This window comes from Pseudomonas atacamensis (assembly GCF_017167965.1).
Classification (GTDB): Bacteria; Pseudomonadota; Gammaproteobacteria; order Pseudomonadales; family Pseudomonadaceae; genus Aquipseudomonas; species Aquipseudomonas atacamensis.
In genome coordinates this window covers 284456-341386 of sequence record NZ_CP070503.1, presented here as the reverse complement: position 1 = coordinate 341386, position 56931 = coordinate 284456, and the positions used below count along the sequence as shown (strand labels likewise).

The 56931-nt window shown below is 59.0% G+C and carries 54 protein-coding genes and 1 pseudogene (1 of these 55 running past the window's edge); 26 read left to right on the top strand and 29 right to left on the bottom strand.

Annotation, left to right across the window (positions count from 1 at the left end):
- From JWU58_RS01550 to dadA, 4 genes are all read right to left on the bottom strand, one after another.
- On the bottom strand, positions 1–122 hold the beginning of the coding sequence (locus tag JWU58_RS01550) for a cupin domain-containing protein (RefSeq protein ID WP_016772566.1). 427 nt of this gene lie to the left of the window's left edge; only the first 122 of its 549 coding nucleotides appear in the window; its start codon is at positions 120–122; its stop codon lies off the left edge, out of view.
- Between the two features lie 88 nt (positions 123–210).
- On the bottom strand, positions 211–1284 hold the full coding sequence (gene alr / locus JWU58_RS01545; protein WP_206421387.1) for an alanine racemase: 1074 nt from the start codon (positions 1282–1284) through the stop codon (positions 211–213).
- 93 nt (positions 1285–1377) lie between these two features.
- Positions 1378–1731 (bottom strand): RidA family protein, encoded by a 354-nt coding sequence (locus JWU58_RS01540; protein ID WP_016772564.1) that lies wholly within the window; start codon positions 1729–1731, stop codon positions 1378–1380.
- Complete coding sequence (gene dadA / locus JWU58_RS01535; RefSeq protein ID WP_206421386.1) at positions 1703–3007, bottom strand: D-amino acid dehydrogenase; 1305 nt, start codon at positions 3005–3007, stop codon at positions 1703–1705. Before dadA ends, JWU58_RS01540 begins: the two co-directional genes overlap by 29 nt.
- Before the next feature lie 153 nt (positions 3008–3160).
- On the opposite strand from dadA, the gene JWU58_RS01530 reads away from it, so the two are divergent.
- On the top strand, positions 3161–3649 hold the full coding sequence (locus JWU58_RS01530; RefSeq protein ID WP_010465173.1) for an Lrp/AsnC ligand binding domain-containing protein: 489 nt from the start codon (positions 3161–3163) through the stop codon (positions 3647–3649).
- Positions 3650–3769: 120 nt separating this feature from the next.
- Here the strand turns inward: JWU58_RS01530 and JWU58_RS01525 are convergent, their stop codons facing one another.
- Positions 3770–4123 (bottom strand): YkgJ family cysteine cluster protein, encoded by a 354-nt coding sequence (locus JWU58_RS01525; protein ID WP_038861187.1) that lies wholly within the window; start codon positions 4121–4123, stop codon positions 3770–3772.
- 146 nt (positions 4124–4269) lie between these two features.
- Between JWU58_RS01525 and JWU58_RS01520 the strand changes: the two genes are divergently transcribed.
- Positions 4270–5580 (top strand): NAD(P)/FAD-dependent oxidoreductase, encoded by a 1311-nt coding sequence (locus JWU58_RS01520; RefSeq protein ID WP_206421385.1) that lies wholly within the window; start codon positions 4270–4272, stop codon positions 5578–5580.
- 120 nt (positions 5581–5700) lie between these two features.
- Here the strand turns inward: JWU58_RS01520 and JWU58_RS01515 are convergent, their stop codons facing one another.
- Entirely contained in the window at positions 5701–5943 is a 243-nt protein-coding gene (locus tag JWU58_RS01515; RefSeq protein ID WP_122692327.1) for a DUF1127 domain-containing protein, read from the bottom strand.
- Between the two features lie 175 nt (positions 5944–6118).
- On the opposite strand from JWU58_RS01515, the gene JWU58_RS01510 reads away from it, so the two are divergent.
- Together JWU58_RS01510 and JWU58_RS01505 are read left to right on the top strand one after the other, a co-directional pair.
- Positions 6119–7540 carry an aminotransferase-like domain-containing protein gene (locus JWU58_RS01510; protein WP_041476641.1) on the top strand — a complete coding sequence of 474 codons (1422 nt, stop codon included), beginning with the start codon at positions 6119–6121 and terminating at the stop codon, positions 7538–7540.
- 61 nt (positions 7541–7601) lie between these two features.
- On the top strand, positions 7602–9170 hold the full coding sequence (locus JWU58_RS01505) for a phospholipase D family protein (protein WP_024014795.1): 1569 nt from the start codon (positions 7602–7604) through the stop codon (positions 9168–9170).
- A gap of 33 nt (positions 9171–9203) precedes the next feature.
- Here the strand turns inward: JWU58_RS01505 and JWU58_RS01500 are convergent, their stop codons facing one another.
- Both JWU58_RS01500 and JWU58_RS01495 read right to left on the bottom strand, forming a co-directional pair.
- Positions 9204–10349, bottom strand: coding sequence for an MFS transporter (locus JWU58_RS01500; RefSeq protein WP_016772557.1), 1146 nt, complete (start codon positions 10347–10349; stop codon positions 9204–9206).
- A gap of 262 nt (positions 10350–10611) precedes the next feature.
- Positions 10612–12105 (bottom strand): aldehyde dehydrogenase, encoded by a 1494-nt coding sequence (locus JWU58_RS01495; protein ID WP_016772556.1) that lies wholly within the window; start codon positions 12103–12105, stop codon positions 10612–10614.
- Between the two features lie 236 nt (positions 12106–12341).
- Here JWU58_RS01495 and JWU58_RS01490 point away from each other — a divergent pair, with 236 nt between their 5' ends.
- On the top strand, positions 12342–12704 hold the full coding sequence (locus tag JWU58_RS01490; protein ID WP_071172114.1) for a cupin domain-containing protein: 363 nt from the start codon (positions 12342–12344) through the stop codon (positions 12702–12704).
- Positions 12705–12865: 161 nt separating this feature from the next.
- On the opposite strand, the gene rpmG is transcribed toward JWU58_RS01490, so the two are convergent.
- Positions 12866–13021 (bottom strand): 50S ribosomal protein L33, encoded by a 156-nt coding sequence (rpmG, locus tag JWU58_RS01485; RefSeq protein ID WP_016772554.1) that lies wholly within the window; start codon positions 13019–13021, stop codon positions 12866–12868.
- An 11-nt stretch (positions 13022–13032) separates the two neighbouring features.
- Complete coding sequence (rpmB, locus tag JWU58_RS01480) at positions 13033–13266, bottom strand: 50S ribosomal protein L28 (RefSeq protein ID WP_007920377.1); 234 nt, start codon at positions 13264–13266, stop codon at positions 13033–13035.
- A 446-nt stretch (positions 13267–13712) separates the two neighbouring features.
- Here rpmB and JWU58_RS01475 point away from each other — a divergent pair, with 446 nt between their 5' ends.
- Complete coding sequence (locus JWU58_RS01475) at positions 13713–15302, top strand: ABC transporter substrate-binding protein (protein WP_123441837.1); 1590 nt, start codon at positions 13713–13715, stop codon at positions 15300–15302.
- A gap of 77 nt (positions 15303–15379) precedes the next feature.
- On the opposite strand, the gene radC is transcribed toward JWU58_RS01475, so the two are convergent.
- Positions 15380–16054 (bottom strand): RadC family protein, encoded by a 675-nt coding sequence (radC, locus tag JWU58_RS01470; protein WP_016772552.1) that lies wholly within the window; start codon positions 16052–16054, stop codon positions 15380–15382.
- A 133-nt stretch (positions 16055–16187) separates the two neighbouring features.
- Here radC and coaBC point away from each other — a divergent pair, with 133 nt between their 5' ends.
- The 6 genes and pseudogenes from coaBC (at position 16188) to JWU58_RS01440 (ending at position 21802) form a co-directional block, all read left to right on the top strand.
- Positions 16188–17396 carry a bifunctional phosphopantothenoylcysteine decarboxylase/phosphopantothenate--cysteine ligase CoaBC gene (coaBC, locus tag JWU58_RS01465; RefSeq protein ID WP_016772551.1) on the top strand — a complete coding sequence of 403 codons (1209 nt, stop codon included), beginning with the start codon at positions 16188–16190 and terminating at the stop codon, positions 17394–17396.
- 5 nt (positions 17397–17401) lie between these two features.
- Complete coding sequence (gene dut / locus JWU58_RS01460; RefSeq protein ID WP_016772550.1) at positions 17402–17857, top strand: dUTP diphosphatase; 456 nt, start codon at positions 17402–17404, stop codon at positions 17855–17857.
- Between the two features lie 239 nt (positions 17858–18096).
- Positions 18097–19500, top strand: a pseudogene (locus JWU58_RS01455) (phosphomannomutase/phosphoglucomutase); the annotation flags it as partial.
- Positions 19501–19517: 17 nt separating this feature from the next.
- The gene (argB, locus tag JWU58_RS01450; RefSeq protein ID WP_016772548.1) at positions 19518–20423 is read left to right on the top strand and encodes an acetylglutamate kinase; all 906 of its coding nucleotides are present in this window, start codon (positions 19518–19520) and stop codon (positions 20421–20423) included.
- Between the two features lie 436 nt (positions 20424–20859).
- Positions 20860–21432, top strand: a complete 573-nt coding sequence (locus tag JWU58_RS01445) for a hypothetical protein (protein WP_123441840.1) — start codon at positions 20860–20862, stop codon at positions 21430–21432.
- Positions 21419–21802: a hypothetical protein gene (locus JWU58_RS01440; RefSeq protein WP_016772545.1), complete on the top strand. Its 384-nt coding sequence runs from the start codon at positions 21419–21421 to the stop codon at positions 21800–21802. The genes JWU58_RS01445 and JWU58_RS01440 overlap by 14 nt, the downstream gene beginning before the upstream one ends.
- A gap of 141 nt (positions 21803–21943) precedes the next feature.
- On the opposite strand, the gene pyrE is transcribed toward JWU58_RS01440, so the two are convergent.
- Positions 21944–22588 (bottom strand): orotate phosphoribosyltransferase, encoded by a 645-nt coding sequence (pyrE, locus tag JWU58_RS01435; RefSeq protein WP_027616815.1) that lies wholly within the window; start codon positions 22586–22588, stop codon positions 21944–21946.
- An 82-nt stretch (positions 22589–22670) separates the two neighbouring features.
- Between pyrE and JWU58_RS01430 the strand changes: the two genes are divergently transcribed.
- Entirely contained in the window at positions 22671–23450 is a 780-nt protein-coding gene (locus JWU58_RS01430) for an exodeoxyribonuclease III (RefSeq protein WP_016772543.1), read from the top strand.
- Between the two features lie 68 nt (positions 23451–23518).
- Here JWU58_RS01430 and gltS read toward each other — a convergent pair whose 3' ends face one another.
- From gltS to rph, 3 genes are all read right to left on the bottom strand, one after another.
- Positions 23519–24727 (bottom strand): sodium/glutamate symporter, encoded by a 1209-nt coding sequence (gltS, locus tag JWU58_RS01425; RefSeq protein ID WP_206421384.1) that lies wholly within the window; start codon positions 24725–24727, stop codon positions 23519–23521.
- Positions 24728–25097: 370 nt separating this feature from the next.
- The gene (locus JWU58_RS01420; RefSeq protein WP_016772541.1) at positions 25098–25466 is read right to left on the bottom strand and encodes a DUF4870 domain-containing protein; all 369 of its coding nucleotides are present in this window, start codon (positions 25464–25466) and stop codon (positions 25098–25100) included.
- Between the two features lie 24 nt (positions 25467–25490).
- A complete protein-coding gene (rph, locus tag JWU58_RS01415; protein ID WP_206421383.1) occupies positions 25491–26213 on the bottom strand; it encodes a ribonuclease PH in 723 nt (240 codons plus the stop codon).
- 268 nt (positions 26214–26481) lie between these two features.
- On the opposite strand from rph, the gene JWU58_RS01410 reads away from it, so the two are divergent.
- The 6 genes from JWU58_RS01410 (at position 26482) to JWU58_RS01385 (ending at position 31784) form a co-directional block, all read left to right on the top strand.
- Complete coding sequence (locus JWU58_RS01410) at positions 26482–27345, top strand: YicC/YloC family endoribonuclease (protein ID WP_016770639.1); 864 nt, start codon at positions 26482–26484, stop codon at positions 27343–27345.
- 12 nt (positions 27346–27357) lie between these two features.
- Positions 27358–27978 (top strand): guanylate kinase, encoded by a 621-nt coding sequence (gmk, locus tag JWU58_RS01405; protein WP_039757364.1) that lies wholly within the window; start codon positions 27358–27360, stop codon positions 27976–27978.
- A 168-nt stretch (positions 27979–28146) separates the two neighbouring features.
- The gene (gene rpoZ, locus JWU58_RS01400) at positions 28147–28410 is read left to right on the top strand and encodes a DNA-directed RNA polymerase subunit omega (RefSeq protein WP_008030604.1); all 264 of its coding nucleotides are present in this window, start codon (positions 28147–28149) and stop codon (positions 28408–28410) included.
- Between the two features lie 57 nt (positions 28411–28467).
- Positions 28468–30573 (top strand): bifunctional GTP diphosphokinase/guanosine-3',5'-bis pyrophosphate 3'-pyrophosphohydrolase, encoded by a 2106-nt coding sequence (spoT, locus tag JWU58_RS01395; RefSeq protein WP_007920338.1) that lies wholly within the window; start codon positions 28468–28470, stop codon positions 30571–30573.
- 24 nt (positions 30574–30597) lie between these two features.
- Positions 30598–30978, top strand: a complete 381-nt coding sequence (locus JWU58_RS01390) for a RidA family protein (protein ID WP_014340863.1) — start codon at positions 30598–30600, stop codon at positions 30976–30978.
- A 65-nt stretch (positions 30979–31043) separates the two neighbouring features.
- A complete protein-coding gene (locus JWU58_RS01385; RefSeq protein ID WP_125927416.1) occupies positions 31044–31784 on the top strand; it encodes a hypothetical protein in 741 nt (246 codons plus the stop codon).
- Positions 31785–31924: 140 nt separating this feature from the next.
- On the opposite strand, the gene JWU58_RS01380 is transcribed toward JWU58_RS01385, so the two are convergent.
- Positions 31925–32782: an SDR family oxidoreductase gene (locus JWU58_RS01380; RefSeq protein ID WP_073470912.1), complete on the bottom strand. Its 858-nt coding sequence runs from the start codon at positions 32780–32782 to the stop codon at positions 31925–31927.
- 188 nt (positions 32783–32970) lie between these two features.
- Here JWU58_RS01380 and exbB point away from each other — a divergent pair, with 188 nt between their 5' ends.
- From exbB to JWU58_RS01350, 6 genes are all read left to right on the top strand, one after another.
- Positions 32971–33924 carry a tonB-system energizer ExbB gene (gene exbB, locus JWU58_RS01375; RefSeq protein WP_024014803.1) on the top strand — a complete coding sequence of 318 codons (954 nt, stop codon included), beginning with the start codon at positions 32971–32973 and terminating at the stop codon, positions 33922–33924.
- A 6-nt stretch (positions 33925–33930) separates the two neighbouring features.
- Complete coding sequence (gene exbD / locus JWU58_RS01370; RefSeq protein WP_016772535.1) at positions 33931–34359, top strand: TonB system transport protein ExbD; 429 nt, start codon at positions 33931–33933, stop codon at positions 34357–34359.
- Complete coding sequence (locus tag JWU58_RS01365) at positions 34356–35102, top strand: TonB family protein (RefSeq protein WP_024014804.1); 747 nt, start codon at positions 34356–34358, stop codon at positions 35100–35102. The genes exbD and JWU58_RS01365 overlap by 4 nt, the downstream gene beginning before the upstream one ends.
- A 263-nt stretch (positions 35103–35365) precedes the next feature.
- Complete coding sequence (locus JWU58_RS01360) at positions 35366–36295, top strand: hydrogen peroxide-inducible genes activator (protein WP_024014805.1); 930 nt, start codon at positions 35366–35368, stop codon at positions 36293–36295.
- 9 nt (positions 36296–36304) lie between these two features.
- A complete protein-coding gene (gene recG, locus JWU58_RS01355) occupies positions 36305–38380 on the top strand; it encodes an ATP-dependent DNA helicase RecG (RefSeq protein WP_206421382.1) in 2076 nt (691 codons plus the stop codon).
- Between the two features lie 79 nt (positions 38381–38459).
- The gene (locus JWU58_RS01350; protein ID WP_071172104.1) at positions 38460–39860 is read left to right on the top strand and encodes an aminoacyl-tRNA deacylase and HDOD domain-containing protein; all 1401 of its coding nucleotides are present in this window, start codon (positions 38460–38462) and stop codon (positions 39858–39860) included.
- Positions 39861–39948: 88 nt separating this feature from the next.
- Here the strand turns inward: JWU58_RS01350 and JWU58_RS01345 are convergent, their stop codons facing one another.
- Together JWU58_RS01345 and JWU58_RS01340 are read right to left on the bottom strand one after the other, a co-directional pair.
- Positions 39949–42522: a hypothetical protein gene (locus JWU58_RS01345; protein WP_206421381.1), complete on the bottom strand. Its 2574-nt coding sequence runs from the start codon at positions 42520–42522 to the stop codon at positions 39949–39951.
- Between the two features lie 187 nt (positions 42523–42709).
- Positions 42710–43093 (bottom strand): hypothetical protein, encoded by a 384-nt coding sequence (locus JWU58_RS01340; RefSeq protein ID WP_007920327.1) that lies wholly within the window; start codon positions 43091–43093, stop codon positions 42710–42712.
- A gap of 433 nt (positions 43094–43526) precedes the next feature.
- Between JWU58_RS01340 and JWU58_RS01335 the strand changes: the two genes are divergently transcribed.
- Positions 43527–43889 (top strand): DUF6124 family protein, encoded by a 363-nt coding sequence (locus JWU58_RS01335; RefSeq protein ID WP_206421380.1) that lies wholly within the window; start codon positions 43527–43529, stop codon positions 43887–43889.
- A 58-nt stretch (positions 43890–43947) separates the two neighbouring features.
- On the opposite strand, the gene JWU58_RS01330 is transcribed toward JWU58_RS01335, so the two are convergent.
- The 11 genes from JWU58_RS01330 to JWU58_RS01280 all read right to left on the bottom strand — a co-directional run bounded on the left by JWU58_RS01330 (position 43948) and on the right by JWU58_RS01280 (position 56054).
- Positions 43948–44385 (bottom strand): hypothetical protein, encoded by a 438-nt coding sequence (locus JWU58_RS01330; RefSeq protein ID WP_206421379.1) that lies wholly within the window; start codon positions 44383–44385, stop codon positions 43948–43950.
- A 64-nt stretch (positions 44386–44449) separates the two neighbouring features.
- Positions 44450–45538 carry a tetratricopeptide repeat protein gene (locus tag JWU58_RS01325; RefSeq protein ID WP_206421378.1) on the bottom strand — a complete coding sequence of 363 codons (1089 nt, stop codon included), beginning with the start codon at positions 45536–45538 and terminating at the stop codon, positions 44450–44452.
- Between the two features lie 58 nt (positions 45539–45596).
- Complete coding sequence (locus tag JWU58_RS01320) at positions 45597–46355, bottom strand: lysozyme inhibitor LprI family protein (protein ID WP_206421377.1); 759 nt, start codon at positions 46353–46355, stop codon at positions 45597–45599.
- A 2-nt stretch (positions 46356–46357) separates the two neighbouring features.
- Positions 46358–47221: a tetratricopeptide repeat protein gene (locus tag JWU58_RS01315; RefSeq protein WP_206421376.1), complete on the bottom strand. Its 864-nt coding sequence runs from the start codon at positions 47219–47221 to the stop codon at positions 46358–46360.
- 4 nt (positions 47222–47225) lie between these two features.
- A complete protein-coding gene (locus JWU58_RS01310) occupies positions 47226–47681 on the bottom strand; it encodes a hypothetical protein (protein ID WP_206422155.1) in 456 nt (151 codons plus the stop codon).
- Positions 47682–47769: 88 nt separating this feature from the next.
- A complete protein-coding gene (locus tag JWU58_RS01305; RefSeq protein ID WP_241196145.1) occupies positions 47770–48474 on the bottom strand; it encodes a hypothetical protein in 705 nt (234 codons plus the stop codon).
- A gap of 20 nt (positions 48475–48494) precedes the next feature.
- Entirely contained in the window at positions 48495–50945 is a 2451-nt protein-coding gene (locus JWU58_RS01300; RefSeq protein WP_206421374.1) for an alpha/beta fold hydrolase, read from the bottom strand.
- Between the two features lie 9 nt (positions 50946–50954).
- On the bottom strand, positions 50955–52349 hold the full coding sequence (locus tag JWU58_RS01295) for a TIGR01777 family oxidoreductase (RefSeq protein WP_206421373.1): 1395 nt from the start codon (positions 52347–52349) through the stop codon (positions 50955–50957).
- A 204-nt stretch (positions 52350–52553) separates the two neighbouring features.
- A complete protein-coding gene (locus tag JWU58_RS01290; protein ID WP_206422154.1) occupies positions 52554–53921 on the bottom strand; it encodes a lysozyme inhibitor LprI family protein in 1368 nt (455 codons plus the stop codon).
- A gap of 46 nt (positions 53922–53967) precedes the next feature.
- Positions 53968–55095 carry a lysozyme inhibitor LprI family protein gene (locus JWU58_RS01285; RefSeq protein WP_206421372.1) on the bottom strand — a complete coding sequence of 376 codons (1128 nt, stop codon included), beginning with the start codon at positions 55093–55095 and terminating at the stop codon, positions 53968–53970.
- Between the two features lie 347 nt (positions 55096–55442).
- Entirely contained in the window at positions 55443–56054 is a 612-nt protein-coding gene (locus tag JWU58_RS01280) for a hypothetical protein (RefSeq protein WP_160768003.1), read from the bottom strand.
- Positions 56055–56931: the final 877 nt, after the last annotated feature.

The following is a 56931-nucleotide window of genomic DNA, read 5'->3' as shown; positions in this document are numbered from 1 at the left end:
CTGACGCTGTTCTTTTCGATCATCGAAATGGTGCTGTTGGTGACGCCCGCACGTTTGGCGAGTTCACGCTGGGAAAGCCCTTTGAGCTTGCGGATCGATTGCAGTCGTTCACCGACGTCCAAGGCGGGAGCCTCCTGATGTTGTAAGAATATTGAGCGTTATCATGGCGACAGCGTTCAGTATTTACAACAGCTGGCCCCCGCAGCGGCGTCAACCCTCGGAATAGAGCCTTGGCACCCGTTTCAGGTTGCAGAAGATCTGATACGGGATGGTATCGGCCCACTTTGCCACGTCGCTGGCGAGGATGTTTTTACCCCACAGCTCGACAGTTGAACCAAGCCCCGCTTCCGCTACGTCGGTCAGATCGATGCAGAGCATGTCCATCGACACGCGCCCTAGCAGGCGGCTGGGTTTGCCCGCCACCAGCACGGGTGTGCCGGTCGGTGCCTGGCGCGGGTAGCCGTCGGCGTAACCCATAGCGACCACGCCGATGCGCATCGGCTTGTCGGTGATGAACCTGGCGCCATAACCGATCGGCTCGCCGGCCGGCAATTCACGCACACTGATGACTTTCGATTCGAGGGTCATCACCGGTTGCAGGCGTTCAGCGACGGCGTTGGCTTCTTCGAACGGGGTCGCGCCGTAGAGCATGATGCCCGGGCGTACCCAATCGCTTTGGATTTCTGGCCATCCAAGCACGGCGGGCGAGTTGCGCAAGCTGACTTCCGCCGCCAGACCCTGACGCGCCGCTTCGAACACCGCGACCTGCTCGGCACTGCTTTGCGCATGCAGTTCATCGGCGCGGGCGAAGTGGCTCATCAACACGATTTTTGCCACTTTGCCGCTGGCCAGCAGACGCTGATAGGCCGCTGGATAATCTTTCGGATGCAGGCCGACGCGGTGCATGCCGGAATCGAGCTTGAGCCATACCGTGATCGGTTTGCTCAGGACTGCCTGCTCGATCACTTCGAGCTGCCAAAGCGAATGCACCACGCACCAGAAATCATGCTCGACGATCAACGCCAGCTCATCGGCTTCGAAGAAGCCTTCCAGCAGCAATACCGGCGCGCGAATCCCGGCGGAACGCAGCTCCAGTGCTTCTTCAATGCAGGCCACTGCAAACCCGTCAGCCTCGGCTTCCAGCGCCTGGGCGCAACGCACCGCGCCATGGCCGTAGGCGTCCGCCTTGATCACCGCGAGCGCCTTGGCGCCGGTGACTTCACGGGCAATTCGGTAGTTGTGACGCAGGGCTTGAAGGTCAATCAGGGCACGGGCAGGACGCATGGCGGCAGACTTCTGGGCGGTCATGGGAAGAAAAACCGGCGCTGACTGACGACGTGAACCGCCAACAGCACCGGGAGAGGGATCTGTAAAACGTTATGGCAGCGCGGCGACGATGGAGATCTCCACCAGAATGCTCGGCTTGGCCATCTTCGCTTCGACGGTGGCGCGGGCCGGCGCGGCGCCTTTGGGCAGCCACTGGTCCCACACCGCGTTCATTCCGGCGAAGTGCGCTTCGATGTCATTCAAATAGATCGTTGCCGACAACAGATGCTGTTTGTCCGTCCCGGCCAGATCGAGCAGACGTTCGATATTGGCGAGCACGTCGCGGGTCTGCTGTTCAATTCCGGCGTCGAAGTCATCGCCGACCTGCCCGGCCAGATACACGGTGCCGTTGTGGCTGACGATCTGACTCATGCGCTCATTGGTGAGCTGGCGCTGGATTGACATGTTTTGCGGACTCCTGGGTCTGGTTGCCGTAACGGGAAATATCGAGGCCTTCGGCGCTGATCTGCGGCTTTTTCTTCGCCATCAGGTCGGCGAGCAAACGGCCGGAACCACAGGCCATGGTCCAGCCGAGCGTACCGTGACCGGTGTTGAGGAACAGATTCTTGAACGGCGTGGCGCCAACGATCGGCGTACCGTCCGGCGTGGTCGGGCGCAGGCCGGTCCAGAAACTCGCTTCGGCCAGATTGCCGCCCTGAGGATAAAGGTCGTTGACGATCATCTCCAGGGTTTCGCGCCGACGCGGGTTCAGCGACAGGTCAAAACCGGCGATCTCGGCCATGCCGCCGACGCGGATGCGGTTGTCGAAACGGGTGATCGCGACCTTGTAGGTCTCGTCGAGAATGGTCGACGTCGGCGCCATGTCCGGATTGGTGATCGGCACGGTCAGCGAGTAGCCCTTGAGCGGATACACCGGGGCCTTGATGCCCAACGGCTTGAGCAGTTGCGGCGAGTAGCTGCCGAGCGCCAGCACGTAGCGATCAGCGGTTTCCAGCTTGCCGTCAATCAACACGCCGTTGATGCGGTCACCGGCGTAATCGAGCTTCTGGATGTCCTGGCCGAAACGGAATTCCACACCGAGCTTGCGCGCCATTTCGGCGAGACGGGTGGTGAAGATCTGGCAGTCGCCGGTCTGGTCGTTGGGCAGACGCAGCGCGCCAGCGAGAATGTCGGTCACGCCTGCCAGCGCCGGCTCGACGCGGGCAATACCGGCGCGGTCGAGAACTTCAAACGGCACGCCGGATTCCTTCAGCACGGCGATGTCCTTGGCGGCGTTATCCAGTTGCGCCTGAGTGCGGAACAACTGCGTGGTGCCGAGGCTGCGGCCTTCGTAGGCGATACCGGTTTCGGCGCGTAATTCATCGAGGCAGTCACGGCTGTACTCGGACAGACGCACCATGCGCTCCTTGTTCACCGCGTAACGGCTGGCGGTGCAGTTGCGCAGCATTTGCGCCATCCACAGGTATTGGTCGATATCGGCGGTGGCCTTGATCGCCAGCGGCGCGTGGCGCTGAAGCAACCACTTGATGGCCTTGAGCGGCACGCCCGGCGCGGCCCACGGCGAGGCGTAACCCGGCGAGACCTGGCCGGCGTTGGCGAAACTGGTCTCCATGGCCGCAGCAGGCTGCCGGTCGACCACCACCACTTCAAACCCGGCACGGGCCAGATAGTAAGCACTGGCGGTACCGATGACGCCGCTACCCAAGACCATGACGCGCATTTTCAATCCCTCATCGCGGCTTTTCGCCGAACTGTTTGTTAGAGCAATGATGGGCGCAGTGTAAAAAAGAAATGCCAGTGCTTTTCACTATATAAGCGCCTATATTTGGCGACAATTCTCGGCAAAAACCCTTTTCACGGAGGCGCATCCCCTATGCGTACCAACACTCAGACCAAACGTGAGCTGGACAAGATCGACCGCAACATCTTGCGCATCCTGCAAGCGGACGGGCGGATTTCCTTCACCGAACTGGGGGAAAAGGTCGGCCTCTCGACCACGCCGTGCACCGAGCGTGTGCGGCGTCTGGAGCGCGAGGGGATCATCATGGGCTACAACGCCCGGCTCAATCCGCAGCATTTGAAGGGTAGCCTGCTGGTGTTCGTCGAGATCAGCCTCGACTACAAATCCGGCGACACATTCGAAGAATTCAGACGCGCGGTGCTGAAGCTGCCGCATGTGCTGGAGTGCCATTTGGTGTCAGGGGATTTCGACTATCTGGTGAAGGCGCGGATTTCCGAGATGGCGTCGTATCGCAAACTGCTCGGCGACATTCTGTTGAAGCTGCCGCATGTGCGTGAATCGAAGAGCTATATCGTCATGGAAGAGGTGAAAGAGAGCCTGTGCCTGCCGATTCCGGACTGATCACCGCAATGATCGTTCCCACGCTCTGCGTGGGAATGCAGCCCGGGACGCTCTGCGTCCCAAAGGCCGAACGCGGAGCGTCCGAAGAGGCATTCCCACGCAGAGCGTGGGAACGATCGCTTACACCAACACCTGCCGATTCGCCGCCATATACTCGAATATCTGCTTTTCCACCCGCGGATGAATCAGCTCCACCGGCCGCCGCTCGTTCGGGCATGGCAGCGTCTTGGTCGTACCAAACAAGCGGCAGATCAGCGGTCGCTCTTCATACACCGTGCAGCCATTCGGCCCCAGGTGCACACAGTTGAGTTTTTCCAGCGCGGCATCCTGCTCGGCGCGGGTCTTGCGCGGCAGCCGGGCCATTTCCTCGGGCGAAGTGGTCACCGGCCCGCAGCAGTCGTGGCAGCCCGGCACGCAGTCGAACGTGGGGATCTGCTGACGCAGGTTGCGGATTTTCTGGCTGTTGCAGCTCATCGAAACGTTGACCAAAGTGGCGGGCTGATGATTGTGCCGCAAAAGCCCGGATCCAGACACCGCAGGCCGACCGATGTTGCCCACGTTCGGGCGTGCGGCTTATGCTCCGTCAAATTTTCTCGACACTCAGCCGTTGGATGATGCCCATGACCGCCCGCGCCCAGACCACCGCGAGCCAACCCCACGTTGCCTCTTATTACGCCGCCAGCAGCCTGCCGCAGCCTGACCATCCCGTGCTGCAAGGCGAGGTGGTGGCGGATGTCTGCGTGGTCGGCGGCGGCTTTTCCGGGCTGAATACGGCGCTGGAACTCGCCGAACGCGGTTTCAGCGTAGTTTTGCTGGAAGCGCACCGGATCGGCTGGGGCGCCAGCGGTCGCAACGGCGGGCAGTTGATTCGCGGTGTCGGTCACGGCCTTGATCAGTTCGCCAATGTCATCGGTGCCGAAGGCGTGCGCGAGATGAAACTCATGGGCCTGGAAGCGGTGGAGATTGTCCGCCGGCGCGTCGAGCGTTTCGGCATTGCCTGCGACCTGACCTGGGGCTACTGCGACCTCGCCAACAAGCCTTCCGATCTCGACGGTTTTGCCGAAGATGCCGAAGAGTTGCGCGGCCTCGGTTACCGCTACGAAACCCGTCTGTTGCAGGCCAGTGAAATGCACACCGTGGTCGGTTCCAAGCGCTATGTCGGCGGCTTGATCGACATGGGCTCCGGACATCTGCATCCGCTGAATCTGGCGCTGGGCGAAGCGGCAGCGGCGCAGCAACTGGGCGTGCAGCTGTTCGAGCGTTCGGCCGTGACGCGCATCGATTACGGCCCCGAAGTGAAGGTGCACACCGCGCAAGGCTCGGTGCGGGCGAAGACCCTGGTGCTGGGCTGCAATGCCTATCTCAATGACCTCAACCCGCAACTGAGCGGCAAGGTCCTGCCCGCCGGCAGCTACATCATCGCCACCGAACCGCTGAGCGAAGAGCAGGCGCACAACCTGCTGCCGCAGAACATGGCGGTCTGCGACCAGCGGGTGGCGCTGGATTACTACCGGCTCTCGGCGGATCGACGTTTGCTGTTCGGCGGCGCCTGTCATTACTCGGGACGCGATCCGAAAGACATCGGCGCCTATATGCAGCCGAAGATGCTTGAAGTGTTCCCGCAACTGGCCGGGGTGAAAATCGATTATCAGTGGGGCGGAATGATCGGCATCGGTGCCAACCGCTTGCCGCAGATTGGCCGGCTCGCCGAGCAGCCGAACGTGTATTACGCCCAGGCGTATTCCGGACATGGGGTGAATGCCACCCACCTGGCCGGCAAGCTGCTGGCCGAAGCAATCAGCGGGCGGCACAGCGGCGGCTTTGATCTGTTCGCCAAGGTGCCGCACATCACCTTCCCCGGCGGCAAGCATTTGCGCTCGCCGTTGTTGGCGTTGGGGATGTTGTGGCATCGGCTGAAAGAGTTGGTCTGACGAATCAGGATCGTTCCCACGCTCCGCGTGGGAATGCATCCAGTGACGCTCTGCGTCACAGCGGACGCAGAGCGTCCGGGGCGGCGTTCCCACGCAGAGCGTGGGAACGCTCTGTGGTATTCATATCCGCCAAAACGGCTTCAATCCCTCCTCCCTTGCCTGCTCCCGCGTCAACCCGACATCCCTGAGTTGCTCCGGTGTCAGGCCTAGCAACGCCTTGCGCGTGTGCAGACGATGCCAGAACAGACCCCAGCGACTGAGGCCGGACGGTGCGTTACGCAGCAGATTGCGCGCGCTGTCCTTCTGCCCTGCCGCCAGTTCCTGACTGTGTAACGTCAGCCGCACATCGCTCAAGCCGTTCATTTTCGTTGCTCCTGTTTACTTGGGTAGCCAGAGATTCCATGATGCGCGGGCGAGCAAAACCATTACAGACTCAAAGAACCTGTATTAACTCCATACAGATTTGCCGATTCACCGACTGAATGACTGATTTTTGCCGCATCTGTACTGGTTTCCACCAAGACGCACCGAGGCCACCATGACTCTGTATGTAAATCTCGCCGAATTGCTCGGCACCCGCATCGAACAAGGCTTCTATCGTCCTGGCGATCGCTTGCCGTCGGTTCGAGCCTTGAGCGTCGAGCACGGAGTCAGTCTGAGCACGGTGCAGCAGGCCTATCGCGTGCTTGAAGACAGCGGCCTCGCCACGCCGAAACCCAAGTCTGGCTACTTTGTCCCAGTCGGCCGCGAGTTGCCGGAGCTGCCCGCAGTAGGCCGCCCGGCGCAACGGCCGGTAGAGATTTCGCAATGGGATCAGGTGCTGGAACTCATTCGCGCGGTACCGCGCAAGGACGTCGTGCAATTGGGCCGTGGCATGCCCGATGTCGGCTCGCCAACCATGAAGCCGCTGCTGCGCGGACTGGCGCGAATCAGCCGGCGGCAGGACATGCCCGGTCTGTATTACGACAACATCCACGGCAACCTCGAACTGCGCGAACAGATCGCGCGCCTGATGCTCGATTCCGGCTGTCAGTTGAGCGCCAGCGATCTCGTGATTACCACTGGCTGCCACGAAGCGCTGTCCACCAGCATCCACGCGATCTGCGAGCCGGGTGACATCGTCGCGGTGGACTCGCCGAGCTTCCACGGCGCCATGCAGACCCTCAAAGGCCTGGGCATGAAAGCCCTGGAGATTCCCACCGATCCGCTCACCGGGATCAGCCTCGACGCCCTTGAACTGGCGCTGGAACAGTGGCCGATCAAGGCCATTCAGCTCACCCCCAACTGCAACAACCCGCTCGGCTACGTGATGCCCGAGTCGCGCAAACGCGCGCTGTTGACGCTCGCCCAGCGTTTCGACGTGGCGATCATTGAAGACGATGTGTATGGCGAACTGGCCTATACCTACCCGCGCCCGCGCACGATCAAATCCTTCGATGAAGACGGCCGCGTGTTGCTCTGCAGCTCGTTCTCCAAAACCTTGGCGCCGGGGCTGCGCATCGGCTGGGTGGCGCCGGGCCGATATCTGGAGCGAGTGCTGCACATGAAATACATCAGCACCGGCTCCACCGCACCACAACCGCAGATCGCCATCGCCGAATTCATCAAGGCCGGCCATTTCGAGCCGCACTTGCGGCGTATGCGCATGCAGTACCAACGCAATCGTGACGCGATGATCGACTGGGTGACGCGCTACTTTCCCGCTGGCACCCGCGCCAGTCGCCCGCAGGGCAGCTTCATGCTCTGGGTGGAGCTGCCGGAAGGTTTCGACACGCTGAAACTGAATCGCGCGCTGCACGATCAGGGCGTACAGATTGCCGTTGGCAGCATCTTTTCCGCCTCGGGCAAGTACCGCAATTGTCTGCGGATGAACTACGCTGCCAAACCAACAGCGCAGATCGAAGAAGCGGTGCGCAAAGTCGGCGCTGCGGCAATCAAACTACTCGCTGAGACCGACTGACCTTTTTTGCGCGCCCGGCGTCCAAATTGCCGACCTCAGCCGCCAACCGGAACGACCCTACGTGAGCTTCAGACAGCCCTTACTCGCTTCACTGATACTCGCCTCGTTCCTCAGCGGCTGCGCCAGCCTCGATGTGCCGCGCGAACCAAGCCAGGCCCTGCCGGCGTCGGACTCCAGCTTCGGCCGCTCGATCCAGGCTCAGGCCGCACCCTACAAAGGGCAATCGGGGTTTCGTCTGCTCTCGGACAGCGGTGAGGCCTTTACCGCCCGGGCCGAGCTGATTCGCCATGCCCAGGTCAGCCTCGATTTGCAGTACTACATCGTCCACGACGGCATCAGCACGCGAATGCTGGTGGAGGAAGTGCTCAAGGCGGCCGACCGTGGTGTGCGCGTGCGCATCTTGCTCGACGACACCACCAGCGACGGCCTCGACCAGATCATCGCGACGCTGGCGGCACATCCGCAGATCCAGATTCGTTTGTTCAATCCGTTGCACCTGGGGCGCAGCACCGGCGTAACGCGCGCGGCCGGGCGACTGTTCAATCTGTCCGTGCAGCACCGGCGCATGCACAACAAGTTGTGGCTGGCGGACAACAGCGCGGCCATCGTCGGCGGGCGCAATCTGGGCGATGAATATTTCGACGCCGAACCCAACCTGAATTTCACCGACATCGACATGCTCAGCATCGGCCCGGTGGCCGAACAGCTCGGACACAGTTTCGACCAGTACTGGAACAGCGCGCTGAGCAAGCCGATCGACGAATTCCTCTCCAGCCAGCCGACCGCCGCCGACCTGGAAAACACGCGCACGCGCCTGGAAGAATCACTGGAAGAAACCCGCAAGCAGAACCACGCGCTCTATCAACAGTTGATGAAATTCACTACCGACCCGCGCATGGACATCTGGCGTAAAGAGCTGATCTGGGCCTGGAACCAGGCGCTGTGGGATGCGCCGAGCAAGGTGCTGTCCAAGGGCGAACCGGATCCGCATCTGCTGCTGACCACGCAACTGGCGCCGGAGCTGACCGGCGTCAGCAAAGAGCTGATCATGATTTCCGCGTACTTCGTGCCGGGCCAGCCAGGGCTGGTTTACCTGACCGGGCGCGCCGATGCCGGGGTCTCCGTGAGCCTGCTGACCAATTCACTGGAGGCCACTGACGTGCCGGCGGTGCATGGCGGTTACGCGCCTTATCGCAAGGCGTTGCTTGAACACGGGGTGAAACTCTATGAACTGCGCCGCCAGCCTGGGGATAACTATGGCAGCGGGCCGCGGGTGTTCTACAGCAAGTCGTTTCGCGGTTCGGATTCGAGTTTGCACAGCAAGGCGATGATCTTCGACCGGCGCAAATCGTTTATCGGTTCGTTCAACTTCGACCCGCGCTCGGTGCTGTGGAACACCGAAGTCGGCGTGCTCGTCGACAGCCCGGAACTGGCCGAGCATGTGCGCGCACTGGCATTGCAAGGCATGGCGCCGACCTTGAGTTATCAGGCGAAACTCGAGGACGGCAAGGTCGTCTGGGTCACCGAGGACAACGGCCAGATGCACACTCTGACCAAGGAGCCGGGGAGCTGGTGGCGGCGCTTCAACTCGTGGTTCAGCACCAGCGTCGGCCTGGAGCGGATGCTGTAAGTCCGTCTGTTGATGATCCCTTGTGGGATGCGCTCAGGCTGCTTCCGCCGTTGTGCCAAAGGCCCCTTGGCGCAACAACAAAAGCACCAGGCCAAACGCCCCCGCCGCCATCAACAGTGGCAACGCATGCCCATTGATCCACTGACTCCCCGCCCCTGCCGCCAGCGGCCCGACCAGACAACCGACACCCCACAACTGCGCGATATGCGCATTGGCGCGAACCAGCGCATCGTCTCGATAACGCTCGCCAATCAGAATCAGCGACAGGGTGAACAAGCCGCCGGCACTGGCGCCGAACAGCACCCACAACGGCCAGATCAGCAGCGTGTCGAGCAACATCGGAATGGCCAGACTCGACAGCATCAACACCACCGCGCATCCGGCGAACAGCGTGCGCCGCGACAGGTAATCGGCCAACGCGCCGATCGGTAATTGCAGCAGCGCATCGCCGACCACCACGGTGCTGACCATGGCCAGCGCGATTTCGGCGGTGAACCCTTGTTGCAGGCAGTACACCGGCAGCAGCGTCAGAATCATCGCCTCGAACGCGGCGAACAACGACACCGCCCAGGCAATCGCCGGCAACTCACGGGCGAAGCCCCATAGATCGCCAAACGTGACGCTGTTGGCTTCACTGCTCGGCGCCCCGCTGCGCCCCAGCAGCAGAAAGGGCGAGAGCGTCAGCAGACCGACCCCGACCCAGAAACCGTAATCATGCTCGGTACCGAGCGCACCCAGCAGCAACGGACCGGACAGTTGGCTCAGCGCATAGCTGCTGCCATACAGCGCTACCAGACGCCCGCGCCACTGCTCGACCACCAATTGATTGATCCAGCTCTCGCCGAGGATGAACACGATGGTCAGGATCACCCCGATCAGCAGGCGCAGCAGCAACCAGATCGGATAACTCGGCAACAGCGCCAGCAGGCCGATCGACAATGCCCCGGCCCACAGGCACAGACGCATCAGGTTCGCCGTGCCGAAATACGCGGCGAGATGGCTGGAAATCTTCGCCCCCAGCAGCACGCCGATTGCCGGCATGGCTGCCATCACACCGATGGCGAACGAGCCGTAGCCCCAGCCCTCCAGACGCAACGACACCAGCGGCATGCTGACCCCCAGGGCCAGGCCGACACTCAAGACAGACGCCAACACGGCGAAATACGTCGCCCACCGCATGTTCCACGCTCCTGTGGATATTTTTATATGCACCACAAAATCACTGTGGGAGCGAGCCCCCGTGGCGAGGGGATTTATCCCCGTTGGGTCGCGCAGCGGCCCCAAAACCTGCAACCACGATGTACCAGGTACACCGCGCGCAATGGTTTAGCGACTGCTTCGCAGCCGAACGGGGATAAATCCCCTCTCCACAGAGGCTCGCTCCCACAGGGGATCTCTGTTTGGTCTGGAAGCCCGGAGTGAGCGGGCTCCCGTCAGCGGCTTACAGCTTGATCCACGTCGCCTTCAACTCGGTGTACTTGTCGAAGGCGTGCAGTGATTTGTCGCGACCGTTGCCCGACTGCTTGAAGCCACCGAACGGCGCGGTCATGTCGCCGCCATCGTACTGGTTGACCCACACGCTACCGGCGCGCAAGGCTTTGGCGGTCAGGTGCGCCTTGGAGATGTCCTGGGTCCACACCGCTGCGGCCAGACCATATGGCGTGTCGTTGGCAATCTGGATGGCTTCTTCGGCGCTGTCGAAAGCGATCACCGACAACACCGGGCCGAAAATCTCTTCCTGGGCAATCTTCATCGCGTTGCTCACACCATCGAAAATGGTTGGCTCGACGTAAGTGCCACCGGTCTCCTGGAGGATGCGCTTGCCGCCGGCGACCAGTTTGGCGCCATCGCTATGGCCGGATTCGATGTACGACAGCACGGTGTTCATCTGCTGGGTATCGACCAGCGCACCGACGTTGGTCGCCGGGTCCAGCGGATTGCCCGGCTTCCAGGCTTTCAGCGCCTCGATCACCATTGGCAGGAATTTGTCCTTGATAGAACGCTCGACCAGCAGGCGCGAACCGGCGGTGCACACTTCGCCCTGGTTGAAGGCGATGGCGCTGGCGGCGGATTCAGCGGCGGCCTGCAGATCCGGCGCATCGGCGAAGACGATGTTCGGGCTCTTGCCACCGGCTTCCAGCCAGACGCGCTTCATGTTCGATTCGCCGGCATAGACCATGAGTTGCTTGGCAATCTTGGTCGAACCAGTGAACACCAGCGTGTCGACGTCATTGTGCAGACCCAGCGCCTTGCCGACGGTGTGGCCATAGCCCGGCAGCACGTTGAGCACGCCTTTCGGAATTCCGGCTTCAATGGCCAGCGCAGCGATGCGGATGGCAGTCAGCGGCGACTTTTCCGACGGCTTGAGGATCACCGAGTTACCGGTCGACAGCGCCGGGCCGAGTTTCCAGCAGGCCATCATCAGCGGGAAGTTCCACGGCACGATAGCGCCGACCACGCCCACCGGCTCACGGGTTACCAGCCCCAGTTGATCATGTGGAGTCGCGGCGACTTCGTCGTAGATCTTGTCGATCGCTTCACCGCTCCAGCTCAACGCCTGCGCCGCGCCCGGTACGTCGATGTACAGCGAATCGCTGATCGGCTTGCCCATGTCGAGGGTTTCCAGCAGCGCCAGTTCTTCAGCGTGCTGTTTCAGCAGGCTGGCGAAGCGGATCATGGTGGCTTTGCGTTTGGTCGGCGCCAGGCGCGACCAGACGCCGGAATTGAAAGTAGCGCGGGCGTTTTCTACAGCACGGTCGGCGTCGGCGGCGTCACAGCTGGCGATCTTGCCGAGCAGGCGGCCATCGACCGGGCTGATGCATTCGAAGGTTTCGCCGGAGACGGCGTCAGTGTATTCGCCATTCAGGAAGGCGCGGCCTTCGATTTTCAGATCGCGGGCGCGTTGTTCCCAGTCGGCACGAGTCAGGGTGGTCATTCGGGTGTCCTCCTCTTATTGAATACGAGCACCGCAAGCGCTGCGGCGCTGTTCAAGAATTCTGCCCGGCCAGCCTGCACTTTCGGCCCGAGGCACCCGCCACCCTAAACCAGCGACCGGGTTTGTTTCAATATATTTGACATAAGCTGGCCATACGGCCTTGCGGTGTTCATTTTAATAAACATAGACTTTGGCCCATCCCAGCCAATGCGCCGTCACTAGCGGAGAAAACAACAATGAACATCCAGAACGTCGTCGATATCAGCCTCGCCAGCAGCGAAGCCGAGCGCTATCGGCCGGACCCGGCGAAAGTGCTAAAGGGCGATCCTGAGCAGGCGGTGTTTCATCAATACGAAAGCCCTTGTGGGCAAATGGGCGTGGGTGTGTGGGAAGGCGCGGTAGGTCAGTGGACGGTGAATTACACTGAGCATGAGTACTGCGAGATTCTGCAGGGGGTTTCGGTATTGCGTGACAGCGATGGCAATGCCAAGACCTTGCGCGTTGGTGATCGCTTCGTGATCCCGGCAGGGTTTCGCGGAACCTGGGAAGTGCTGGAGGCTTGCCGCAAGGTTTATGTGATCTTTGAACAGAAGGCTTGAGTCTTTGCGCTGATTCCACCGGCCTCTTCGCGAGCAGGCTCGCTCCCACATTCGAACGTATTCCATTGTGGGAGCGCAGGACAGGCAACACCAAATGCAAGGCAAACAAAAAAGGCCCGTATCTCACGATACGGGCCTTTTTCGCAGTCAGGAAAAATCAATTACTTGATTTTGCCTTCCTTGTACATCACGTGCTTGCGAACAACCGGATCATATTTCTTGATCTCGATTTTGTCCGGGGTAGTACGCTTGTTCTTGTCGGTAGTGTAGAAGTGACCAGTACCGGCGCTCGAGATCAAACGAATCAATTCACGCATGATTAGCTCCCTTAAATCTTGCCATCGCGGCGAAGTTCGGCGAGCACGACAGTGATGCCACGCTTGTCGATGATACGCATGCCTTTGGCAGATACGCGCAGACGCACAAAACGTTTCTCTTCTTCAACCCAGAAGCGGTGATGCTGCAGGTTCGGCAGGAAACGACGACGGGTTTTGTTGTTTGCGTGGGAAATGTTATTCCCAGTCACCGGACCCTTACCGGTAACTTGACATACTCTCGACATGCCTCAGCCCTCTAAAACCACATGCCCAACCCGGCATGGGTTGGCCGCTTAATCTCTCAGTCATTTGGCGCCAGGCGCCGCGTTTCTTTAGAGGTCTTACCGGCTACACCTACAGTGAAGGAACCGGGCCCCTAGAAAAGAGCGCTGCTTTATACCAGAAAGACCGGGGTGCCACAACAATCGGTGTGCAATCAATCGGCAAAAGGGCGATTTTTTCCGCCGCAGACGCCTTGGACAAAGGCTGCGGCCAGTTTTGACCACTCGTCGCAGAAATCCCGCCCTACAGCCGATTCAGACTTTTCATCTGGCTGCCCACGTTCGAAACCGCGCAAGAGTGCGCCTGAAAATGCAAAAAGGGGATAGTCATTTGCAATTCAGAGCTCTAGGGTAGGACTTTTCCAGACTGCACTTGCAGATGGGCCTTCGATCTGTAAAGGAAACCGACCATGCGCCTCGCTGCCCTACCCCTGTTACTCGCTCCGCTGTTGCTGAGCCCCCTCGCCCAGGCCGCCGCGTTGAGCGTGTGTACCGAGGCCAGTCCCGAAGGGTTCGACGTGGTGCAGTACAACTCGCTGACCACCACCAATGCTTCGGCTGACGTACTGATGAACCGCTTGGTGGATTTCGACACCGCCAGTGGCAAGGTCATCCCGAGCCTTGCCGACAGCTGGGAAGTCAGCACCGACGGCCTGACCTACGTGTTCAAACTGCACCCGCAGGTGAAATTTCACACAACCGACTACTTCAAGCCGAGCCGCGAGCTGAGTGCCGAGGACGTCAAATTCAGCTTCGACCGCATGCTTGACCCGGCCAACCCGTGGCACAAGGTCGCCCAGAGCGGCTTCCCCCATGCGCAGTCGATGCAACTGCCGACCCTGATCAAGAAGATCGACGCCCTCGACCCGCTGACCGTGCGTTTTACCCTCGACCATCCGGATTCGACCTTCCTCGCCACGCTGAGCATGGGTTTCGCTTCAATCTATTCCGCCGAATATGCCGACAAACTGATGAAGGCCGGCGCCACTGACAAACTCAACAGCCAGCCGATCGGCACCGGCCCGTTCGTGTTCAATCGCTTCCAGAAAGACGCGGCGATTCGCTACAAGGCCAATCCGGACTATTTCCGTGGCAAGCCTGCGGTCGACCCGTTGATCTTCGCCATCACGCCGGACGCCAACGTGCGCCTGCAAAAGCTGCGACGCAATGAATGCCAGATCGCCCTGTCGCCAAAACCACTGGACGTACAGGCTGCGCTGAAGGAGCCGACGCTGAAAGTCGAAAAGACTGACGCGTTCATGACCGCTTTCGTGGGCATCAACAGCCAGCATCCGCCACTGGACAAACCGGAAGTGCGCCAGGCGATCAACCTCGCTTTCGACAAGGCCAACTACATCAAAGCCGTGTTCGAAGACACCGCCGAAGCGGCCAACGGCCCGTACCCGCCGAACACCTGGAGCTATGCCAAGAACCTGCCGGGCTATCCACACGACGTGGCCAAAGCCAAGGCGCTGCTGGCCAAGGCCGGCTTGAAGGATGGCTTCCAGACCACAATCTGGACGCGTCCATCAGGCAGCCTGCTCAACCCGAACCCAAGTCTCGGCGCGCAGATGCTGCAGTCGGATCTGGCCGAGATCGGCATCCAGGCGGAGATCCGTGTGATCGAGTGGGGCGAACTGATTCGCCGCGCCAAGGCCGGCGAACACGACCTGCTGTTCATGGGCTGGGCCGGCGACAACGGCGACCCGGACAACTTCCTCACCCCGCAGTTTTCCTGCGCGGCGGTGAAATCCGGGACCAACTTTGCGCGGTACTGCAACGCCGATCTGGACAAGCTGATCAGCGCCGGCAAGACCACCAGCGAGCAAGGCGTGCGCACCAAGCTGTATGAACAGGCACAGGCGCAGATCCAGCAGCAGGCGTTGTGGCTGCCACTGGCGCACCCGACGGCCTACGCTTTGACGCGCAAGGATGTTCAGGGTTATTCCGTCAGCCCGTTCGGCCGGCAGGATTATTCCAAGACCAGCCTCAAGCCCTAAGCGGCAAGCGGCAAGCTAGAGCACTCCGCGCGCAGCTCCAGCATGCCGCTCGCAGCTAGAGGCTTGCCGCTGCTCTTTTACATCCAGCCACACTCCGCCATCGACAGCGGTTCGCCGTCTCCGACGATGAAGTGATCGAGCACTCGCACGTCAATCAGCTCCAGCGCTTTCTGCAGGCGTTTGGTCAGCAGCCGATCGGCCTGACTCGGATCGGTGTTGCCGGACGGATGGTTGTGACACAGGATCACCGCTGCGGCGTTATTGGCCAGCGCGCGCTTCACCACCTCCCGAGGATGCACGCTGGTGTTGTCGATCGAGCCGCGAAACAGCGCCTCGAAATTCAGCACCTGATGCTTTGAATCGAGAAACAGGCAGCCGAACACCTCGTGCGGCTCATGCCGCAGCATCGCCTTGAGGTAATCGCGGACGACCTGGGGGTTCTCCAGTGCCGGCTTCTGTCGTGAGCGCTCGGCCAGATGGCGCTTGCTCATTTCCTGCGCGGCTTGCAGCTGGGCGAACTTGGCGGGGCCGAGGCCCATTTGTTTGCTGAATGCGTCCTGATCGGCCTCAAGCAGTAAACGCAGGCCACCGAATTGCGTCAGCAGATGTCTGGCAAGGTCGACTGCGCTTTTTCCGGGCAATCCGGTGCGCAGAAAAATCGCCAACAGCTCAGCGTCCGAAAGACTCCCTGCGCCGTGTTCCAACAGCCTTTCCCGCGGCCGTTCCGCCGCCGGCCAATCGCGAATACTCATAGCACCTCCTTGTCTGTGGGCGCCGCTGTTCCGTAGCGGTCGCTGTGATATCGTAGCCCATCTTTTTGGCGGTCGATTCAACCCTGGGGAGGGGCATCGCACCGCAGTCATCAACGAAATGAAAGGCAGACCTATGCAGCGGCTGTATCGGAAACGCATCGTTCTGGGCGTCGGCGGCGGCATTGCGGCCTACAAGAGCGCCGATCTGGTTCGCCGCCTGATCGACCAGGGTGCCGAAGTGCGCGTGGTCATGACCCATGGCGGCGCCGAATTCATTACCCCGCTGACCATGCAGGCCCTGTCGGGCCACCCGGTTCACCTCGACTTGCTCGACCCTGCCGCCGAAGCCGCCATGGGCCATATCGAGCTGGCGAAATGGGCCGATCTGGTACTGATCGCCCCGGCCACCGCCGACCTGATCGCCCGCCTGGCCCAAGGCATTGCCAACGATCTGCTGACCACGCTGGTGCTGGCCACCGACGCTGTGGTTGCTGTCGCGCCAGCGATGAACCAGGCGATGTGGCGCGACCCGGCGACCCAGGCCAACCTGCAACTGTTGGAGAGCCGTGGCCTGAAGACTTTCGGCCCGGCCTCGGGCAGCCAGGCCTGCGGCGACGTCGGCATGGGCCGCATGATGGAAGCCACCGATCTGGCGCTGCTCGCCGCCGATTGCTTCCAGCGCCAGGCCCTGACCGGCAAGCATGTGGTGATCACCGCCGGCCCGACTCAGGAAAACATCGACCCGGTGCGCTACATCACCAACCACAGCTCCGGCAAAATGGGTTTTGCCCTCGCCGAAGCAGCCGTGGAAGCCGGCGCCCGTGTCACTTTGATCAGCGGCCCGGTGCACTTGCCGACGCCTGATCGCGTGACGCGGATCGATGTGGTCAGCGCCCGCGACATGCTCGCCGCCTGCGAATCGGCCATGCCTTGCGACGTGTTCATCTCGTCGGCAGCGGTGGCGGACTACCGCCCGGAAGTAGTAGCTCCGCATAAACTCAAGAAAGATCCTACGAGCGGTGACGGCTTCGTCCTGCAAATGGTGCGCAACCCGGACATCCTTGCCACCATCGCGACCCGTCCCGACCGTCCGTTCAGTGTCGGCTTCGCCGCCGAAACCGAACACCTGCTCGACTACGCTGCACGCAAGCTAAAGGACAAGAATCTCGATCTGATTGTCGCCAACGACGTCGCCAACCCGAGCATCGGTTTCAACAGCGAAGAAAACGCCTGCAGCGTCATCGACCGTGAGCTGCACGCCACGGTTTTCGCCCAGACCAGCAAGAGCAAGATCGCTCGCCAACTGGTCACTTTTATCGCCGAACGTCTGAACCAGGTTTAACTTACATGCACGCTTTGCAAGCCAAGATCCTCGATCCACGCATCGGCACCGAATTCCCGCTGCCGCAATACGCCACGCCGGGCTCCGCCGGCCTCGACCTGCGCGCCATGCTGGAACAGGACATCGTGATCAAGCCGGGTGAAACCGTGCTGATCCCCACCGGCCTGTCGGTGTACATCGGCGACCCGAATCTCGCCGCACTGATCCTGCCGCGCTCGGGCATGGGCCACAAACACGGCATCGTGCTGGGCAATCTGGTCGGCCTGATCGACTCCGATTACCAGGGCCCGCTGATGGTTTCCTGCTGGAACCGCGGCCAGAGCGACTTCACCATGACCGTCGGCGAACGCCTGGCGCAATTGGTGCTGGTACCGGTAGTGCAAGCACATTTCGAAATGGTTGAAGAGTTTGTCGAGACCGAGCGCGGTACCGGCGGCTTTGGCCACACTGGCACCAAATAACCGGATAGAAATTATGGTGGTGAGGGGATTTATCCCCTCACCACAAAAAATGCGCTACATCGGCAGCAGGTTTTAACACCGTAAATCAAGGTTTTGCCGGCCCAAAGCCACGCCAGCCGGGGCGTCATGGCCCTTTCATAGCACGAACTCTCTGTGGAAAACGCCGTCATACCCTTCAGTTTGAGCCTGCCGTCGAATCATTCGTCGGTCTGTCCCGCCCTTTTCGAGATGGAGCATGTCCACAGATGAGCACCCCCGCCAAGATCGCCCCGAAGCTGCCTGACAGTATTTTCCGCGCCTACGACATTCGTGGCACCGTGCCGGAATTCCTCAACGGCGAAACCGCCTACTGGATCGGCCGTGCCATCGGCTCGCAGAGCCTGGCCCAGGGCGAACCGAATGTGTCGGTCGGTCGCGACGGCCGCTTGTCCGGCCCGGAGCTGGTCGCGGAACTCATTCGCGGCATCGCCGAGAGCGGCTGCCACGTCAGCGATGTCGGCCTGGTGCCAACGCCAGCGCTGTACTACGCGGCCAACGTACTGGCCGGCAAGTCCGGGGTGATGCTCACCGGTAGCCACAATCCGTCGAACTACAACGGTTTCAAAATCGTCATCGCCGGCGACACCCTCGCCAACGAGCAGATTCAGGTGCTCCACGAGCGCATCAAGAACAACGACCTGAGCACTGGCCAGGGCAGCGTCACTCAGGTCGAAATCCTCGACCGCTACAACACCGAAATCGTTCAGGACATCAAACTGGCCCGCCGCCTGAAAGTCGTGGTCGACTGCGGCAACGGCGCGGCCGGCGTGATCGCCCCGCAACTGATCGAAGCGCTGAACTGCGAAGTCATCCCGCTGTTCTGCGAAGTCGACGGCAACTTCCCTAACCATCACCCGGATCCGGGCAAACCGGAAAACCTTGTCGACCTGATCGCCAAGGTCAAGGAAACCAACGCCGATATCGGCCTGGCCTTCGACGGTGACGGCGACCGCGTCGGCGTGGTGACCAACACCGGCAGTATCGTCTACCCGGACCGTCTGCTGATGCTGTTCGCTCGCGACGTAGTGGCGCGCAACCCGGACGCGGAAATCATCTTCGACGTCAAATGCACTCGCCGTTTGGTGCCGCTGATCAAGGAATACGGCGGTCGGCCGCTAATGTGGAAGACCGGTCACTCGTTGATCAAAAAGAAAATGAAACAATCCGGCGCGCTGTTGGCCGGCGAAATGAGCGGACACATCTTCTTCAAGGAGCGCTGGTTCGGTTTTGACGACGGCATCTACAGCGCCGCACGTCTGCTGGAGATTCTCAGCAAGGAAAAATCCACTGCGGAAGAGCTGTTTGCGACCTTCCCGAACGATATTTCCACGCCGGAAATCAATATCCATGTGACCGAAGAGAGCAAATTCAGCATCATTGATGCACTGCACGATGCTCAGTGGGGCGAAGGCGCCGACCTGACCACCATCGACGGCGTGCGGGTCGATTACGCCAAAGGCTGGGGCCTGGTGCGCGCGTCCAACACCACACCGGTGCTGGTGCTGCGCTTCGAGGCCGATGACGAGGCTGAATTGCAGCGCATCAAGGATGTGTTCCACGCCCAACTGAAACGCGTTGCACCTGATCTCCAACTACCGTTCTGATCCACCCGGAGCCCTGAATGACCCTCGAACGCGAAGCCGCCGCCAACACTGCCAAGGTCCTGTCCGAAGCGCTGCCTTACATCCGACGCTATGTCGGCAAGACCCTGGTGATCAAATACGGCGGCAACGCGATGGAAAGCGAGGAGCTGAAAACCGGCTTCGCCCGCGACATCGTGCTGATGAAAGCCGTGGGCATCAACCCGGTGGTCGTGCACGGTGGCGGCCCGCAGATCGGTGACCTGCTCAAGCGCCTGTCGATCGAAAGCCATTTCGTCGACGGCATGCGCGTCACCGACGCGGCGACCATGGACGTGGTGGAAATGGTCCTTGGCGGTCAGGTCAACAAAAGCATCGTCAACCTGATCAACCGCCATGGCGGCAGCGCCATCGGCCTGACCGGTAAAGATGCCGGGCTGATCCGGGCGAAAAAGCTCACCGTCTCCCGTCAGACCCCGGAGATGACCCAGCCGGAAATCATCGACATCGGCCACGTTGGCGAAGTCGTCGGCATCAACACCGAGCTGTTGAATCTGCTGGTCAAAGGCAACTTCATCCCGGTCATCGCACCGATTGGCGTCGGTGAGAACGGCGAGTCGTACAACATCAACGCCGATCTGGTGGCGGGCAAGGTTGCCGAAGCGCTGAAAGCTGAAAAGCTGATGCTGCTGACCAACATTGCCGGCCTGATGGACAAGTCGGGCACCGTGTTGACCGGCCTGAGCACGCAGCAGGTCGACGACCTGATCGCTGACGGCACGATCTACGGCGGCATGCTGCCGAAGATCCGCTGCGCACTGGAAGCGGTTCAGGGTGGGGTTGGCAGTTCGTTGATCATCGACGGTCGTGTGCCGAACGCGATCCTGCTGGAAATCTTCACTGATACCGGTGTGGGCACGCTGATCAGTAATCGCAAGCGTCCTTGATGGCTGATCGCTGAAAGCAAAAGATCGCAGCCTTCAACAGCTCCTACAGGGATTTCGCACACGCGAGAATCCGCTTTTGTAGGAACTGACGAAGGCTGCGATCTTTTTATGCGCGCAGGAAAAGCCTGACTCCACACAGCGAAACGTCCGACATCCCTTCAGAATAAATCTCCATAGGATCTTCCCCTCATCCAACGGAGATCTTCCCATGCAAAAAAACAGCGTTCCTTACGGCAGTGACATTTCGGCTGGCACTTACGCCTGCGTGGACTGCGGCCGAGAATATTCAGCCCCTTCGCAGACTTCGATGCCGCCCTGCCCTGACTTCACCGAAGCCTCTCACCCACTCAAGGGCTGGAAAGTGCTCACCGGCCAAGGAGATGCACCCCAGGATCCCTACCCAGCCGCCAGCGACAAATAACCGGAGCGGCGACTCATGCAGATCTCGTTCACGATCGACGCCGATGCTTTCGAGCAGGAACAAAAGGAACCGGTAAAAAAGACCTTGCGCATCGGCGACGCTGAAATCGCCCATGCGCTGGAGCGCATCGCCAAGGCCAGCCTGACCGAATACCTGAAAATGCTGGTCGAGGGCGGCATGCCCAGCCGGGCCGACGAAGCCAAGCAGGATCGCCTGCTGTATCTGATTCAGAGTTACTTCGGGCAAACCCTGCCGACCGAATCGCAGATCTCGACGATCTTTCAACTGACCCAGAGTCAAAGCAAAACCCTGCTGAAAAACACCGTTTCGCGTTTTCGCAATCAGCTCGACGACATCCTGCAGCACAGCATGCGCGCAGTGATCGAGTCCGCCGAACATGCGCAAAACGTGTTTCTGGTGGTGATCAGCTCGGACGTGATTCGCGATGAGTTGAACATGCTCATCACCCAAAACGAGCCAACCTTCAAACCCATCACCAAACGCAAGGGCAGCGCCGGGCAGTTCGAGATCAGCGAAGATTCCCACGCATTGCTCTGTGCAACGTTGGGTCTGAATGCCGTTCAGTGACATCGTCGCGGTCAGTGGCTTGCTGCTGACCCTGACCACGTTCATGTTCAATCTGGCGTGGCCGGCGCTCAATGAAGCATTGGCTGAGGATGAGTTTCAAAAGGGTTCGCAGGGCCGCAAGCGCAGTCGAGACAAGGTGATGGCTGCTTTCTACTGGCGAGCATTGCCATTGACGTGCGCTTTCGTGGCGCTGTTTTACGTTAACTTGCCGGCAGCAGTCGGGATCATGCGCAGCAGCACGCTGGACCTTTGGGATTTCGATGTGGATCGCACGTTATACGTGATGGTGGTGGTTGCGCTGCTGGTGTTTGCGCTAGTGAACGCTGCATTGGCGCTGAGACTGCTGATGAAATGGCGAAATCTGCGTTGATCGCCAACAAAAAAAGACCCGGTTCAGCCTGCCTGAACCGGGTCTTTTTTCTGTGGGAGCGAGCCTGCTCGCGAACGCCTAATGTGCCTCACATCGCTGACAGGTGACGGCCATTCGCGAGCAGGCTCGCTCCCATATTGGTCACACGCCAAACTGCGCGCGGTACGCTTCCACGGCTGGCAAATGCTGTTTGAGCTGCGGATCGTCGGCGAGGAACTCCAGCACCTGATTCAGCGAGACAATGCTGATTACCGGGATGCCGAAGTCGCGCTCGACTTCCTGAATTGCCGACAACTCGCCGTTGCCACGCTCCTGACGGTTCAGTGCGATCAGCACACCGGCGGCCTTGGCGCCGTCCTGGGAAGCGATGATCTGCATCACTTCACGAATCGCGGTGCCGGCGGTGATTACGTCGTCGATGATCAAGACTTCGCCAGTCAGCGGTGCGCCAACCAGGCTGCCGCCCTCGCCGTGGGCCTTGGCTTCCTTGCGGTTGAAGCACCATGGCAGGTCACGGTCGTGATGTTCGGCCAGCGCAACGGCGGTCGTGGCCGCCAGCGGAATGCCTTTATAAGCCGGGCCAAACAGGACGTCGAAGGAGATGCCGCTCTCGGCGATGGCGGCGGCGTAGAAACGCCCCAGCTGGGCCAAGGCCGAACCCGAGTTGAACAGGCCGGCGTTGAAGAAGTAGGGACTGGTGCGCCCGGACTTCAGGGTGAACTCACCGAAGCGCAAAACGCCGCGATCGATGGCAAAACGAATGAAATCGCGCTGATACGCTTGCATGAAAAAAACCCCAAATACCACGGATTTAGCTAATTAGCTTGACGCCGTGTATCATACACGCACGCGATTTTTGGGGCCATTTATGCGGATCATCAGTGTGAACGTCAATGGTATTCAGGCGGCAGTCGAGCGCGGTTTGCTCAGTTGGCTGCAAGCCCAGAATGCCGACGTCATCTGCCTGCAGGACACCCGTGCCTCCGCCTTTGAACTGGATGACCCAGCCTTCCAACTGGATGGCTACTTCCTTTATGCCTGCGATGCTGAAGTCCCTGCCCAAGGCGGCGTGGCTTTGTATTCGCGGTTGCAACCGAAGGCTGTCATCAGCGGTCTCGGTTTCGAGACGGCCGACCGCTACGGGCGCTACCTGCAAGCAGATTTCGACAAAGTCAGTATTGCCACCTTGCTGTTTCCTTCGGGGATGAACGGCGATGAAGACTTGAACCAGAAGTTCAAGCTCATGGACGATTTCGGCAAGTACCTGGACAAACAGCGACGCAAACGTCGCGAGTACATTTATTGTGGCTCGCTGTACGTCGCGCAGCAGAAGCTCGACATCAAGAACTGGCGCGACAGCCAGCAATCTCCAGGCTTCCTGGCGCCGGAACGCGCCTGGATGGACGAGATTGTCGGCAACATGGGCTATGTCGATGCGCTGCGCGAAGTCAGCCGCGAAGGCGACCAGTACAGCTGGTGGCCGGATAACGAACAGGCCGAGATGCTCAATCTGGGCTGGCGTTTCGATTATCAGATCCTGACCCCGGGCCTGCGTCGCTCGGTGCGCAGTGCACGCCTGCCGCGTCAGCCACGGTTTTCGCAGCACGCGCCGTTGATCGTCGACTACGACTGGACGCTGACCATCTAAGCGTCCTATCGCAGCCAAAGAAAATGCCCGCATCGTGAGATGCGGGCATTTTTTATGCGCCGTGCTTTCTAGACGGCAGCGAAGAATGGCAAGGTCAGGTACAGCTTGATCACAATGACGTTGACGATATCGATGAAGAACGCTCCTACCATCGGCACTACCAGAAACGCGATCTGCGATGGCCCATAGCGCTGCGTCACCGCTTGCATGTTGGCAATGGCCGTAGGCGTGGCGCCCAGACCGAAGCCGCAATGTCCCGCAGCCAGCACTGCGGCATCGTAGTTGCTGCCCATCACCCGGAACGTCACGAAAATCGCGAACAGCGCCATGACCAGCGCCTGCACGGCCAGGATGATGAAGATCGGCAATGCCAGCGCCGCCAGATCCCAAAGCTTCAGCGACATCAAAGCGATTGCCAGAAACAGCGAGAGGCTGACATTGCCGAGCACGGAAACTTCGCGCTCGAATACCTGATACAAGCCAAGCGCTGACAGACTGTTGCGCAACACCACGCCAACAAACAGCACGCAAACAAACGTCGGCAGTTCGAACGCAGTGCCATGCAGCAAACCATTCAAAAGATTGCCAGCGAGCAGGCTGACGGCAATCAGCGCCAGCGTCTCGACGAACGAAAACGGCGTGATCGAACGTTCCTTGTTCGGCTGTTCAAAACCTCTTGGCAGTCGCGGCGCTTGTTGCGGATTGCAACCTGGCACTTGCACGCGCTTGATCAGCAACCGGGCAACGGGCCCACCGATCAGACCACCCAGCACCAGACCGAACGTCGCTGAGGCCAGCGCCAGTTCCGAAGCCGAGGCCAGGCCATATTTCTCGCTGAATACCGCGCCCCATGCGGCGCCAGTACCGTGGCCGCCGGCCAATGTGATCGAACCCGTCAGCAAGCCCATCAAAGGATCGAGTCCGAGCAAGGTTGCCAATCCGATGCCCATGGCGTTCTGCACCACCAGCAAGCCAATGACCGCCAGCAGGAAGATGCCGACGACGCGCCCGCCCTTTTTCAGGCTGGCAAGGTCGGCACTCAAGCCAATCGTGGCAAAGAACGCCAACATCAACGGTGTTTGCAATGATGTATCGAAGCGGACTTCTATATCGAAAGTGCGCAATATCAACAGGAGCACGGCAACCACCAGGCCGCCCGCTACCGGCTCAGGAATATTGTAACTTCGCAGAAAGCCGACACGCGTAACAAGCCCGCGTCCGAGCAGTAGTACTAAAGAAGCGGCCACGAGCGTGCCGTAGAAATCGAGCTCAATCATGTGGATTATTCTTGGCTAAGTATTCACGAGGCGAGCGTTTACCTGGGCTCGACGGGTGAACCGGCTGATTTTATCAACACTGATTACTGGGGAATTCAAGTGCCATCGATGGCTTGAACATATCGAAATGTTTCAATCGAAACATTGCATCGGGCAACTTTAACAACCCGCTCGCGTCAATAACAAGAACGGGGATAAGCACTTGCTCGATCAGTTGTGACCAAAGATGTAATGGAGAAATATCAATAAATAAATGCCAAACCGCACATCGACAACAGACTAGTCCTACAACACAAACCAATTATTGAGTTGCACAAATAAAAATGCCCCGATAAGCCGGGGCATTTCCATATTGCGATACAACAGACTGTTACTTGATCAGTCGCCAAGTGAACGGATATCTGTACGGGAAACCTTCGTTGGCTTTGACCCCTGCAATGATCGTCAGGACCAGTGCCGCGATTGCCAGCAAGCCAAACAGGAAGAAACCGATGATCAGCAGCATGAGCAGGAAGCAGATCATTGAGGCTATCGCCACCGTGATCTGAAAATTCAGTGCTTCTTTGCCCTGTGCATCGATGAACGGGTCCTTCTCGCGCTTCATCTGCCAAAGGATCAGCGGCCCGATCAGATTGCCGAACGGAATCCAGATCCCCAGCAAGGCGGACAAGTGACAGAACATCGCCCACTGGCGAACCTCCTGGCTCGGTTTGGGCAGCAACTCTTGCTCGTCACTCATCACGTCCTCCTTGTGGTCAAAATCTCAGTCGGCCAGCGCAGCCTTCTGCAATTCGAAGATTTCGTTCATGCCCTGCTTGGCCAGTTCCAGCATGGCATTGAGCTCATCAGGCTGGAACGGCGCGCCTTCAGCGGTGCCCTGCACTTCGATGAAGCCGCCGGTGCTGGTCATCACCACGTTCAGGTCGGTTTCAGCTGCAGAATCTTCAAGATAGTCCAGATCCAGCACCGGCTCGCCCTGGTACATGCCGACCGAGACCGCACCGATCATCTGCTTGAGCGGGTCACCGCCTTTCAGGCCGCCGCGCTTCTTGATCACTTTCAGGGCATCGACCAGCGCAACCATGCCGCCGGTGATGGACGCGGTGCGAGTACCGCCATCGGCCTGGATCACGTCGCAATCGACGTACAGGGTCACGTCGCCGAGCTTGGACATATCCAGTGCCGCGCGCAGGGAGCGGCCGATCAGGCGCTGGATTTCCAGAGTACGACCGCCTTGCTTGCCACGGCTGGCTTCACGCTGGTTACGCTCGCCGGTGGCGCGCGGCAGCATGCCGTACTCGGCAGTCAACCAGCCCTGGCCCTGACCTTTGAGGAAACGCGGCACGCCATTTTCGACGCTGACGGTGCAGATGACTTTGGTATCACCGAATTCGACCAGTACGGATCCCTCGGCGTGTTTGGTGTAGTTGCGGGTGATGCGGATCGAGCGGAGCTGATCGGCAGCGCGACCACTTGGACGTTTCATAGGGATACCTGTACTGAGGACGGAAAACTGCCGAGCATTATAGAGCGCTGCACCGCGAGTGGGCACTGGTTAAAACCGCCGGCCGACGACCGAAGCCCCTCAAGCGCGCATAACCGACGGGCTGCAGCGCTTTGTCACACCGTGTGTTTGGGCGCATTCGCCGCACTGCGCTACAATCCTGCGCCTTTGCTGCCAGTCGGCTTAAATTCATTGAAATCGCGCCTGCGAAACAGCGTTTCGCGCCGATCTGCATTGCGAGGTCACCGCCATGGTGCACAGCATGACCGCCTTCGCCCGCGTCGAGAAAGCCGGCGTTCAGGGCACCCTGAGCTGGGAACTGCGCTCGGTCAACAGCCGCTATCTGGAACCGCACCTGCGCTTGCCCGAATCGTTCCGCGATCTCGAAGGCGCCGTGCGTGAAGCGCTGCGTCAGGGCCTGTCGCGGGGCAAACTGGAATGCACGCTGCGCTTCACCGAAGAAAGCACCGGCAAACCGTTGCAAGTGGACCGCGAGCGCGCCGCGCAACTGGTGGCCGCTGCGGAAACCGTTGCCGGGCTGATCAAGAATCCTGCTGCGCTGAATCCGCTGGAAGTGCTGGCCTGGCCCGGCGTGCTGGTGGCCGATGCGACCGACCCGCAAGCGCTGAACGCCGAAGCGCTGGCGCTGTTCAATCAGGGCTTGAAGGATCTGAAGGCTGGCCGCGAGCGCGAAGGCGCGGAGCTGGCTCGCTTGATCAATGACCGCCTGACGTCCATCGAAGAAGACGTCGTGACCCTGCGTGAACTGGTGCCGCAGATGCTCGCCACCCAGCGCCAGAAGGTCCTCGATCGCTTCGCCGACATGAAGGCCGAGCTCGACCCGCAGCGTCTGGAACAGGAAATGGTCATCCTCGCGCAAAAAAGCGACGTGGCCGAAGAACTGGATCGCCTGAGCACCCACATCATCGAAGTTCGCCGGGTGCTCAAGTCCGGTGGTGCCGCCGGGCGGCGTTTGGACTTCCTGATGCAGGAGCTCAACCGCGAAGCCAACACACTGGGCTCCAAAGCCTTCGACCCGCGCAGCACCCAGGCCGCCGTCAACCTCAAGGTGTTGATCGAGCAGATGCGCGAACAAGTGCAGAATATTGAGTAAGGCTACCCTGACATGACCCAACACACCGGCACCCTGTACATCATTTCCGCGCCATCGGGCGCGGGCAAGAGCAGTCTGGTCAAGGCGTTGACCGACGCCGATCCGGAGATTCGCGTTTCCGTTTCGCACACCACCCGCGCCATGCGCCCGGGCGAAGTGGATGGCGTGAACTACCACTTCGTGACCCGCGAAGAGTTCGTGAAGATGGGCGAGCACGGCGACTTCCTTGAGCGCGCCGAAGTCTTCGGCAACTTCTACGGCACCTCGCAAAGCCGTTTGCAACAGACCCTGGACGAAGGTCACGACCTGATTCTGGAAATCGACTGGCAAGGCGCCGAGCAAGTGCGCAAGCTGATGCCGCAGGCGCGCTCGATCTTCATTCTGCCGCCATCGCTGCAAGCCCTGCACCAGCGCCTGACCAACCGTGGCCAGGACAGCGACGAGATCATCGACGGCCGCATGCGCGAAGCGGTCAGCGAGATGAGCCATTACGTCGATTACGATTACCTGATCATCAACGACGATTTCGCCCATGCGCTGGACGATCTGAAAGCGATTTTCCGCGCCAATCAGCTGCAACAGAAACGCCAGCAAGTGCGTTTCGGCAAATTGCTGGCTGAATTGCTCGGCTGAAACAACACTTCCCAAAATGCCTGCAAGCGCTTTACATTGGTGCTTGCAGCGCGTTGAAGGGTCTGGTCAAAAAATCAGCGCTTCCCTAATCGCTGGTGATTTTTTAAACTGCTCAGTCCGCTCGCCCAACCGGGCAGCGCGCATATTGCATTCGCTCCGAGGAATACCATGGCCCGCGTAACCGTTGAAGACTGCCTAGAACACGTGGAAAACCGCTTTGAGCTGGTCATGCTCTCTACCAAGCGTGCCCGTCAACTGGCCACCGGCGGCAAAGAGCCATTGGTGCAGTGGGAAAACGACAAGCCGACCGTTGTCGCGCTGCGTGAAATTGCTGAAGGCCTGATGAGCTACGAGTTCATCGCCGAGCAGGAAATCGTCCAGGATGAACCGCTGTTCGCAGCGTTCGAGGACGAGTCGAACGAGGCCGTCTAAGCCTATGCCTGGTCGACGTAGCACGGCGCGGGGTCACAGCTTTCGGCAGGAATCATCATGCCGAGCATAGACGCCCTCGCCGATCGCTTATCGACCTACCTCGGCAACGACCAGGTCAACCTGGTCCGCCGAGCGTATTTCTACGCCGAACAAGCCCATGACGGTCAACGCCGTCGCAGTGGTGAGGCGTACGTCACGCATCCTCTTGCCGTGGCCAATATTCTTGCCGACATGCACATGGACCATCAGAGCCTGATGGCCGCGATGCTGCATGACGTGATCGAAGACACCGGTATCGCCAAGGAAGCGCTGCAAGCGCAGTTCGGTGAAACCGTGGCCGAACTGGTCGACGGGGTCAGCAAACTGACCCAGATGAATTTCGAGACCAAGGCCGAAGCGCAGGCGGAAAACTTCCAGAAAATGGCCATGGCGATGGCGCGCGACATCCGGGTGATCCTGGTCAAGCTCGCCGACCGTCTGCACAACATGCGCACGCTGGAAGTGCTGTCCGGCGAAAAGCGCCGGCGCATCGCCAAGGAAACCCTCGAGATCTACGCACCCATCGCCAACCGGCTGGGCATGCACGCGATCCGCATCGAATTCGAAGACCTCGGCTTCAAGGCCATGCACCCGATGCGTTCCGCGCGGATCTACCAGGCGGTCAAGCGCGCCCGGGGCAACCGCAAGGAAATCGTCAACAAGATCGAAGAATCCCTTGGTCACTGCCTCGCCATCGACGGCATCCAGGGCGAAGTCAGCGGTCGGCAGAAACACCTCTACGGCATCTACAAGAAAATGCGCGGCAAGCGTCGGGCCTTCAACGAGATCATGGACGTCTACGCGTTCCGGATCATCGTCGACAAGGTCGATACCTGCTACCGCGTATTGGGTGCTGTGCATAATTTGTACAAACCGTTGCCAGGGCGCTTCAAGGATTACATCGCGATCCCCAAGGCCAACGGCTATCAGTCGCTGCACACCACGTTGTTCGGCATGCACGGTGTACCGATCGAGATCCAGATCCGCACCCGCGAAATGGAAGAGATGGCCAACAACGGCATCGCCGCCCATTGGCTGTACAAATCCAGCGGCGACGAGCAGCCGAAAGGCACGCACGCCCGCGCCCGCCAGTGGGTCAAAGGCGTGCTGGAAATGCAGCAACGCGCCGGCAACTCGCTGGAATTCATCGAAAGCGTGAAGATCGACCTGTTCCCGGACGAGGTCTACGTGTTCACGCCCAAAGGCCGGATCATGGAGCTGCCAAAAGGCTCCACGGCAGTCGACTTTGCTTACGCAGTGCACACCGATGTCGGCAACAGCTGCATCGCCTGCCGCATCAATCGTCGTCTCGCGCCGCTGTCCGAACCGCTGCAAAGCGGCTCCACGGTCGAAATCGTCAGCGCCCCCGGCGCACGGCCAAATCCGGCGTGGCTCAACTTCGTCGTTACCGGCAAGGCGCGCACGCACATTCGTCATGCGCTGAAGCTACAACGCCGCTCCGAGTCCATCAGCCTCGGCGAACGCCTGCTGAACAAGGTGCTCAACGGTTTCGACAGCTCCCTGGAGAAGATCCCGGCAGAGCGCGTCAAGGCAATGCTTACCGAGTACCGCCTCGAACTGATCGAAGACCTGCTCGAAGACATTGGCCTGGGCAACCGCATGGCCTACGTGGTCGCCCGTCGCCTGCTTGGCGAAGGCGAGCAACTGCCGAGCCCGGAAGGTCCGCTGGCGATTCGCGGTACCGAAGGCCTGGTGCTCAGCTACGCCAAGTGCTGCACGCCGATCCCCGGCGACCCGATCGTCGGGCACCTGTCGGCGGGCAAAGGCATGGTCGTGCACCTGGACAACTGCCGCAACATCAGCGAAATCAGGCATAACCCGGAAAAGTGCATCCAGCTCTCGTGGGCCAAGGATGTCACTGGCGAATTCAACGTCGAGCTGCGGGTCGAGCTGGAACATCAGCGCGGCCTGATCGCCCTGCTGGCCAGCAGCGTCAACGCGGCCGACGGCAACATCGAGAAAATCAGCATGGACGAACGCGATGGTCGCATCAGCGTCGTGCAGTTGGTGGTCAGCGTTCACGACCGTGTGCACCTGGCCCGCGTGATCAAGAAACTGCGCGCCTTGACCGGGGTGATCCGCATCACCCGCATGCGTGCATAACCTGCCTATTACAAGGAGTCCTACATGACCAAAACCGTCATCACCAGCGACAAGGCCCCGGCCGCCATCGGCACTTACTCCCAGGCGATCAAGGCAGGCAACACCGTTTACATGTCGGGCCAGATTCCTCTGGACCCGAAAACCATGGAACTGGTTGAGGGCTTCGAAGCCCAGACCGTCCAGGTCTTCGAGAACCTCAAAGCCGTGGCCGAAGCCGCCGGCGGTTCGTTCAAGGACATCGTCAAACTGAACATCTTCCTCACCGACCTGAGCCACTTCGCCAAGGTCAACGAGATCATGGGCAAGTACTTCGACCAGCCATACCCTGCCCGCGCCGCCATTGGCGTGGCCGCCCTGCCGAAGGGTGCGCAGGTTGAAATGGATGCCATTCTGGTCATCGAGTGATGCGCACGGCGCGGCCTCCACGCCGCGCCGACTGCTGCAAGAAAAGGTTTTGAAAGGATTCCACCATGCGCAAAGCGCTAGCTCTCTCGCTGCTCGCCCTGTTTCTCGGCGGCTGCGCCAGCGACCCTGCCGACCGTGACATCAGCGGCACCTGGATCAATCAGGTGGCAATCGATGCCGCCGCCAAGGGCGGCCCCCTGCGTGAAGCGCTGCAGGCTTACGGCCCGAATCTGGAATGGGACGTCAACACCAAGGCCGGTCAGGCCCGCTACACCAACGGTTTTGAGAACGTCGAAGGACGGCTGCTGGGCGAAGAGTCCGGCGCCTGGAAAGTCGACTTCTACGGCAGCTCCGCGAGCGAACTGAAACGCGATGGCGGGCGCCTGCAACAAGCTGCCAGCGACAACGAACCCGAACAACTCTTCGATCGCGCACAGATCCCCGTGCCCGAAGGCGCGCCAATCGGTGCCAGCTTCGAACGCGCTCTGTATTCAGCGTATTTGGGCGGCAACTGGACCATCGCCAGCGGCCAGGGTGAAGGCGGCACTGTGCAGTTTCAGGCAGACGGCCAGGTAACCGGCCTGCCGGGCGTTGACCGTTATGCCTTGTGCCTGGCCGGCGATTGCGCGTCCATGAGCAATGGCAACGACAGCATGTGGCTGCAACTCAATGGCCAGGGCAACAACTGGATCTTTGTGCGCAAGGGCAAGGAGCTGGAGATTCTGCAGGCAGTGAACGCTGCGCTGGCGGATGAGCAACCGCAGTTCGCCGCAGGTGAGCGCAAGTGGTTGCTGGAGAAACAGTAACCTGCCTCCGAAATCTCAGAAGATCAAATGTGGGAGCGAGCCTGCTCGCGAACGCGGTGGGTCAGTCAAACTGATAATGACTGACATACCGCATTCGCGAGCAGGCTCGCTCCCACAGTGGTTTTTGTGTTGCTGGAAATTCAGCACTTACCTTCAAGAATCGCTGCATAGCCTTCGCGATAACTCGAATACTTCGGCACCCACCCCAACGCTTTCGCCCGCGCATTGCTGCAACGCTTGCTGCCGGTGCGGCGCACACTGGCGTCTTCGGCCCATTCAGTCACACCCAGGTATTCGCGCAACCAGCCCACCACCTCAGCCAATGGCGCCGGCGCGTCATCCACACCGATATAGAGCTGGTCCAGCTTGACCCCCTCGCGGTCTTTTTCCAGCAAGAACGCCAGCAGCCCCGCTGCATCATCGGCATGAATACGATTGCCATACAGCGGTGGCTCCGTAGCCACGCGATACCCGCGACGCACCTGAGTCAGCAGCCACTCGCGGCCCGGGCCGTAAATGCCGGTCAGGCGCAGCACACTTGCCGGGATGCCGCTATTGAGCGCGACCTGCTCGGCTTCGAGCATCAAGCGACCTGAATATCCGGCCGCGACCGTCTCGGAGGTCTCATCCACCCATGCTCCATCCTGCTGGCCGTACACGCTGCTGCTCGACACGAAGATCAGCCGCTCAGGCACTTGCCCATAGTCGTCCAGCCAGCTCAGCACGTTGTGCAATCCTTGCACGTAGGCCTTACGGTAGCCCTCTTCATCGTGGTCGGTGGCCGCAGCGCAATACACCAGATAATCCACGGCACCCACCGGCCAGGTCGCCGGGCATTCTTCGTTGAACAGATCGCCGGCGACGCCGATGACACCCTCCGGCAGCTTGGAAACGTCGCGGCGCAGGCCATGGACTTGCCAGCCAGCCGCCAGCAATTGCGTGGCCAGACGACTGCCGACATCACCACAACCGGCAATCAAAACAGAAGGCGCGGACATCAGAAAACTCCCATCAGAAAGGCACAGACTAGCTCTGGCACAGGACGAACGGCTAGCAATGAAGGAAAAAAAGTTACTCTATTACTTTTGTTAACAAGAATTACTTGCAATAATGCACGCCACTTTTGTTCTCGGCCTCACGAGGCCTGGAAGAGCAACAACGTTTTTCTATCTCAGGTCCGGCCAGCATGACACGTAATCAAACTCCCGCTTCGCCAACCACTCGACCTCGCGCCTGGAGCGCCGTCGCGGCTCTGTTGCTCAGCCTGATGCTGGCACCGACCGCCGCCTTCGCCGACGCTCAAGCGCCCGCCACCCCAGCCGCCACCGAGCAGAGCGCACCCGCTGCCGCTCCGGCTGCACCGGCCGCCACCGATCCGGTGCAGGCTGTCGACGCGGCCGACGCACCTGAAGTCCTCGAAGCCGACAACACCTTGGGCATGGCCCACGACCTGTCGCCGTGGGGCATGTACCAGAACGCCGACATCATCGTGAAAATCGTGATGATCGGTCTGGCCATCGCATCGATCATCACCTGGACCATCTGGATCGCCAAAGGCTTCGAGCTGATGGGCGCCAAGCGTCGTCTGCGTGGCGAAATTGCCGCACTGAAAAAAGCCACCACACTCAAGGAAGCCAGCGCCACCGCTGGTAAAGAAGGCACTCTCGCCAACCTGCTGGTGCACGACGCGCTCGAAGAGATGCGCCTGTCGGTCAACAGCCGCGAGAAAGAAGGCATCAAGGAGCGTGTCAGCTTCCGCCTTGAGCGCCTCGTTGCTGCCTGCGGTCGCAACATGAGCAGCGGCACCGGCGTCCTCGCCACCATCGGCTCCACCGCACCGTTCGTAGGTCTCTTCGGTACCGTGTGGGGCATCATGAACTCGTTCATCGGCATCGCCAAAACCCAGACCACCAACCTCGCCGTTGTCGCACCGGGTATCGCTGAAGCCCTGCTGGCCACTGCACTGGGTCTGGTTGCGGCGATTCCTGCGGTAGTGATCTACAACGTCTTCGCCCGCTCCATCGCCGGTTACAAGGCGCAGGTCTCCGATGCCTCGGCAGAAGTCCTGCTGCTGGTCAGCCGCGATCTCGACCACCAGCCTGAGCGCAGCTCGCAGCCGCACATGGTTAAAGTGGGGTAATCGGCCATGGGCCTGCATTTGAAAGAAGGCGCAGACGACGATCTGGCCGAGAACCACGAAATCAACGTCACTCCGTTCATCGACGTGATGCTGGTGCTGTTGATCATCTTCATGGTGGCCGCGCCGTTGGCCACTGTAGACATCAAAGTCGACCTGCCCGCCTCGACCGCCAAACCGGCGCCGCGGCCAGAGAAACCGGTGTTCCTCAGTGTGAAAGCTGACCAGCGCCTGTTCCTCGGTGACGACGAAGTGAAAGCCGAAACCCTCGGCGCTACCCTCGACGCCAAGACCCAGGGCAAGAAAGACACCACGATCTTCTTCCAGGCCGACAAAGGCGTGGATTACGGTGACCTGATGAGCGTGATGGACAGCCTGCGCGCCGCCGGTTACCTGAAGGTTGGTCTGGTCGGACTTGAGACGGCAGCCAAGAAATGATCACGACGCGCCATAAGCTGACGCGTTACAGCGGTAGCCTGGCCGTGGTGCTGGGCGTGCATGCGCTGGCCATCGCGCTGGCGCTGAACTGGACTGCCCGCCCGCCCATCGAATTGCCGCCGCAGGCAATGATGGTCGAGTTGGCCCCGTTGCCTGCCCCGCCACCGCCGGCTCCGCCGAAAGTCGTCACACCGCCGCAGCCACCGGCTCCGGTGGAAGAGTTGCCGATTCCGAAACTGGCTGAAGCACCGAAAGCGGAAATCGCAGTACCGAAACCCAAGCCGAAGCCCAAGCCGAAACCGCCGAAGCCGGTCGAGAAAAAGCTGCCCGAGCCGCCGAAGGAAAAACCTTCCGAGGAAAAACCGGCCGATACTCAACCGACCCAGGCACCGACGGAGAAATCCGCCCAGCCGGCACCGGGCCCATCGCCAGCTCAAGTGGCGGCCAAGGCCAGTTGGCAAGGCGCCCTGCTCGCGCATCTGCAGAAGTACAAGAAGTACCCGCAGAGTGCGCAGTCGCGGGGCAAGGAAGGCTTGAATCGTCTGCGGTTCGTGGTTGATGGCGAAGGTAATGTGCTGTCGTTCGAACTGGTTGGCCGCTCCGGCAACGCTGATCTGGACCGGGCCACCCTGGACATGATCCGCCGCGCCCAACCGCTGCCTAAGCCACCGGCCGACATGCTCAACAACGGCTCGATCGAAATTGTTGCGCCGTTTGTTTATTCGCTGGAACGTCGCCGCTAAGCAATATCGCAATCTGTGGGAGCGAGCCTGCTCGCGAAGAGGTCGTGTCAGTCAGCACATTTTTGCCTGACCCACCGCTTTCGCGAGCAGGCTCGCTCCCACAGGGTTCAGCGTAAACAGGGAGAGGCACCGAAAGGTGCTTTGTGCGTATCTGCCAGCGGCAAACCGTCCTCGACCGGTGTCGCACTCAGCCCGCAGTCTGATAACGTGCGTCTATCGATTGCAGCCGGTATGCTTGGCGCGCATCTTCATGGACGCTTGCTATGACCCTCACAGAATTACGCTACATCGTTACCCTCGCCCAAGAGCAGCACTTCGGCCATGCCGCCGAGCGCTGCCACGTCAGTCAGCCGACGCTGTCGGTGGGCGTGAAAAAACTTGAAGACGAACTCGGTGTGCTGATTTTCGAGCGCAGCAAAAGCGCCGTGCGCCTGACCCCGGTCGGCGAAGGCATCGTCGCCCAGGCGCAGAAGGTCCTGGAACAGGCCCAAGGCATTCGCGAACTGGCCCAGGCCGGCAAGAATCAGCTGACCGCGCCGCTGAAAGTCGGCGCCATCTACACCGTGGGCCCGTACCTGTTCCCGCACCTGATCCCACAACTGCACCGGGTTGCCCCGCAGATGCCGTTGTACATCGAAGAAAACTTCACCCACGTGCTGCGCGACAAACTGCGCAACGGCGAGCTCGACGCGATCATCATCGCCCTGCCGTTCAATGAAGCCGACGTGCTGACCCTGCCGCTTTACGACGAGCCGTTCTACGTCCTGATGCCGGCCCAGCACCCGTGGACCAAGAAAGAGTCCATCGACGCCGGCCTGCTCAACGACAAGAGCCTGCTGCTGCTCGGTGAAGGCCACTGTTTCCGCGATCAGGTGCTCGAGGCCTGCCCGACCCTGACCAAAGGCAACGACGGCGCCAAGCACACCACGGTCGAATCCAGCTCGCTGGAAACCATTCGCCACATGGTCGCCTCCGGCCTGGGCATCTCGATCCTGCCACTGTCGGCGGTGGACAGCCATCACTACGCCCCCGGCGTGATCGAAGTGCGCCCACTGACCGCGCCGGTGCCGTTCCGCACCGTGGCGATCGCCTGGCGCGCGAGCTTCCCACGGCCGAAAGCCATCGAGATCCTCGCCGACTCCATTCGCCTGTGTTCGGTGGCCAAGCCTGCCGCGCCGGTTACGGCCGGTTAAGCGAGCGTCATGACGGAGCTGTCGCAAGTGTCGGTGACGGCACTCAAGGGTGTCGGCGAGGCCATGGCCGAGAAACTGGCAAAGGTCGGTCTGGAGAATCTGCAGGACGTGCTGTTTCACCTGCCGCTGCGCTATCAGGATCGCACCCGCGTGGTGCCGATCGGTGCGCTGCGACCGGGACAGGACGCCGTGGTCGAAGGCACCGTCAGCGGCGCCGACGTGGTCATGGGCCGCCGGCGCAGCCTGGTCGTGCGCTTGCAGGACGGTACCGGCGGCCTGAGCCTGCGCTTCTACCATTTCAGCAATGCGCAGAAAGAAGGTCTCAAGCGTGGCACGCGGGTTCGCTGCTACGGTGAAGCCCGGCCCGGCGCCTCAGGCCTGGAAATCTATCATCCGGAATACCGCGCGATCACCGGCGATGAACCGCCGCCAGTGGACGAAACCCTGACCCCGGTCTATCCGCTCACCGAAGGCCTGACCCAGCAGCGCCTGCGCCAGCTGTGCATGCAGACCCTGACACTGCTCAAGCCGAGCACCCTGCCGGACTGGCTGCCGACCGAACTGGCCCGCGACTATCAACTGGCGCCGCTGGCCGATGCGATCCGCTACTTGCACAATCCGCCCGCCGACGCCGATGTCGATGAGCTCGCCCTCGGCCATCACTGGGCGCAGCATCGCCTGGCTTTCGAAGAACTGCTCACCCATCAACTGTCGCAGCAGCGTCTGCGCGAAAGCATGCGCTCGCTGCGCGCGCCAGCGATGCCGAAAGCCACCAGGCTGCCGCCGAAATACCTGAAGAACCTCGGCTTCAGCCCAACCGGTGCTCAGCAGCGCGTCGGCAATGAAATTGCCTACGACCTCAGCCAGCACGAACCGATGTTGCGCCTGATTCAGGGTGACGTCGGCGCGGGTAAAACCGTGGTTGCCGCCCTCGCCGCGTTGCAAGCGCTGGAGGCCGGTTATCAGGTCGCGCTGATGGCGCCGACCGAGATTCTCGCCGAACAGCACTTCATCACCTTCAAGCGCTGGCTCGAGCCGCTGGGCATTGAAGTCGCGTGGCTGGCCGGCAAGCTCAAGGGCAAGAACCGCGTCGCCGCGCTGGAGCAGATCGCCAGCGGAACACCAATGGTGGTAGGCACCCACGCGCTGTTTCAGGACGAAGTTCATTTCAAGAACCTCGCATTGGTGATCATCGACGAACAGCACCGCTTCGGCGTGCAACAGCGTCTGGCATTGCGGCAGAAAGGCGTTGGCGGGCGCATGTGCCCGCACCAACTGATCATGACCGCTACGCCGATCCCGCGAACGCTGGCAATGAGTGCCTACGCCGACCTCGACACCTCGATCCTCGACGAGTTGCCGCCCGGGCGAACGCCGGTCAACACCGTGCTGGTCACCGACACCCGCCGCGTCGAAGTCATCGAGCGAGTACGCAGCGCCTGCGCCGAAGGGCGACAGGCCTATTGGGTGTGCACGCTGATTGAAGAATCCGAAGAGCTGACTTGCCAGGCCGCCGAAACCACGTTCGAGGACCTCACCGCCGCCCTCGGCGAATTGAAAGTCGGGCTGATTCACGGGCGCATGAAGCCGGTTGAAAAAGCTGCGGTGATGGCCGAGTTCAAGGCCGGCAACCTGCAACTGCTGGTCGCCACCACCGTGATCGAAGTTGGCGTCGACGTGCCCAACGCCAGCCTGATGATCATCGAAAACCCCGAGCGGCTCGGCCTCGCGCAACTGCACCAGTTGCGCGGTCGGGTTGGTCGGGGCAGCGCGGCCAGCCATTGTGTGCTGCTCTACCACCCGCCGCTGTCGCAGATCGGCCGTCAGCGTTTGGGCATCATGCGCGAGACCAACGACGGTTTCGTCATCGCCGAAAAAGACCTCGAACTGCGCGGCCCTGGGGAAATGCTCGGCACCCGTCAGACCGGCCTGCTGCAATTCAAGGTCGCCGACCTGATGCGCGACGCCGACCTGCTGCCCGCCGTGCGCGACGCCGCCCAGGCTTTGCTGGAGCGCTGGCCGACCCACGTCAGCCCACTGCTTGACCGTTGGCTGCGCCATGGGCAGCAATACGGCCAAGTGTGAGCACCGTCGCAGTTTGTGCAGGATCGTTCCTACAGAGCTGGTTATACTCCTGCCATTGTTTCAAAAACGGATACAGACCATGACCGAAGCTGCTCTCGTCCCCGAATCTCCGCAAGCTCCGTCTGTTATTCGGCTGCTGCTCAACAAGCTGGGCGTTGCCTATGAAGAAGTGCTCGACCACCACGGCCTCAATGCCTCGCGCAAGGTGCAGGCCGTGTTGCTGGACGATGCCGTGGGCGCGTTGATGGTGCTGTTTCCACAGAGCCAGTTGCTGGATCTCAATCGCCTCGCCGAACTCACTGGTCGCCGCCTCACAGCCGTGTCCACCGAGCGCCTGGAAAAGATGCTCGGCAAACACAATCTGAGCCTGCTGCCGGGCCTGCCGGCGCTGACCAGTTCGCCGTGCCTCTACGAAGAAAGCCTGCTGCGCGAGCCGAAGCTGCTGATCAACTCCGGCGAGCCGGGCCTGCTGCTGGAAATCAGCAGCGAAGACTTCAAGTCGATGCTGACCAAAGCCAGCGCCGCCAACTTCGGCGAAGCCCTGAGCAGCATCCGCCCCAACCTCGACCGCCCGGACGATGACCGCGAGGAAATCACCCAGGCCGTGCAGGCGTTCACTGCACGGCGCATTCAGCAACGTCTGGAAGCGACCATCGAGATCCCCCCGCTGGCCGAAACCGCGCAAAAAATCATCAAGCTGCGCGTCGACCCCAACGCCACCATCGACGATATCACCGGCGTAGTCGAAACCGACCCGGCGCTGGCTGCGCAAGTGGTGAGCTGGGCGGCATCGCCGTATTACGCGTCGCCGGGCAAGATTCGTTCGGTAGAAGATGCGATCGTCCGTGTGCTCGGTTTCGATCTGGTGATCAACCTCGCACTGGGCCTGGCCCTCGGCAAGACCCTGAGCCTGCCGAAAGACCACCCGCAACACACCACGCCGTATTGGCAGCAATCGATCTACACCGCCGCCGTCATCGAAGGCCTGACCCGCGCCATGCCCCGCGCCCAGCGCCCGGAAGCCGGCCTGACCTACCTCGCCGGTCTGCTGCACAACTTCGGTTACCTGTTGCTGGCCCACGTCTTTCCGCCGCACTTCTCGCTGATCTGCCGTCACCTGGAGGTCAACCCGCACCTGTGCCACAGCTATATCGAGCAACACCTGCTCGGTATCAGCCGCGAACAGATCGGCTCGTGGCTGATGCGCTACTGGGACATGCCCGATGAACTGGCCACCGCCCTGCGCTTCCAGCACGACCCAAGCTACGACGGCGCCTACGCCGAATACCCGAACCTCGTCTGCCTGGCCGTACGCCTGCTGCGCAGCCGCGGGATCGGCTCCGGGCCGGATGAAGATATTCCGGATGCCCTGCTTGAACGCGTCGGCCTGAGCCGTGAAAAAGCTAACGATGTCGTCAGCAAGGTGCTTGAGGCTGAAGTGCTGTTGCGTGAACTGGCTTCGCAGTTCAGCCAGGCCTGAAAAGCTTCGCGGGCAAGCCCGCTCCCACAAGATCGATGCGATCTTCAGGAGCGGGTGCGTTGCGGCCAACTGTTGATTATTGGCGTAATCAACCGCGGTACCGAATCACCCAGCCCTGCGGGTTCGGGAAGCTTCCAATGAAATACCCTCCCACTACAATTCGGCCGTCCGCCAATACCGTCATGTCATGAAGAGCTTCCAGGACGCCGTCCTCGTCGAAAATACTGAACCCTGTGCCATTGAATGACAGGTCTGGTGTTCCGTCTGCCAAAAACTTCGCCGTGATCGCACTCGGATCATCGTCAGTGACTCCGATCCCGGTATCGCCGCTGACGACGATTGAACCGTCAAGTCGCGCCACACAGTGCAACCACCTCAAGCCTTGCGGGACGAAGTCGGAGAACAACGGTTTACCGTTATTGAATACGAGATTGTAGGAGCCTTTGGAGGTGAGGACCGCAATCACTCCTCGCATGGCACCGTCCCTGACGGCAGACCCTGCAAGAACAATTTTGCCATCCACAATTGAAATGGCGGACAGGTGGATATCATCCTCTCCAGAGATGATCACGACGCCGTTACCGCTCTCGCCGAATGACCTGTCGATCTGGCCGTTAGCGTCGAATCGAATGACGTAAGCGCCCGAAGAGGGTCCGCTGTAGCTGCCACCAACCACTACACCGCCGTCAGGTTGATGCGCGACCACCTGCGCAGAACTGTGCTGGTGTGCAATGCCAGCGAGTTCGACAAACGCGAACCCCGCACCATTGAATGTGATGTCGTTGAAGCCATCCGGATTGAGCCGCATGACGATGCCACTCAAACGGCCAATGCTTTCTTCGACGGAGCTGACCAGAAGAATTTTCTCGTCCTGCCGCAAGACAGCGTCGCCGGTATGACCCGCGCTCCCCATCTGCGCATAAGGAAGGTAACGCACACCCTGGTCAGCAAAGTCCTGATCCAGCCGCCCGTCTTGGTCTTGTTTCAAAACAACCAGCCCAGCAGAAACAACAGGCCCATTGCTCTGGTACTCGGCGCGAACGAGCCAACCACCATCCGGGAACGGCGTCAGCTCGAGCATCGAGTGCATATATAGACCGTCCTTGAGTGAGATTTCGACGAATCCGGTCCTTTCTTCACCAAACTCAAGGTCCAGTTGGCCGTTCTCCAGAAGCCGGGCGATCAGCGTTTCCAGGCCATCCTTGCGTCGACGGACAGCCACCAGCAACTTGTTGTCGGGCAGCGCCAGCAGCGCTCTTACGTCAAACTCAGACAGTCCTCCAAGGGGGAATCTGACGATGCCGCTGTCACCAAAAGACGGATCAAAATCAAGCGTGCCACCCGTCAGGTTTGCGCTGAGATAGCGAGTGATCCAGCCATCCACCCGTGAAGGATCAGAAAGGCTGGTGTGGGTCATGGACACCACTATTCGGCCGCCCTCCATGATTGCCAGATCCCGAGGAAACACTGGCCCCGCGACGTCATCGAAGAGCGTATAGCCAATACCGTTGAAGGCCGTGTCCAGTTTGCCGTCAGCAAGAAAGCGCGCGGTCATTACCGCTGAATCCCCGGCACCAACGACAATGATCGAGCCGTCGAGCTGTGATGTATGCCACCACGACAACCCGTCTGGCAGTAACGGGGAAAACAGAGGCTGGCCATTATTGAATACAAGATTGGCCGCTCCACTGGCGGTCAGCACAACCACTAACCCGCCGTGGACGTTTTCTTGCCAGGCATCACCGACCGCAACGATCCGGCCATCACTTCCGCGCACCGAAATGGCTTTCAGAGAGCGCTCGCCATCCTCGTTGAAAATCAGCTTCGCTTGTCCGTTGTTGAATTCCCTATCCAACTTCCCCGCTGCGTCCAAACGTGCCAGAAAAACTCCGGAGCCTGTCTCACCATTCTGAAAGGATCCGCAAACCAACACCTTGCCATCGGCTTGAACAGCGATAGCGCCGGCGGTGCTCGAGGTGGCACCGACATCCACCGAGACGTAGCCCGCGCCGTTAAATGATTGATCGAGCGAGCCGTTCGCCAAAAGACGCATCACCACGGGTGATGGCCATGGCTCATCGATCAGCAGGAAATGGAGCAGGACGATTTTGCCATCGGCCTGCTGAACTACCGAGCCGGTAGAACCATTTGCAGAGGAGGACATTCGGTTCAACTCCGCCCCTGCCGACGACGCAAGCGGGGAGCCCGGAATCTCATAATAGGAAAGTAGACTGATGCCGTGATCGCCGAACGAATCGTCCAGCTCACCGCTGTCTTGCAGGCGAATCAGTGCCTGGCCAGCGTCGACGGCCTTCTGTGTGAAGTATTGAACGCGCACCAGCCAACCGCCGTCCTGCAACGCATCGAGCCCAAACACGGCACTGATGCGAGCGTTGACTAAAGATATCTCGACGAAACCTGTCTCATGACTTCCGAAGGACTTGTCGAGCGTCCCGTCTTCGTTCAATCGTGCGATGGCAAGCGGCGCATCATTTCCTTCCTGAGGAAGGGCGACCAGCAATTTCCTGTCGGGGAGTGCCAAAACGGCCGCAGCCTCATGGCTCGCGATGCCCGGTATCGGCAACTTCAATAAACCATTCAGGGCAAAAGAGGGATCGGAGGTACCTGGGGTTATAAAGACCTGAGCGTGAGCCTGAGTCATGTTCTTGCTCCATCAAGTGCGTTGCGTCCTTTACGGGACCAGAGCTTGAGTAGAGCATCGCGAAGATGAGCAAAGCACCTGACAGAAATGACAGTTCGACTGTCTTTACAGGCCTAAACAGCAACCTTGCGAGCCAGCGAGCACACCATTCTTCAATGCGCTTCGCTTGGAGCCAACCAGGAGAATCTCAAGCTTTGGCCTTTGCCTTCCTCGGCTTCAAATACTTCATCAACCCCTGAAACCACATCACCAGCGCCGGGTTGCCCTTGAGCTGGATCGACTTGTCCTGAATCCCCTGCATAAACGCCAACTGCTTGTTCTTCGCCTGCATCGTGGCAAAGCCATAACCGGCATCTTTAAACGCAATCGCAAACGCCGGCTCCGCCACCACGCCAGACTTGCTGGTGATGCGCTGATCCTTGACCACGAAATGCCGCGCCACTTTCCCGTCCAGCGTCTGCAACTGAAACACCAGATCCTTGTCACCCAACTGCTGCTGGAACGCAGGATTTGTCCGGCTGGCCTTACCCATCAACAAACCCATCATCCACAGAAGAAAACGAAATTTCATGCGCACAGCCTCAAAAGGAAAATGAACGGCCGGGGCAGTGTAAGGGATTCGGACGATAACGCCAGTATTTGAAGCTGTTGGAAGAGGATGCAGACCATTTCCCGCACGATGACTGCCAAGTCACGATTCTACGTTCACCCCTGATCGTTCCCCCGCTCCGCGTGGAAACGCATCCCGAGACGCTCCGCGTCTCACCGCTCACCTTTCCTACACCTGTTGAAACACATCCCTGTAGGAGCCGGCGAAGCCTACGATCTTTTGATCTTCCGGCCCGCGAATCCATGGGAAATTTCCTGCGAAGTGCGGGGCTGTTCGTGAACTAGGCGAGCTTGAAGATCACCGATAGGCTTTCTGCGTCATCGGCTATTCGGTGACCGGATGTGCAAGTCCGAATTCGGGAGCAATTTCTTCTTACTCCAAGGGATTTACACCGATGACCAATTCAACTGCCAACACCGAGGACACCTCCCCCTACGAATCCTTCGATTCAAGAAAACTACATAAAGCCGCCGAACGCGCCCTCAATCACCACTTCGGCAAATCCGACCTCCCTCAGGCCCCGCGCCGTGAAGGCTTGTTCAGCCTGAACCCGGACATCGACGCCGAAGCCCTCCTGGCCAACGCTTCGGAAGACCTGCTGTCTATCAGTATCATCGCTGCGGATCTTGCGGACGACATAGATGGCTCACGCCGCTCGGTTGCATTGGCATTGAGTAGGATGGCGGACGGGGTCAGATTGATGGTGGAAGGGACGCTTGATCACATTGAAGTGCGGAACCTGGCTGCCAAGTTTTAGCGAGATCCGCGGATGATAAAGAGGGGGCGTTGAGCACCCTTTCTCGATGATCCCTGTCTTACCACCGACAGCCTGTCTCTGGAGATGCATCCATGGTGATGTCTTGTTCAAATGAATACTTATTTCCGGATTTGTAGTTCGTGTAAGTCATCCCGTAAATTCGAGCACCCTGGCTGACCATTTCATATTCGCCTGTCAGCGAGTCTTCGGACACTTCTACCCAAGTTGTCGTGAACTGAGAAGGCCGCCCCTCTGCCATGTCTTCCTCTTCGACACTCCGATAGACAAGTGGAATGACCTTTCGGGACTTCGTGTACTTGACCCCTGCTCCGCTCCACCGTGAGACGGTGTCGTAATAGGATCGAAACTCGAAATTGATGTTCTTGCCTTCCAACGAACGGAAGCAGGAAACCTCGGTGGTAACCTCACCTAGGGCAGTCAGCGGTATTAGAAGAAGCGCAGAAATAAACGCAAACGACGATTTCAAACCGATCATTCCTTAGCGACTTATGGGCAATTGAAAGTGCTTTTCTGCGAACTTTACGGGAATAGGGCCCGAATCATTTCTTGGAGAGTCCAGCACAGCGCTCACCCACCCTCGCCGGGATCTTCGAAACCTTCCCCGCTTCAGACATTCGCGATGCGTATTGCTTGTACGCCGCCACCGCCCGCTCTTTATCGTTCACGGCCCAATAACTGTCAGCGAGATTCAGGTAAGCAACCGTCCTGTTTGGGTGGTTGGCAATCACTGCATTGAGCAACTCAATCGACTCAGCGTAGTAACCCGCCTCGCCGAGCAGAAAACCGAGGTCGTTGGACCAGCCGGGACGCTGCGGGTAGTAGTACTTTGCGACGATATAGCTATCCGGGGGACAAGTGTCATGCGAGCCACCGCCCATCAACGCGGAGCTCATCGTATCCTTGAAGGAAGAGTCATCACCCTTTCGGTAGGCTGCCAGCGCCATATCCAGCAAATCAGCCGAATTGACGGTCATCAATTTCTTTCTAACGCCCTCAATACTGCCAGTATGAGCAACCTGCAGCTTCTGCAGCACTTCACGCCCATCGAAAGAAGCGAGAGTGACGGGGCCCAGTGTCTGCACCGGCAACTCCACTGCGCTAACAAGCGACCGGTCACAGGAGTCGTTATTCGCCACCTCCAGCAGAGCTTTCAGCTCAAACTGCTTTGAACCTCTGTTGAAGGCGAACAACAGGTTGAAGTTGTAAACCGCGTTATCTTCCTCGCTGGTCACCAGCGCGATGTAATCCCCAGCCTCAACGAACGGCTGCTTGACCACAGCTTCCTCAGCCTGCGGATCAATGACAGTCATGACGCCAGGGCGACCTTTGAGTACATGGACGCTGAAGACACCTTGAAGCGCAGACGAGTACTGACTCTTGATCAGAGGCAGCGCCTTCGACGTATCGAGCAATATGTCCTCATTACGTGCCTGCACCGGCGCAATCAACAACCGGTTGGAGGCCTCGTCCGCATCTCCTGCCAGAACAAATACGTTTTGCCGTGATGCATCACCCAACAAGCTAGCCGGAATTTCCTTGAGGACTTGGGGCGCAGCAAGCGCGGGAGAACCCGGTACAGCGAGACAACAAGTTAGAGCGCAGAGAACGCTCTGCAATACGCGTTTCACTTTCTTCAATCCTTGATTCAATCAAATGATGTCCAAATACGTCCCAATTGAGCCCCGATTAGGCACCGGGTTCAGGCGCGCCGCATTTCAGCTCTTTGATTTGCTCGTTCTTGATCGGAATCACACAAGCAAGGCGCTTCTCTCCGAGCCCACGAAGCTCCGTCAAACTGAGCGTCACGTGCAACCCATCCTCGGCAAACACATGATCCTCAAACCCGGCATCGGCATAGTCCGTCCAAAATGCCTTGCCCTCGAAACTGCAAAACCGCTTGGAGGACAGCACTCTCCAACCGCCGTTGGGCGCCAGTATCTGGACCGTCAGACATGGGCTGCCAAAGGTGCTGACATAACGTGCCACGACATCGCCGAAGCGCTGGGAGCTGGACAGGTACACCTTGTTGAGATCGACCACATTACCCGGCTCATCAGCGACGATTGTGTCCAGGTAAGCAGCACGTTCCAGACTCAGTCTGGCCATGCAGTTGTTGATCGTCGTGACATGCGCTGCCACCCCAGGCTCGATTTCCGTGGCTTCAAGCGGGCACGTGGTGTCGCGTAGCTTGATCCAGGCGCGCTGGGATTCTCTGGCCATGGCGACCAGCGCCTTACCCTGCTCAGGATCGCGCCGCTGTTGAGCCTCAAACCGTCCCAGCAGTTTCTTGTAGCTGGCATTGAGTTGCGTGTCGGCTTCTTTGCGAGCTGCCTCCACACACCGATCAACCTGGGCGCTGACGGTGATTTCTTTGCAGTCGTCCTCGGCCATCGCGCAGGAGGCAAACAGGCATCCAAAGGACAACGCGATAAAACGCGCAAACATGTTCAATTTTTCATTCCCTGAATGACGGATCGCTCAACGACACGTTGAGGTATTTTCTGCGCCTTGCCGTCGGCTCTCATCGCGTCGCGGTACTGGCTGTAATAGCGCTGCGCTTCATCTTTGCGATCAAGGCGCCAGAGCGAGTCGGCAATGTTCAACATCAGTACCGTGCGCTTACCAAAGGCCTCAACGCCGCGATAAAACTTCAGCGCCAACTCATCTCTACCGCCCTCGGCCAAATAGAAAGCCAAGTCGTTGAAAGCTTGAACATCGCGCGCCGGTGGATGACAAGCCATATAGGACTCTGGACTTATAGTGCGAAGATTGAATTTGAGTTCTTCCACGCGAGATTGCGGCATCTCAATATTTGAGACCTGCTTCAATAAGTCCTTTGGAGACGGCGTCTGCATGACGAGGTCAGGCGCATCCTCTTCCCCGGAAGCCCACCGATTGCCCTCCCACTTGCCGTAGCAAAACCTGGCTGCGTGCTGACTGAGCAAGCAACCGGTCTCCATCGAAATGACCCCGCAACCAGTTTCCTCAGTCGGGATTTCTTCACTCTCCTGGCCAATGACAGCGCCATACAGAGTCTGAAGGAGGAGCAATGTTTTCTTGTCGGGACTTAGCCAAGCCTCATGCGTTTCAGTACCCACCGCGGGTACATAGAGGGGAAACATTTTTCCATTGGCGGTAAACGAGGCGACCGCCGACTCCGCAGCAGGCCTGCCCCATGTCTTGTCATTCAGCGTCACTAAGTGCCCGCCAACCCCCACGATCTGAATATTTTCAGACAAGGCATTGGCTGAAGCTAACAGGCCCATGACAAACATCAACCGCTTAAGACTGCCCGCGAGAAGACGGATCATCCACTCACTCCTCATCCATCGGCGACGACTCCACGTCGGTCATGCTCAGCAGCCGGAATTCGTTTTTCACAAATTCGTAGTAACGGTCCCGGTTACCACTTTCCAAAGCACTCCCTTGGGCATCTTCTTCGCCGTCGAGCGTGATGCCGGACACGATGATCAAGCGACTATCGGGCTGGTAAGCCATGCCGAACGTGCTGCCGTCGTAAGCATTCGGCAGACCGCCAACCACTTTACCGGTCTGGGCGTCCAGCACTTCGCCACAAATGGCGCTACCGCCACAACCGAGCCTGTGCAGGATGTAATGGCCGGCGAAGTTGACCTTGCCTTTCAGGGCTTGCACCCGTGCCTGATCCATCATTGGGCTGCTGTTTTCTTGCGGCACCAGTTTATGATTGGGGCCGGTGAAAACTGGCGTGACGGTGTAATCCTTGAAGGCTGGATCGGCAGCGAATGCCATGGACACGGCAGCCAATATCAAGCTGCCGAGAAGAAGCGAAAATCCTTTCACGCTGTAGCTCCGTCGACGTAATGCATTTTGGGGATGTTCATTCGAAGGCAATGCCGCGCACCGCTTTCTTGATTTGCTCGAACCCTTCGTTGCTGATCGCCAGCGGGGCGGATGAACCCGATACCGCCGAGCCAATCAGCACGTCTTTGCCCCTCAGCAGGCAAAAAGCGACGCGGGTTATGTGCCGTCGTGACTTGTCGTGGAAACCGAAAATGAATCCCGAAGAGTTCTCCCCGCCCCATTGCTCAAAGGTATAGGTGTTCGCACGACCGGCCAGCGAATTGGGCACCCAGCCCTGATCGGTAAGGGTCGCCGGACACCTGCGGTCGTTGTCGTCACGCAGGATTTGCACCGCAAACGCATCGTCTTCCGGGGGTTTCCAGTCGGTGAGAAGCGAAAAGTACTCCGAGTTTTCACACATCAAACCAAACCACGGCTGGCTCAGGTCGCCGTGTTTCTCGAAGTGCCAGTCGGCACCACTCGACGTCTGCGCTTGCCACAAGCCAGGGGCGCTGGACGGTTTTGGCAGTTGTTTGGCTGCGATAAATACCGAATAGAAATCGTCGAACTTCAGCCATTGGTTCTGCAGCAGCGGCATGGAGAACCGACACGAATTCATGTCTACAACTGTCTCGGTCGGGCCTTGCGCAACCGGCGATTGGCCGGGCTCGTTACCGACCAGTACAGGAGCTGCGGCAGTCACATAATCCATCTGTAAAAACGCGACCAGACCAAAGATCAATTCGCGGAGGCATCGTAGTTTCACGTCACATCCTTCGAGTTGATCAATTGCAACTCACCATCCCGATACAACACCTCACACCCCACCCACGCCGGATCCACCTGCGGCATCACCGCCGATGGCTTGCGCAACTCACGCAACAACGTCGAGCCGTGCGACAGCCGCCCACCCATCCGTGCAATCACCGCCCGCGCCGTTTGGTAATGCGCGTGACGCCCCGGATCGAGGCTGTCTTCAAGCAAAATATCCTCGCCCAGAATGCCCTGCACCTGCCCCGGATAAATCATGAACCCGGTGGCCAGCTCCGCACCTTCGCGACCGTCCTGCCAAAAGCTGCCATCGCGGGTGCGCACATCGGGGTGCGGTGCAAACCAATGTTCGCGATCCGCCAGCGGCATGGCGTGGTGCAGGCGGAAGAAGATGCGCATCAGGTTGTCGCGATACCACTCGCGTACTTGCAGGTAGTAACCGCGCAGGCCCGGCAGGCCGGTCGAATGCGCGAGGCGGATGAGCCCTGACCATTGCGGGAATGCCTGTAACGGCAGCTCAGTCGCCGTAGGTCGAGGCGTAGCGGGATCGGTCTCCCACGGCAATCGATGCGGACTGTTTTCAAGATTGTCATAAGCGGTCGGCGGGCGCCCAAGCCAGTCGCCGCCACTACTGGCCAGCGCCGTGGCGATGCACAGATTGCCTTGCACCACGAACACGTAAAACCGGGTGAACCAGTCTGCGAGTTGTTGACCATCGGCAGCTTGGGCGACGAGTTCAGCCAGTTCCTGATCAAAGCGCTGCAAGCCATTTTCAAGGCTCAGCAAATGGCTGCGAGCCTTGCGTTGCATGCGCAAAAACAGCGGCAACGAACGCAACATCTTCAGTGGCTGCCACGGCAAATGCGGCGTCGCACCACCGACTTCACCGGCGTAGTTATCGGCGCTGATGCCCCAGTCGGCCAGCCGGGCAAGAAACAGATCATTGTTGATGTAGGAAGCGCCGCCGAACACGGCAGTGAACGGCTCGTTGTCCTGCAACACCCGCGCATCCCAACGCGCCATGATCGCCGGAATACTTGCCGCTGCCCGGCGTTGGGCGTATTCCACCAACACGCTCGGTTGCGGCGGCAGGATCTCGGCGATATTGGCGGCGGTCAGGTGGCGGCGCCAGCCGTAATCGCTGATCGGCCGGTATTGCAGCAGCCACAGTTGTGAGCCGTCCCAGGCCCATTCGACGTCGCCGGGCACGTAGTGGAACACGCGCAGCACGTCTTGCAGAAAGCACCACAACAGGTCTTCGGTCAAGCCGTGGGATGGAGTGAACGTGCCGCTGCGCCACGCATCGCCGAGTCGCGAAAGCGTTGCCCGTGTGGGGCTGACGTGACCGTCGGCGAGCGATTCGAGATGGCCTTCAACCCATTCCAGTTCTACCGAGAGATGGCGCACGAACGCGATCCCGGAAACTAGCGGCGTGATGAAGCGCTGCACCACCACTTCCTCGACGCCTTCGGCCGTGAGTTCGGCGATGCGTTTCGGCACATTGGCGGACGGCTCGCGCAGATAGGTCGTGCTCAAACCGGCATTCGCCGAATCGGCCTGATCTTCGTCATAACTGGAGGAGCGCACCGCCCAGGTCACATCAGGTTGGGCGGCGAGAAATGCCGGCAGACGCGGATCGGTGCAATCGTTGAGGGTCAGCGCTGCCGGTACCGCTTGCCGCGCCAGTTCAGCCAGGCGCAAACGCCCGCCCTTGGTGTGCGCGACAAACCCGCGCTCGCCCGACTCCAGCCACTGCGCGAATTCGGCGGGCGAGTCGATCCACGGGTAATGGCCCCAACCGGGTTTCAAGCTGATGGTCAGATCAGCGCGGGCGAGAATCGCCGACCATGCCGCCGCTTGCTCGATGCCGAGCACAGCGTCCTGATCACCCCAAACCAACTCGACCGGATCGGTGATCCACTCCAGCAGCGGCAGCGCAGTGTCGGCGCGAATCAGATCCCAGTGCGGCACAAACGCACGGCAGCGCGCATAGCCGGCGCCCATGCGCTGGTACTGCGCAGGCGTCCAGGTCTGGTTGGAAAACTTGCGCGCGAACAGCCTGGGTTTGTTCGACAGCAGCCAGTGGATGGTTTTACGAATCGGCAGTGGCGACATCAGCGCCGGCAACCGCCGCTGCCAGAGAAACGCCCCCACCGGCGCCAACAAAACGCTGCGGGAAAAGTGTCCAGGCCGACGTTGTAACGCGTGCAGCACCAGCAACGCATTGACCCCGACCGCCATGATCGCGCTGCCCTGCTCCGTCATCGCCAGCAAGGTCTGCGCGTAGTCCGCCAGATCCTCGCAGGGTGGCTGCGGGTTGGCGCCGAAGCCCGGCAACTCCAGCGGCACCACGTCGTAGCGCTGAAAGTGCGGCAGCGCGTCATCCCACCAATCGGCAGCGCTGCCGTTGCCGGCCAGCAGGTACATCAACGGCTTGCTCATGAACGATCCTCAGATCAGATCGCGCAGAGCGGCGTCGAGGGTTGGATAGCGGAATGTGTAGCCGGCCTCGGTCAAACGCTCCGGCACCACGCGCTGACCATCGAAAAACAGCTGCGCCATCTCCCCCGCCATTGCACGCACTGGCGCGGCGGGAATGTGCAACCACACCGGACGCTTGAGGACCTTGCCGGCCTGCTCGGCGAACGCTGCCTGACTGACCGTTTCGGGCGCGACAATGTTGTAGGTGCCACGCAGAGTGTCATCGTTGAAAGCCCGCGCGATCACCTGAAGCACATCGTCGCGATGCACCCAGCTCATGATCTGCCGACCGTCACCCATGCGCCCGCCGAAACCCAGGCGGAATGGCAGCAGCAACGGCGTCAACGCACCGCCGGGGCCGAACACCACGCCGAGACGCAGCACTACCTGACGCACGCCAAACTCGGTGGCCGGTTGCGCGGCGGCTTCCCAACGCGCGCAGAGTTCGGCCATGAAGCCGTCGCCCTTGCTGGCGTGTTCGTCGAGGCTTTCGCTGGCATCGCGCACGCCGTAGAAACCGATGGCCGAGGCTTGAATCCATAGCGAGGGTTTCTGCTTGGTGTTCTTCAGCCAGGTCATCAACGCTTCGGTGGTGCCGACTCGACTGGCGAGCAGTTGTGCCTGACGCTTGGGAGTCCAGCGTGGGCCGGCGACGGGCGCGCCGGCGAGATTTATCAGTACGTCGAAGGCTTCGTCGTGGCTGAGTTCGCTGAGCGAATACACGCAGCGGACGCGGCCGTTGAATAGATTGGCCGCGCTCAATGGATCGCGCGTCAGTACGCTGACCGAGTGGCCCGCGTCGAGTAATTGATTGACCAAGGTTTCACCGATGAACCCGGTGCCGCCGGTGATTAGCACACGCTTGAAAGCGCCGCCGGCAAACGGGTTGGATTGGCTCGGAGTCTTTTCTGAAGGGGATTTCCGGCGGTCATGCCGATACAACCAGAACAGCGGCGGCAACAACACCAGCAACGCAAAACCGTCGAGCCACAAGTGCGACCAGACCTGTTGTTGCGCCGAAAGCCACATGTCCTGCGGCGCCCATAACAGGATGCCGGCGCTCAACCAGCCCCACACTGCCGGGGCTTTCAAGCGATTGCCCAAGTGCACCAGCGCGAGCATGTACAGCGAATAACTTTGCAGCGTCGCGCCGAACAGCGCGAGCCACCAGACTTGTTGTTCGTGGCCGGCAGTGGGTACCGGGTCGGCGCCCCAGAATGCGAGTTCGAGGGTGTGCAGATAGCCGTCGAGTAAACCGGAATGACCGGCCCAAGTCAGGGTAAGGCCGGCGAGAATGTGCACGATTGCGGCGGCGTATAGCCAGAGCACTAACGCTGGGCGAAGGGAGTTCGAGGGGGCTGGCATTCCGTGTCCTGAGCGCATTCCTTGGGGGTGGGGAGTTTAAAGGAAAATCGCGGTCGTCAGATGCTCAAGAATTAAACCTTTAAGCGCTGCGGATTCTGGCTCAGCGCATATGAAAACGCGTTAGCCATGATGGCGGAACGCGTTTGATCACATCGAGGTGAAAAGGCGTCGGGCGCTGTAAACGCCCTTTTTCACTCAACCGCACTAAAAGCAGCTGCTGGCCACTATCGGTTCGGCCACTTCGGACTGAAGTCGCTTAATCGCATTGATGCCCGAGTCGTTACCTTTGTCGGCAGCAAGCTGATAACAGGCCAAGGCGCGAGGAGTATCTTTCTTTCCTAGATCGCCGCTTTTCCAATAATCGCCTAACGAAACGAATGCATGGGTTGATCCCATGGTGGTAGCACGAATCAACTCTTTTTCAACGTCCAGCGGGCGCTGGCAGGGTCCTGAACCGGCCAATTCATTGCCAAAACAATAGAAGCCAGCCAACGACTCAGCACCGCTCGGCGAATCAACGGCTGCTGCCTTGAAAAGAGCCTCAACTTTGCCGTATTCCAATTGCGGGGCCATACCCGACAGACTCAGCCCGGCCGCAGCCGAACTAGATATAGGATCGCCTGAAGCGGCCGCGCACAGGTAATTTTCCAAAGTCGCCTCAAAAAGTTCTCCTGTCAGTCGGTATTGCTCAAGGCCGCCCAAGCCAGCAAATCCTTGTCCGCGCTGCCAACAGAAATTCTCCGCACGACTCATTTTCCGAGTACTGGCTACAGAAAGCTCTTTATCAGGAATCGACCAGTCCTCAACCCCATCAAGCGTCCAGCAGGACCTCCGCGAAAAGTTGAAAATCTTGATATTGCTGTTGCCGGCGCGTTTATCCACAACGTTAACGTGGCGGTCATCCACCTTCTCGATCTCTATTCCTTCCACTTTCCCATCGGGCACAGCCACCATTAAGGGAAACGCCATATCGCGTCCCACCTCCGCAGTAACGTAAGTCACAATCCGCCCTATATCCGACGTCCCCTTTAATACCAGCAGCTTCACGGCCTGCGCAGTTAGTCGCTTCTGCGACTCGACATTAGCGGAGAATGCTGGAAGAAACTGTGCAAAGTCTTGCGTAGAGCACGAGCCACGTCCAATTGTCGGGCCACTCCCGGTATCGGACGCGATATTGTCCAAAAACACTGAACGGTCGCGACTCATACTGGCGATGCAATTGTTCACCGCTGACACATGCGCCGAAGAGCCCGGTTCCGTCTCCAACGCATCGACCTGGCAATCGGTATCGCGCAGTTTGATCCAGGCGCGCTGAGCCTCCTGAACCGTTGCCTTTTGGCTCGCCGCAAGAACTGGATCCGTTTGATACCCACCCTCGAGCCGAACCATCAGTTCTTGATAACTAGTATTCAACTGTTTATCTGCAGCAACCTTGGCACTCACAGAACATCTTTCCCTCTGAGAGTTCGTAGTGATATCGGCACATGCATCGTCAGCAAATGCATGCCCCCCCAACAGAGATAAACCACCAATCAGCACGGCGGGAAGCACCGGAATAAGATATTTACTCAAGGCAAAGTCCAACAATATTTTGCGAAAGTGTATTTTTAAGTCGTGCTTATTCTTCAAGGGAGATAGCCATTTTTAGAGTAGATCCATTCAGATAAACGACTGCTTCGCGCCCATTAATATCGACAGGGGTAGGATTCTGGATCATTCCTTCATCACTAGCCTTCGCAATTTTTGTTAACGTCTTATCCGCAACATTGGCACGCCAAATAGTTTCATCACCGTTCTTGAAATAAAACGTCGGCCGTGACTTGCTCCAAATCGGAGCATATATATTCCAACCGGCCTCGGGCCGACCAGCCTGCGCTATCGTTTCATACCCTGAGGTGTGCGAGTAGTACGCTTGCAATTTTCCATACTCACCACCCCAACCGAATGTCAAACCACTAACAGCATTTTCATCAGTATTTGGCCACTGCTGGAACAGCAAACTGCTTTCCAATGGCGGAGATTTTGAACCGAGCTTATAAACCATCCCCCGCAGCTGATTCTTAGAGAGTTGCTGTCGATAGTAAAACGCCCCATCAAAGATTCCCGCAAACCTTTTCCCTTCGTCGTTTGAACCCAAACTCAGAGCACCATCAAAACCGATATCTTTCGCAATCGTGTGCAATACCGGCCTGTCGTTGCGATCAACGTACTCATATAGATTACCCCGGTACGCAATCATCGCCGCATCAAAATGCCCTTCAAACACGATGACATGCAACATGCCTGAAATTGTTTCAGCGGAGATCAAAAATCGTTCGACAGCCCCTTTTTCATTGGGAAGCCATGCTAAATCAATGACCTTCCATGAGTGCTCAAACTGTGTGTACGGCTTATCACCCAACATTAACTTAATATCTTTCTGAGTTGGTCTAGGCGCAATAGAAACCGGTGTGAGAAAGCTTATCTGCTGAACATAAGCTTCCTCTAAACACTCTACTGACTCACAAGAATTACGCTCCGACTCAAGCCAGTCACTTTCGATTAATTGAAAAACCCGCCGACTTCTTATCGACTTGAAGACTTCACTTAGCTTTTCATCCATTGCGGACAAGGAAGGAGAACGACAAATTTGCCTTTCTACGTCCGTTGAAGCTTTGCCACAGTCGAAACTCGCAGAAAATGCCACCGAACTGAAAAGCAAAAAGGCTAACGGTAAAAAGCTAGGGAGCGAATATATATTTTTCATTGATTCACGCTATTAGGCATTGATCTTCGCGAAGCGGGTTGCGAGATGCTTGGGGCGTTCATTTATCCGCTGCTTCATTTGTTACCCTCTTTGCCAATGCTCGACGACATCAACATCCACCCGCATCGCCACACTGGAAAAAAGGGGACAGACCACGTTTTTGGGTAATTACAAAAACCGTGATCTGTCCCCATTTCCCACCCATTTCCCACCCATTTCCCACATGGTGGAACGTGAGTTGGATCATCTGGAAGAGTTGATAGCGGCGAGACAGGAAGCGAAAACGTAAACGGAACGAGGGGGGACGGATTAAGTTGCCAGCCCGTCCCCCTACCCCGCTGTATCTACTAATTTTTGCTCGGTGTCATAGCCTCAAATGAAGATCTAATATCAGATAACTTAGGATCACTTTTGAGGTTTGACCTAGGCACGCATGCAGAAAATTTGACCGTTGCACCTTTCACGCCTTTCAACCCATAGAAACAGTCGAACCACAGCCCCTTTTTTCTCACCGAGTACTTACTCTCAGCTGCAGCTCTGTCTTTTTCAGAGTCCCAAAGCATAAAAGGGGACATTAATACTCTGACTGCGGCGGAGCCCGACGCTGACGAATGAGCAAGATCCACCTCTCCCGTTTCTGACCCTTGTTGCAAAGCTTCATCCGCAGCATAGCTGTATTTATATTTACCATTGCTATCAAAGCGGCCAGATGCATCTAAGCTTTTTTCAAACTCGACAGGCTCAATTAAAAAGACATTCTCCTCTGTCAAAATATCTGGCCTCAAGCTTACGTTCGAGACCAGTTCTCCATAGCAAATACCATCTTCAAGTTTTACGTTCAATTTAAAGCCTGGGATGTCTGGAATTGAAACTCCACACATAACCAGAGGATGTGACTGAGCCACCGACAAAACTGTGGCTAAAGACAACCCAAAGAGACGAATCAATAATTTTTTCATTACAAGGACCTTTTATGAAAAGCACTCGGCGGTGTAGACACTAACTCTGAAAGAAAATAGTAGGCATGTTTAAAAAAGTGGCGACGTCTGGCAAGGTGAAGAGAAGCCCTGTTTATTTGCCGGGTCAAAGAAAGAACTTTCGTGTCTGCCGCTGCCAATCCCGCTGCGGTACTTAGCTCTGTTCCGCTAAGTGCGTCAGCGTCTCTATGTATGTTTTTTACACCTCTTAGAACCCAAGAACCAGCGAGGGTCCTTTCCCTTAAATCTTCTTTTACCCAATAGTATCCAGCACTATCACAGGCGTTGTCTGCTACGTCCGAAACGTCCAAATGGGCCATACCAGAAACGAAATTCTTACCTCGATAGGTACCGTATTTCGAGTAGAGTTCACGCCCAGTCATTTGAATAACCCCTCTCCCAATATATTTAGGGCCATCGCCAGGACTACAATTACCGATAGGAGATAAATTATGTATCCCTGCCCCCCACTCTGGAACAGCTCGCTGAATGGTAGAAAAAAGGGGACAGACCACGTTTTCGGGTAATTACTAAAACCGTGGTCTGTCCCCATTTCCCCCGTCTCCAAGTTCAAAAACCCCCGAAACTGACTTGTTACCCCCACCAACATCTATAGTAATTCGCGAAATCGTACCGTCATCCTCTTGACTAACACCATACGAATCGCAGATTCCATCCCCATTCAGGTCAGCCTCGCAGCTAGAACTCGCTTTGACTACTGACGCCAGGAGCGCGAAAACTAAAAAAGCTACCACTCTCATTCTACGCCCCCCTCAAGTGAAACTATGCGCGCTTCGGCGTATTGTTTAGCCGCTGAAAATAAAATCGACAACAAAGGGGACAGATTTATTTGGGCTCA

Coding starts and splice junctions, on each gene's coding strand:
- alr (WP_206421387.1), bottom strand. CDS start 1,284: ATGCGTCCTGCCCGTGCCCTGATTGACCTTCAAGCCCTGCGTCACAAC.
- JWU58_RS01540 (WP_016772564.1), bottom strand. CDS start 1,731: ATGTCAATCCAGCGCCAGCTCACCAATGAGCGCATGAGTCAGATCGTC.
- dadA (WP_206421386.1), bottom strand. CDS start 3,007: ATGCGCGTCATGGTCTTGGGTAGCGGCGTCATCGGTACCGCCAGTGCT.
- JWU58_RS01530 (WP_010465173.1), top strand. CDS start 3,161: ATGCGTACCAACACTCAGACCAAACGTGAGCTGGACAAGATCGACCGC.
- JWU58_RS01525 (WP_038861187.1), bottom strand. CDS start 4,123: ATGAGCTGCAACAGCCAGAAAATCCGCAACCTGCGTCAGCAGATCCCC.
- JWU58_RS01520 (WP_206421385.1), top strand. CDS start 4,270: ATGACCGCCCGCGCCCAGACCACCGCGAGCCAACCCCACGTTGCCTCT.
- JWU58_RS01515 (WP_122692327.1), bottom strand. CDS start 5,943: ATGAACGGCTTGAGCGATGTGCGGCTGACGTTACACAGTCAGGAACTG.
- JWU58_RS01510 (WP_041476641.1), top strand. CDS start 6,119: ATGACTCTGTATGTAAATCTCGCCGAATTGCTCGGCACCCGCATCGAA.
- JWU58_RS01500 (WP_016772557.1), bottom strand. CDS start 10,349: ATGCGGTGGGCGACGTATTTCGCCGTGTTGGCGTCTGTCTTGAGTGTC.
- JWU58_RS01495 (WP_016772556.1), bottom strand. CDS start 12,105: ATGACCACCCTGACTCGTGCCGACTGGGAACAACGCGCCCGCGATCTG.
- JWU58_RS01490 (WP_071172114.1), top strand. CDS start 12,342: ATGAACATCCAGAACGTCGTCGATATCAGCCTCGCCAGCAGCGAAGCC.
- rpmG (WP_016772554.1), bottom strand. CDS start 13,021: ATGCGTGAATTGATTCGTTTGATCTCGAGCGCCGGTACTGGTCACTTC.
- rpmB (WP_007920377.1), bottom strand. CDS start 13,266: ATGTCGAGAGTATGTCAAGTTACCGGTAAGGGTCCGGTGACTGGGAAT.
- JWU58_RS01475 (WP_123441837.1), top strand. CDS start 13,713: ATGCGCCTCGCTGCCCTACCCCTGTTACTCGCTCCGCTGTTGCTGAGC.
- radC (WP_016772552.1), bottom strand. CDS start 16,054: ATGAGTATTCGCGATTGGCCGGCGGCGGAACGGCCGCGGGAAAGGCTG.
- coaBC (WP_016772551.1), top strand. CDS start 16,188: ATGCAGCGGCTGTATCGGAAACGCATCGTTCTGGGCGTCGGCGGCGGC.
- dut (WP_016772550.1), top strand. CDS start 17,402: ATGCACGCTTTGCAAGCCAAGATCCTCGATCCACGCATCGGCACCGAA.
- argB (WP_016772548.1), top strand. CDS start 19,518: ATGACCCTCGAACGCGAAGCCGCCGCCAACACTGCCAAGGTCCTGTCC.
- JWU58_RS01445 (WP_123441840.1), top strand. CDS start 20,860: ATGCAGATCTCGTTCACGATCGACGCCGATGCTTTCGAGCAGGAACAA.
- JWU58_RS01440 (WP_016772545.1), top strand. CDS start 21,419: ATGCCGTTCAGTGACATCGTCGCGGTCAGTGGCTTGCTGCTGACCCTG.
- pyrE (WP_027616815.1), bottom strand. CDS start 22,588: ATGCAAGCGTATCAGCGCGATTTCATTCGTTTTGCCATCGATCGCGGC.
- JWU58_RS01430 (WP_016772543.1), top strand. CDS start 22,671: ATGCGGATCATCAGTGTGAACGTCAATGGTATTCAGGCGGCAGTCGAG.
- gltS (WP_206421384.1), bottom strand. CDS start 24,727: ATGATTGAGCTCGATTTCTACGGCACGCTCGTGGCCGCTTCTTTAGTA.
- JWU58_RS01420 (WP_016772541.1), bottom strand. CDS start 25,466: ATGAGTGACGAGCAAGAGTTGCTGCCCAAACCGAGCCAGGAGGTTCGC.
- rph (WP_206421383.1), bottom strand. CDS start 26,213: ATGAAACGTCCAAGTGGTCGCGCTGCCGATCAGCTCCGCTCGATCCGC.
- JWU58_RS01410 (WP_016770639.1), top strand. CDS start 26,482: ATGGTGCACAGCATGACCGCCTTCGCCCGCGTCGAGAAAGCCGGCGTT.
- gmk (WP_039757364.1), top strand. CDS start 27,358: ATGACCCAACACACCGGCACCCTGTACATCATTTCCGCGCCATCGGGC.
- rpoZ (WP_008030604.1), top strand. CDS start 28,147: ATGGCCCGCGTAACCGTTGAAGACTGCCTAGAACACGTGGAAAACCGC.
- spoT (WP_007920338.1), top strand. CDS start 28,468: ATGCCGAGCATAGACGCCCTCGCCGATCGCTTATCGACCTACCTCGGC.
- JWU58_RS01390 (WP_014340863.1), top strand. CDS start 30,598: ATGACCAAAACCGTCATCACCAGCGACAAGGCCCCGGCCGCCATCGGC.
- JWU58_RS01385 (WP_125927416.1), top strand. CDS start 31,044: ATGCGCAAAGCGCTAGCTCTCTCGCTGCTCGCCCTGTTTCTCGGCGGC.
- JWU58_RS01380 (WP_073470912.1), bottom strand. CDS start 32,782: ATGTCCGCGCCTTCTGTTTTGATTGCCGGTTGTGGTGATGTCGGCAGT.
- exbB (WP_024014803.1), top strand. CDS start 32,971: ATGACACGTAATCAAACTCCCGCTTCGCCAACCACTCGACCTCGCGCC.
- exbD (WP_016772535.1), top strand. CDS start 33,931: ATGGGCCTGCATTTGAAAGAAGGCGCAGACGACGATCTGGCCGAGAAC.
- JWU58_RS01365 (WP_024014804.1), top strand. CDS start 34,356: ATGATCACGACGCGCCATAAGCTGACGCGTTACAGCGGTAGCCTGGCC.
- JWU58_RS01360 (WP_024014805.1), top strand. CDS start 35,366: ATGACCCTCACAGAATTACGCTACATCGTTACCCTCGCCCAAGAGCAG.
- recG (WP_206421382.1), top strand. CDS start 36,305: ATGACGGAGCTGTCGCAAGTGTCGGTGACGGCACTCAAGGGTGTCGGC.
- JWU58_RS01350 (WP_071172104.1), top strand. CDS start 38,460: ATGACCGAAGCTGCTCTCGTCCCCGAATCTCCGCAAGCTCCGTCTGTT.
- JWU58_RS01345 (WP_206421381.1), bottom strand. CDS start 42,522: ATGACTCAGGCTCACGCTCAGGTCTTTATAACCCCAGGTACCTCCGAT.
- JWU58_RS01340 (WP_007920327.1), bottom strand. CDS start 43,093: ATGAAATTTCGTTTTCTTCTGTGGATGATGGGTTTGTTGATGGGTAAG.
- JWU58_RS01335 (WP_206421380.1), top strand. CDS start 43,527: ATGACCAATTCAACTGCCAACACCGAGGACACCTCCCCCTACGAATCC.
- JWU58_RS01330 (WP_206421379.1), bottom strand. CDS start 44,385: ATGATCGGTTTGAAATCGTCGTTTGCGTTTATTTCTGCGCTTCTTCTA.
- JWU58_RS01320 (WP_206421377.1), bottom strand. CDS start 46,355: ATGTTTGCGCGTTTTATCGCGTTGTCCTTTGGATGCCTGTTTGCCTCC.
- JWU58_RS01315 (WP_206421376.1), bottom strand. CDS start 47,221: ATGATCCGTCTTCTCGCGGGCAGTCTTAAGCGGTTGATGTTTGTCATG.
- JWU58_RS01310 (WP_206422155.1), bottom strand. CDS start 47,681: ATGGCATTCGCTGCCGATCCAGCCTTCAAGGATTACACCGTCACGCCA.
- JWU58_RS01300 (WP_206421374.1), bottom strand. CDS start 50,945: ATGAGCAAGCCGTTGATGTACCTGCTGGCCGGCAACGGCAGCGCTGCC.
- JWU58_RS01295 (WP_206421373.1), bottom strand. CDS start 52,349: ATGCCAGCCCCCTCGAACTCCCTTCGCCCAGCGTTAGTGCTCTGGCTA.
- JWU58_RS01285 (WP_206421372.1), bottom strand. CDS start 55,095: ATGAAAAATATATATTCGCTCCCTAGCTTTTTACCGTTAGCCTTTTTG.
- JWU58_RS01280 (WP_160768003.1), bottom strand. CDS start 56,054: ATGAAAAAATTATTGATTCGTCTCTTTGGGTTGTCTTTAGCCACAGTT.